Origin of the sequence: Micromonospora qiuiae (genome assembly GCF_016863555.1) — a bacterium.
Classification (GTDB): Bacteria; Actinomycetota; Actinomycetes; order Mycobacteriales; family Micromonosporaceae; genus Micromonospora; species Micromonospora qiuiae.
Genome location: NZ_BOPC01000063.1, coordinates 1 through 54189, shown reverse-complemented (window position 1 = coordinate 54189; position 54189 = coordinate 1). Strand labels below are relative to the sequence as shown.

At 70.9% G+C, this 54189-nt stretch carries 44 protein-coding genes; 26 read left to right on the top strand and 18 right to left on the bottom strand.

Annotated features, from left to right (window positions below; genetic code table 11):
- The 3 genes from Vqi01_RS21760 to Vqi01_RS21750 all read left to right on the top strand — a co-directional run.
- Positions 1 to 634: putative Ig domain-containing protein (locus Vqi01_RS21760; protein WP_239098567.1), on the top strand; the 634-nt coding region annotated here is incomplete at its 5' end.
- Between the two features lie 97 nt (positions 635 to 731).
- Positions 732 to 2222 carry an Asp-tRNA(Asn)/Glu-tRNA(Gln) amidotransferase subunit GatB gene (gene gatB, locus Vqi01_RS21755; RefSeq protein ID WP_204036680.1) on the top strand — a complete coding sequence of 497 codons (1491 nt, stop codon included), beginning with the start codon at positions 732 to 734 and terminating at the stop codon, positions 2220 to 2222.
- Between the two features lie 278 nt (positions 2223 to 2500).
- The gene (locus tag Vqi01_RS21750; RefSeq protein WP_204036679.1) at positions 2501 to 4855 is read left to right on the top strand and encodes a thiamine pyrophosphate-binding protein; all 2355 of its coding nucleotides are present in this window, start codon (positions 2501 to 2503) and stop codon (positions 4853 to 4855) included.
- Between the two features lie 165 nt (positions 4856 to 5020).
- On the opposite strand, the gene Vqi01_RS21745 is transcribed toward Vqi01_RS21750, so the two are convergent.
- Positions 5021 to 6613, bottom strand: coding sequence for a metallophosphoesterase (locus tag Vqi01_RS21745; protein WP_204036678.1), 1593 nt, complete (start codon positions 6611 to 6613; stop codon positions 5021 to 5023).
- A 137-nt stretch (positions 6614 to 6750) separates the two neighbouring features.
- Positions 6751 to 7848 (bottom strand): PQQ-dependent sugar dehydrogenase, encoded by a 1098-nt coding sequence (locus Vqi01_RS21740; protein ID WP_239098568.1) that lies wholly within the window; start codon positions 7846 to 7848, stop codon positions 6751 to 6753.
- A 163-nt stretch (positions 7849 to 8011) separates the two neighbouring features.
- Between Vqi01_RS21740 and Vqi01_RS21735 the strand changes: the two genes are divergently transcribed.
- Positions 8012 to 8938 carry a 2-hydroxyacid dehydrogenase gene (locus tag Vqi01_RS21735; protein WP_204036677.1) on the top strand — a complete coding sequence of 309 codons (927 nt, stop codon included), beginning with the start codon at positions 8012 to 8014 and terminating at the stop codon, positions 8936 to 8938.
- On the opposite strand, the gene Vqi01_RS21730 is transcribed toward Vqi01_RS21735, so the two are convergent.
- Positions 8932 to 9309, bottom strand: coding sequence for a PH domain-containing protein (locus Vqi01_RS21730; protein ID WP_204036682.1), 378 nt, complete (start codon positions 9307 to 9309; stop codon positions 8932 to 8934). The genes Vqi01_RS21735 and Vqi01_RS21730 overlap by 7 nt on opposite strands.
- A 218-nt stretch (positions 9310 to 9527) precedes the next feature.
- Here Vqi01_RS21730 and Vqi01_RS21725 point away from each other — a divergent pair, with 218 nt between their 5' ends.
- A complete protein-coding gene (locus Vqi01_RS21725; RefSeq protein WP_204036676.1) occupies positions 9528 to 11969 on the top strand; it encodes a bifunctional diguanylate cyclase/phosphodiesterase in 2442 nt (813 codons plus the stop codon).
- A gap of 12 nt (positions 11970 to 11981) precedes the next feature.
- On the opposite strand, the gene Vqi01_RS21720 is transcribed toward Vqi01_RS21725, so the two are convergent.
- Positions 11982 to 13013, bottom strand: a complete 1032-nt coding sequence (locus Vqi01_RS21720; protein ID WP_204036675.1) for a LacI family DNA-binding transcriptional regulator — start codon at positions 13011 to 13013, stop codon at positions 11982 to 11984.
- A gap of 241 nt (positions 13014 to 13254) precedes the next feature.
- On the opposite strand from Vqi01_RS21720, the gene Vqi01_RS21715 reads away from it, so the two are divergent.
- The 6 genes from Vqi01_RS21715 (at position 13255) to Vqi01_RS21690 (ending at position 23951) form a co-directional block, all read left to right on the top strand.
- On the top strand, positions 13255 to 14529 hold the full coding sequence (locus tag Vqi01_RS21715; RefSeq protein ID WP_204036674.1) for an ABC transporter substrate-binding protein: 1275 nt from the start codon (positions 13255 to 13257) through the stop codon (positions 14527 to 14529).
- Positions 14530 to 14531: 2 nt separating this feature from the next.
- Positions 14532 to 15524, top strand: coding sequence for a carbohydrate ABC transporter permease (locus tag Vqi01_RS21710; RefSeq protein WP_204036673.1), 993 nt, complete (start codon positions 14532 to 14534; stop codon positions 15522 to 15524).
- Between the two features lie 65 nt (positions 15525 to 15589).
- Positions 15590 to 16435, top strand: coding sequence for a carbohydrate ABC transporter permease (locus Vqi01_RS21705; RefSeq protein WP_372444398.1), 846 nt, complete (start codon positions 15590 to 15592; stop codon positions 16433 to 16435).
- A complete protein-coding gene (locus Vqi01_RS21700; protein ID WP_204036672.1) occupies positions 16432 to 18963 on the top strand; it encodes a glycoside hydrolase family 2 protein in 2532 nt (843 codons plus the stop codon). Before Vqi01_RS21705 ends, Vqi01_RS21700 begins: the two co-directional genes overlap by 4 nt.
- 101 nt (positions 18964 to 19064) lie before the next feature.
- A complete protein-coding gene (locus Vqi01_RS21695; RefSeq protein ID WP_204036671.1) occupies positions 19065 to 21170 on the top strand; it encodes a cellulase family glycosylhydrolase in 2106 nt (701 codons plus the stop codon).
- Positions 21171 to 21851: 681 nt separating this feature from the next.
- Positions 21852 to 23951, top strand: a complete 2100-nt coding sequence (locus Vqi01_RS21690) for a glycoside hydrolase (RefSeq protein ID WP_204036670.1) — start codon at positions 21852 to 21854, stop codon at positions 23949 to 23951.
- Here the strand turns inward: Vqi01_RS21690 and Vqi01_RS21685 are convergent.
- Positions 23941 to 24909 carry a helix-turn-helix transcriptional regulator gene (locus Vqi01_RS21685; RefSeq protein ID WP_204036669.1) on the bottom strand — a complete coding sequence of 323 codons (969 nt, stop codon included), beginning with the start codon at positions 24907 to 24909 and terminating at the stop codon, positions 23941 to 23943. The genes Vqi01_RS21690 and Vqi01_RS21685 overlap by 11 nt on opposite strands.
- Before the next feature lie 93 nt (positions 24910 to 25002).
- Between Vqi01_RS21685 and Vqi01_RS21680 the strand changes: the two genes are divergently transcribed.
- Both Vqi01_RS21680 and Vqi01_RS21675 read left to right on the top strand, forming a co-directional pair.
- Positions 25003 to 25572: a DinB family protein gene (locus Vqi01_RS21680; RefSeq protein WP_204036668.1), complete on the top strand. Its 570-nt coding sequence runs from the start codon at positions 25003 to 25005 to the stop codon at positions 25570 to 25572.
- Positions 25573 to 25640: 68 nt separating this feature from the next.
- Positions 25641 to 26051, top strand: a complete 411-nt coding sequence (locus tag Vqi01_RS21675) for a hypothetical protein (protein WP_204036667.1) — start codon at positions 25641 to 25643, stop codon at positions 26049 to 26051.
- 115 nt (positions 26052 to 26166) lie between these two features.
- On the opposite strand, the gene Vqi01_RS21670 is transcribed toward Vqi01_RS21675, so the two are convergent.
- Positions 26167 to 26679: an RloB family protein gene (locus Vqi01_RS21670; RefSeq protein WP_204036666.1), complete on the bottom strand. Its 513-nt coding sequence runs from the start codon at positions 26677 to 26679 to the stop codon at positions 26167 to 26169.
- An 85-nt stretch (positions 26680 to 26764) separates the two neighbouring features.
- Positions 26765 to 28090 (bottom strand): AAA family ATPase, encoded by a 1326-nt coding sequence (locus tag Vqi01_RS21665; protein ID WP_204036665.1) that lies wholly within the window; start codon positions 28088 to 28090, stop codon positions 26765 to 26767.
- A gap of 166 nt (positions 28091 to 28256) precedes the next feature.
- Here Vqi01_RS21665 and Vqi01_RS21660 point away from each other — a divergent pair, with 166 nt between their 5' ends.
- Entirely contained in the window at positions 28257 to 28523 is a 267-nt protein-coding gene (locus Vqi01_RS21660) for a hypothetical protein (protein WP_204036664.1), read from the top strand.
- A 139-nt stretch (positions 28524 to 28662) separates the two neighbouring features.
- Here the strand turns inward: Vqi01_RS21660 and Vqi01_RS21655 are convergent, their stop codons facing one another.
- From Vqi01_RS21655 to Vqi01_RS30925, 8 genes are all read right to left on the bottom strand, one after another.
- Complete coding sequence (locus Vqi01_RS21655; RefSeq protein WP_204036663.1) at positions 28663 to 29088, bottom strand: hypothetical protein; 426 nt, start codon at positions 29086 to 29088, stop codon at positions 28663 to 28665.
- On the bottom strand, positions 29075 to 29731 hold the full coding sequence (locus Vqi01_RS21650) for a hypothetical protein (protein ID WP_204036662.1): 657 nt from the start codon (positions 29729 to 29731) through the stop codon (positions 29075 to 29077). The genes Vqi01_RS21655 and Vqi01_RS21650 overlap by 14 nt, the downstream gene beginning before the upstream one ends.
- Positions 29728 to 29988 carry a hypothetical protein gene (locus Vqi01_RS21645; protein WP_204036661.1) on the bottom strand — a complete coding sequence of 87 codons (261 nt, stop codon included), beginning with the start codon at positions 29986 to 29988 and terminating at the stop codon, positions 29728 to 29730. The genes Vqi01_RS21650 and Vqi01_RS21645 overlap by 4 nt, the downstream gene beginning before the upstream one ends.
- 10 nt (positions 29989 to 29998) lie before the next feature.
- Positions 29999 to 30262: a hypothetical protein gene (locus Vqi01_RS21640; RefSeq protein ID WP_204036660.1), complete on the bottom strand. Its 264-nt coding sequence runs from the start codon at positions 30260 to 30262 to the stop codon at positions 29999 to 30001.
- Between the two features lie 92 nt (positions 30263 to 30354).
- Positions 30355 to 30789 carry a hypothetical protein gene (locus Vqi01_RS21635; protein ID WP_204036659.1) on the bottom strand — a complete coding sequence of 145 codons (435 nt, stop codon included), beginning with the start codon at positions 30787 to 30789 and terminating at the stop codon, positions 30355 to 30357.
- Between the two features lie 387 nt (positions 30790 to 31176).
- Entirely contained in the window at positions 31177 to 31371 is a 195-nt protein-coding gene (locus Vqi01_RS21630) for a DUF397 domain-containing protein (RefSeq protein WP_204036658.1), read from the bottom strand.
- A complete protein-coding gene (locus Vqi01_RS30930; protein WP_275408835.1) occupies positions 31364 to 31948 on the bottom strand; it encodes a DUF5753 domain-containing protein in 585 nt (194 codons plus the stop codon). Before Vqi01_RS30930 ends, Vqi01_RS21630 begins: the two co-directional genes overlap by 8 nt.
- A 6-nt stretch (positions 31949 to 31954) precedes the next feature.
- A complete protein-coding gene (locus Vqi01_RS30925; RefSeq protein ID WP_239098565.1) occupies positions 31955 to 32248 on the bottom strand; it encodes a helix-turn-helix domain-containing protein in 294 nt (97 codons plus the stop codon).
- 354 nt (positions 32249 to 32602) lie between these two features.
- On the opposite strand from Vqi01_RS30925, the gene Vqi01_RS21620 reads away from it, so the two are divergent.
- The 5 genes from Vqi01_RS21620 to Vqi01_RS21600 all read left to right on the top strand — a co-directional run bounded on the left by Vqi01_RS21620 (position 32603) and on the right by Vqi01_RS21600 (position 39257).
- Positions 32603 to 34492: a hypothetical protein gene (locus Vqi01_RS21620; RefSeq protein ID WP_204036657.1), complete on the top strand. Its 1890-nt coding sequence runs from the start codon at positions 32603 to 32605 to the stop codon at positions 34490 to 34492.
- Between the two features lie 152 nt (positions 34493 to 34644).
- Complete coding sequence (locus Vqi01_RS21615; protein ID WP_204036656.1) at positions 34645 to 34983, top strand: ArsR/SmtB family transcription factor; 339 nt, start codon at positions 34645 to 34647, stop codon at positions 34981 to 34983.
- The gene (locus Vqi01_RS21610) at positions 34980 to 36701 is read left to right on the top strand and encodes a SulP family inorganic anion transporter (RefSeq protein ID WP_204036655.1); all 1722 of its coding nucleotides are present in this window, start codon (positions 34980 to 34982) and stop codon (positions 36699 to 36701) included. The genes Vqi01_RS21615 and Vqi01_RS21610 overlap by 4 nt, the downstream gene beginning before the upstream one ends.
- A gap of 417 nt (positions 36702 to 37118) precedes the next feature.
- Positions 37119 to 37526: an MBL fold metallo-hydrolase gene (locus tag Vqi01_RS21605; protein WP_204036654.1), complete on the top strand. Its 408-nt coding sequence runs from the start codon at positions 37119 to 37121 to the stop codon at positions 37524 to 37526.
- A gap of 387 nt (positions 37527 to 37913) precedes the next feature.
- On the top strand, positions 37914 to 39257 hold the full coding sequence (locus Vqi01_RS21600) for an MFS transporter (RefSeq protein ID WP_204036653.1): 1344 nt from the start codon (positions 37914 to 37916) through the stop codon (positions 39255 to 39257).
- A gap of 654 nt (positions 39258 to 39911) precedes the next feature.
- Here the strand turns inward: Vqi01_RS21600 and ilvD are convergent.
- Complete coding sequence (gene ilvD / locus Vqi01_RS21595) at positions 39912 to 41759, bottom strand: dihydroxy-acid dehydratase (RefSeq protein WP_204036652.1); 1848 nt, start codon at positions 41757 to 41759, stop codon at positions 39912 to 39914.
- Positions 41760 to 41868: 109 nt separating this feature from the next.
- On the opposite strand from ilvD, the gene Vqi01_RS21590 reads away from it, so the two are divergent.
- The 5 genes from Vqi01_RS21590 (at position 41869) to serA (ending at position 49918) form a co-directional block, all read left to right on the top strand.
- Positions 41869 to 44244 carry a putative bifunctional diguanylate cyclase/phosphodiesterase gene (locus Vqi01_RS21590; protein ID WP_204036651.1) on the top strand — a complete coding sequence of 792 codons (2376 nt, stop codon included), beginning with the start codon at positions 41869 to 41871 and terminating at the stop codon, positions 44242 to 44244.
- A 179-nt stretch (positions 44245 to 44423) separates the two neighbouring features.
- The gene (locus Vqi01_RS21585; protein WP_204036650.1) at positions 44424 to 46286 is read left to right on the top strand and encodes an acetolactate synthase large subunit; all 1863 of its coding nucleotides are present in this window, start codon (positions 44424 to 44426) and stop codon (positions 46284 to 46286) included.
- Complete coding sequence (ilvN, locus tag Vqi01_RS21580) at positions 46286 to 46801, top strand: acetolactate synthase small subunit (protein WP_204036649.1); 516 nt, start codon at positions 46286 to 46288, stop codon at positions 46799 to 46801. The genes Vqi01_RS21585 and ilvN overlap by 1 nt, the downstream gene beginning before the upstream one ends.
- 119 nt (positions 46802 to 46920) lie before the next feature.
- Complete coding sequence (ilvC, locus tag Vqi01_RS21575; protein ID WP_204036648.1) at positions 46921 to 47934, top strand: ketol-acid reductoisomerase; 1014 nt, start codon at positions 46921 to 46923, stop codon at positions 47932 to 47934.
- A gap of 385 nt (positions 47935 to 48319) precedes the next feature.
- Positions 48320 to 49918 carry a phosphoglycerate dehydrogenase gene (serA, locus tag Vqi01_RS21570; protein ID WP_204036647.1) on the top strand — a complete coding sequence of 533 codons (1599 nt, stop codon included), beginning with the start codon at positions 48320 to 48322 and terminating at the stop codon, positions 49916 to 49918.
- A gap of 65 nt (positions 49919 to 49983) precedes the next feature.
- On the opposite strand, the gene Vqi01_RS21565 is transcribed toward serA, so the two are convergent.
- On the bottom strand, positions 49984 to 50343 hold the full coding sequence (locus Vqi01_RS21565) for a hypothetical protein (RefSeq protein WP_204036646.1): 360 nt from the start codon (positions 50341 to 50343) through the stop codon (positions 49984 to 49986).
- 318 nt (positions 50344 to 50661) lie between these two features.
- Positions 50662 to 51507 carry an FAD:protein FMN transferase gene (locus tag Vqi01_RS21560; protein WP_204036645.1) on the bottom strand — a complete coding sequence of 282 codons (846 nt, stop codon included), beginning with the start codon at positions 51505 to 51507 and terminating at the stop codon, positions 50662 to 50664.
- Between the two features lie 214 nt (positions 51508 to 51721).
- Here Vqi01_RS21560 and Vqi01_RS21555 point away from each other — a divergent pair, with 214 nt between their 5' ends.
- Positions 51722 to 52753, top strand: a complete 1032-nt coding sequence (locus Vqi01_RS21555) for a 3-isopropylmalate dehydrogenase (RefSeq protein WP_204036644.1) — start codon at positions 51722 to 51724, stop codon at positions 52751 to 52753.
- Between the two features lie 235 nt (positions 52754 to 52988).
- A complete protein-coding gene (locus Vqi01_RS21550; RefSeq protein ID WP_204036643.1) occupies positions 52989 to 54086 on the top strand; it encodes a branched-chain amino acid aminotransferase in 1098 nt (365 codons plus the stop codon).
- Positions 54087 to 54189: the final 103 nt, after the last annotated feature.

The window sequence follows — 54189 nt, the reverse complement described above, 5'->3', positions numbered from 1 at the left end:
CACGCCGAGCACCGCGGGCAGCCACACCTTCGGCATCCGCCTGACCGACCAGCACGGCTTCCACGCCGACCACGAGGTCACGGTGGTGATCGCCGCACCGGCCACCGCCATCACCTCCGGTGAGCCGCCGCGCGGCACCGTCGGCACGAGGTACTCGTTCCGGTTCACCGCTGAGGGCGACTCCGACATCCGGTTCAGCGTGGCCGCCGGTTTCCTGCCGCCGGGGCTCACCCTGGACCCGGACGGCCGGCTGAGCGGCCGGCCGGAGATCGCGGGCAGCTTCCCCGTGACGGTACGCGCTGCCGGTACGGCGACGAGCGCCACCGAGGAGTTGTCGCTGGTCGTCGCCGCTGCGCTGTCCGAGCCGACATCCACGCCCACGCCGGCGCCCACGGCGGCGGCGATCGTCCCGATGCCGGCTCCGACCGAACCGTCGGCCACCCCGACCGAGGTGGTGCCGACGACCCCGGCGGCGGCCTCGCCGTCGCCGGAGCCGCAGGGCAGTTGGTGGCTGCCGACCACCGGATCGAACTCGGCCCTGGTGCTGATGCTCCTGAGCGTCGTGGCGTTCTCGATCGGCGGCATCCTGCTCGTGTTGACCTACAACCGGCGGCGGTTCACGACGCCCGAGTGATGCCCGGCCGAGGCGGAGCGGGCCGAGCGGTTAGGCTTGGCGGCGTTGTGTCCGGATGCCGCCGCGGGCCGGCTACCGCCCGAAAACTGGAGTTCCCATGACCACGACGCTGCCCGCGTACGACGAGGTCGTCGCGCGCTACGAGCCGGTGATCGGCCTGGAGACCCACGTCGAGCTGGGCACGAACACGAAGATGTTCTGCGGCTGCCCGACCGACTTCGGCGGCGAGCCGAACACCCGGGTCTGCCCGGTCTGCCTGGGCCTGCCCGGTTCGCTGCCGGTGGCCAACTCCGCGGCCATCGAGGCGACCATCCGGATCGGCCTCGCGTTGAACTGCTCCATCGCGACGTGGTGCCGCTTCGCCCGGAAGAACTACTTCTACCCCGACATGCCGAAGAACTTCCAGATCAGCCAGTACGACGAACCGCTCTGCGTCGACGGCTACCTGGACGTCGAGGTCAACGGCGAGACCGTGCGCATCGGCATCGAGCGGGTGCACCTGGAGGAGGACACCGGCAAGACGCTGCACGTCGGCGGGGCCACCGGCCGCATCCACGGTGCCACCGAGTCGCTGGTGGACTACAACCGGGCCGGCATTCCGCTGGTGGAGATCGTCACCAAGCCGATCCCCGGCACCGGTGCGCTCGCCCCCGAGGTGGCCCGTGCGTACGTCACCGAGCTGCGCGACGTGCTCCGCTCGCTCGGCGTCTCCGACGTACGCATGGAGGAGGGCTCGCTGCGCTGCGACGTCAACACCTCGCTGAACCTGCCGGGCGAGGAGTGGGGCACCCGCACCGAGACGAAGAACGTCAACTCGCTGCGTTCGGTCGAGCGGGCGGTCCGCTCGGAGATGCTGCGCCAGGCCGCCGTGCTCGACGCGGGCGGACGGATCACCCAGGAGACCCGGCACTTCCACGAGGAGACCGGAGACACCACCCCGGGCCGGTCCAAGGAAACCGCCACCGACTACCGCTACTTCCCCGAGCCGGACCTGGTGCCGCTCGCGCCGGACCCGGCCTGGGTGGCCGAGTTGAAGGCCGCCCTGCCGGAGCTGCCCCGGCTGCACCGCCGCCGCCTCCAGCAGGCGTGGGGGCTGTCCGAGGCGGACATGCAGTCGGTGCTCAACGCCGGCGCGGTCGAGCTGATCGAGGCCACCGTGGCGGCCGGTGCCACCCCGGCCGCCGCCCGCAAGTGGTGGCTGGGCGAGCTGTCCCGGCGGGCCAACGAGTCGGGCGTGGAACTCGCCGACGTCGGGGCCACCCCGACGCAGGTCGCCGAGCTGCAGAGCCTGGTCGACGCCGGCAAGCTCAACGACAAGCTGGCCCGTACGGTGCTGGAGGGTGTGGTCGCCGGTGAGGGCTCACCTACCGAGATCATGACGAACCGCAACCTGGAGGTCGTCTCCGACACCGGTGCGCTGACCGCCGCTGTCGACGAGGCGATCGCCGCCAACCCCCAGATCGCCGACAAGGTCCGCTCCGGCAAGGTCGCCGCCGCCGGCGCACTGGTCGGGGCCGTCATGAAGGCCACCCGCGGCCAGGCCGACGCCCAGACCGTCCGCGAGCTGATCCTCACCCGCCTCAGCTGAGGTGTAAGGAAGGGTGTAAGGAAGGGCCCCTTTTTAACGCCTCGTGTAGAGAAGGGGCCCCCTTTTAACGCCCTGAGCCGGAGCGCCCTGAGCCGGAGCGCCCTGAGCCGGAGCGCCCTGAGCCGGAGCGCCCGGAGCCGGAGCGCCCTGAGCCGGAGCGCCCGGAGCCGGAGCGCCCGGAGCCGGAGCGCCCGGAGCCGGAGCGCCTCGAGCCGCAACACCCCGAAGCCGCGCCGACCGGGCGTCAACGACGACGCACCGGACTCCTGGAGTCCGCCGTGAACCAACCCGACATCGATGTCCTTGACCAGATTCAGCGGCGGGTGCTGTGGCTCGCCACGCGGATCGTGGACGCGGCCAACGACCGCAGCACAGGCGACGGGGTGAAGGTCGGCGGGCACCAGGCGTCCAGTGCCTCTCTGGTGACCGCCATGACCGCGTTGTGGTTCGCCCACCTGGACGCCGAGGACCGGGTCGCGGTGAAGCCGCACGCCTCGCCGGTGTTCCACGCCATCCAGTACCTGCTCGGCAACCTGGACCGGTCGTACCTGACCCGGCTGCGGGCGCGCGGCGGCCTCCAGTCGTACCCGTCGCGGACGAAGGACCCGGACGGGGTGGACTTCTCCACCGGCTCGGTCGGCCTGGGCGCCGCCGCCCCGCTGTTCGCGGCGGTGACCCGACGCTACGTCGACGCGCACTTCGGCGCCCGCCCGCACTCCCGGTTCGTCGCGCTGATCGGGGACGCCGAACTGGACGAGGGCAACATCTGGGAGGCGGTCGCCGACCCGGCCACCGCCGGGCTCGGCAACGTCATGTGGGTGGTCGACTTCAACCGGCAGTCGCTGGACCGGGTCGTTCCCGGGGTACGGATCGACCAGTGGCGCGGCCAGTTCGAGGCCGCCGGCTGGCACGTGGTCGAGGTCAAGCACGGCCGCAAACTGGCCCAGGCGTACGACCGTCCCGGGGGCGCGGCGCTGCGCGACTGGATCGACGCGATGCCGAACGAGCAGTACCAGTCGCTGTTCGGGCTGACCGGAGCGCAGCTGCGCAAGCGGTTCCTGGACGGTGCGCCGGCCGAGGTGGAGACGTTCGTCGCCGAGATCGCCGACGAGGAGTTGGGGCCGCTCGTCACCGACCTGGGCGGGCACGACCTGGCGGCGCTGCTCGACGCGTACGCCCAGTGCGACGCGGTGACCGACCGGCCGAGCGTGGTGTTCGCGTACACGGTCAAGGGTTGGGGTCTGCCGATCGCCGGCAATCCGCGCAACCATTCGGCGTTGCTCACCGGCGAACAGGTCGACGCGCTGCGCGCCGCGCACGGCCTGACCCGCGACACCGAGTGGGATCGTCTCGATCCGGCATCCCCGGCGGGGATCCGGGCCGGGCAGCGCCGGGAGGCGCTGTCCCGCGCGCCCCGCGAGCATGCGCTGGGGGTCACCGTCCCAACGACCACGAGGGTACGCACGAACAAGCCGATCTCCACCCAGGAGGTCTTCGGTCGGGTGCTGGTCGACCTGGCCCGTGACCCGCAGGTGGGGAAGTACCTGGTGACCACCGCGCCGGACGTGGCCACCTCCACCAACCTGGCCGGGTTCATCAACAAGACCGGCGTGTTCGCGCCGACCGCGCAACGATCGTGGTCGGATGACCGGATGCTGCGCTGGACGGAGAGCCCCGACGGGCAGCACATCGAGCTGGGCATCTCCGAGATGAACCTGTTCCTGCTGCTCGGCCAGCTCGGGCTGTCCTGGGACCTGTCCGGGCAGCCGCTGCTGCCGGTCGGCACCGTCTACGACCCGTTCGTGCTGCGCGGGCTGGACGCCTTCCTCTACGGCACCTACTCCGGCTCCCGGTTCGTGGTGGCCGGCACCCCGTCGGGCATCACCCTCGCCCCGGAGGGCGGCGCGCACCAGTCCACGATCACCGCGAGCGTGGGGCTGGAACTGCCCGGGGTGACCTTCGTCGAGCCGGCGTACGCGGCCAGCCTGGACTGGCTGCTCTGTGACGCGCTCGGCCATATCGCCGGTGCGCCGCAGCCCGCGCCGACCGCCGCGCCGGCCGAGGACGGCGCGTACTACTTCCGGCTGAGCACCCGGCCGGTGGATCAGGCGCCGTTCGAGGCGGCCCGCGCCCGGCTCGGCGACGCGGTGCTGCGCCGGCAGGTGCTCGCCGGGGCGTACCGGCTGGTCGACGCCCACCAGGCGGACCCGCGCCTGGCCGAGGCGCCGACGGTGCAGCTGGCCGCCTCCGGCGCGGTGCTGCCCGAGGTGCTGACCGCGGCGGCGGAGCTGGCCGACGAGGGGATCGCCGCCCACGTCGTCGATGTCACCAGCCTGGACCGCCTCTACCGGGCCTGGCAGCGCACGTTGCGTCAGGGCGTACGCACCGCCACCGTGCCCAGCGTGCCCGGCGCGCTGCGGTCGGCTTTCGCCGACCGGGTTCCGGTGGTCACCGTGCACGACGCCGCCTCGCACGCGATGGCCTGGCTCGGCTCGGCCGTCGGCGCCCCCGCCGTCCCGCTCGGCGTCGACGAGTTCGGCCAGTCCGGCACCGTCCACGACCTCTACGACCTGCACGACCTCCTGCCCGGCAGCATCGTCAACGCCGCCCTGGCCGCCCTCTCCCTCCGCTGACCCCGCCCCCTCGCCCCCTCGCCCCGCCCCCTCGCCCCGCCCCCTCGCCCCCGCGATCTTGCACTTTCGGTCGCCGAATCGCCCCTTTTAGACGCTTATGCGGGGACACAAAGTGCAAGATCGCCGGGCCGGGCCGGGCCGGGCGGGCCGGGGCGGGGTGGGGGGTTAGCGGGTGGGGGTGGGGGTGGGGGTTACGGGGGCGGGGGGGCCAGCGGTGGGTTGGGTTACCACGGTGCGTTCGAGGCTCACCTGGGCCTGGCCGGTGCCGCCGACGGTGATGTCGTCGTACGCCTGGAGCAGCTTCTCCTGGTCGAAGTAGAGCACCGTCATGCTCAACGGGGTCGGCTGCTCGCCCTCCAACCCGCGCAGACCGGCACCGCCGGTCGAGCCCTCCACCATCAGCGTGGTGGGCTGCTGACCCGGCACCTCGGGCAGCTTCTCGACCCGCCGTTGATGGGTGTGCCCGGCCAACACGAGCGGGCAGGTGCCGGAGAGCGGGCCGGCGGCGGCCGGATCGTGCACCAGGGCGATGTTCACCGGCCGCGGTGAGCTGCGGACCGTGGCCGCCAGTTGCTCGCCGTTGGTGATCAGCTCGTTCGCGGTGGGGGGGTTGAGTCCGCCGGCGGCCGGCGAGGTGCTCTTGTCCGGGGTGAAGCGGGGATCGCCGATGCCGGCGATGGTCAGCCCCGCGACGGTGGTGGTCGCGTTGTCCAGCACGATCGCGTTCGGTTGCTGGGCCACCGCCGCCGCGGTACGCCCCGAGTCGTGGTTGCCGCGGATGTAGACGTACGGCTTCCGGAGCAGGCTGATCGAGCCCACGTAGGAGGCCTCCGGTTCGCTGCCCCAGTCGGTGATGTCGCCGGTGTCGATGACCACGTCGATGGCGAACTGCTCCACCACGGTCCGGATCAGCTGCCAGGCGGCCGGGTTGAGGTGCATGTCGGAGATGTGCAGCACCCGGGTGGTGCCCGGCTGCTGCTCGAACACCGGCAGCGCCGAAACGGTGGTGTAGAGCTGGGTGACGTTGCCGATGAGACGCTGGAGCTGCTCGGCGTACCGGGTGTAGTCGTTGGCGATCCGGCGTACGTCACCGACGATCGCCGGGGCGTTGACCAGCAGCCCTTCGTACCTGGGCTCCTCGATCGACTGCGGGCGTATGGTCGCCGCGGCGGTGCCGAGACTCCCGACGGTGATCAGCAGCGCCAGGCCGCCGGCCCAGGCGGCCCGGCGGGTGTCGCGGAAGACCAGCAGGGCCAGCACCAGGGCGGCCAGGACGGCGGAGCCGATGGTACGCAGCCCGAGCCGCAGCACGCCCTCACGAATTTCGTCGACCGCCGACTGGGTGGCCCGGTTCAGGCTCGCCGGATCCTCGATCAGGGCCTCGACGCGGCTCTGCTCCAGCGCACCCAGCTCCACCGTCAGGTGGGTGGGCCCGTCGTGGCTGTTCAGCTGCAGCGCGCCCAACGGCGGGATGTCGACGGTGGTGCCGCCGCTGGTGGCTGGCGCGACCGACAGCTTCGCGCGGAACGGTCCGATGTCGGTGCCGACCTGCCCGCCGGCGACGACCCCGGCCAGCACCCCGGCCAGCGTGACAGCCAGAACGGCCAGGCCGACCGCGATCCGGCGCACGACAGGGTGCCGCACGGCGCGGCGCGACGCGACGGCGGCACGCCGCAGCGGGGCGACGCGGTGCCCGCGAGCGCCCGGGGTGTCCCCGGTGCGGTCGCGCCGCGGCTGCTCGTTCTCGTGACCGTCCATGCTGAGATTCTGACCTGCCCCTGGAAGGATCTTGGCAAACCTGGGCCGAGAGATTGTCGGATGAACCGACCGTCCCTGCCGCGCGCTGCGGGTGGCTCAGCTGCGCGCGGCACCGCCACCGTAAAGGAGCGGGTGGCTCAGCTGCGCCCGGCACCGCCACCTGAGAAGACCAGCCGCAACAGTCGGTCGTCCTCCGGCGCCGGTCGGCCCCGCCCGTCGTGGTTGGAGGTGCTCACCCAGAGCGAGCCGTCCGGCGCGGCGGCGATCGCCCGCAGGCGCCCGTACTTCTCGGTCAGCAGCGCGTGCGGCTGCCCGAGCACCGTGCCGGTCTCGGTCAGCTCGACCAGCCAGAGGCGCTGCCCACGCAGGCAGGCGGTGGCCAGCGTCCGTTCGGCCGCGGCCAGCCCCGAGCAGGACGCCTCGTCGGTCGACCACTGCACGATCGGGTCGACGTACTTCTTGTCGCCGCCACGCCCCTCGACCTCGGGCCAGCCGTAGTTCTTGCCCTTGCTGATCTGGTTGATCTCGTCCCAGGTGTTCTGGCCGAACTCGACGGCGTACATCCGGTCGCCGTCCCAGGCCATGCCCTGCACGTTGCGGTGCCCCAGGGACCAGACCGGGGAGTTCGGGAAGGGATTGCCCGACGCCGGCTTCCCCTCCGGGGTGATCCGCAGGATCTTGCCGCCGAGCTGCTTGACGTCCTGCGACCGAGCGGTGTCCCCGGCGTCGCCGGTGCTGGCGTAGAGCTGCCCGTCCGGGCCGAACGCGAGGCCGCCGCCGTTGTGGATGCCCGCCTTGGGAATGCCGGTGAGGATCGGGGTGGGCTTCTCGCCGAGCCGCAGCCGGGCGATGCGGTTGTCCCGCTCGGCGGTGTAGTAGACGAAGACCGTCCGGTCCCGCTCGAACTCGGGGGAGACGGCGATGCCCAGCAGGCCGCCCTCGCCGCCGGCCGCCACCTCGTCGATGGTCTGCACCTCGGTGATCTTCAGGCCGTCCGGGCTGGACTCCGGGCCGACCTGGAGGATCCGGCCGCTGTCGCGTTCGGTGACCAGAGCGCCGCCGTCGGGCAGGAAGGCGATGCCCCACGGCACCCGCAGCCCCTTGGCCAGCACGGTGGCGACGATCTCCTGGTTGCCGGTGCCGGCGGTCGCCGAAGGGCTGGGCAGGTTGGGTGGCTCGCCGGCCGGGTCCGGGTCCGGTTCGCCGAGGCTGCATCCGGTGGCGGCGAGCAGCATGATCGCGCAGGACGCGGCGAGGGCCGTGCGGAGCTGACGGGCTCGGGAGTACGGGGGAGCGCTCACCAGGCCCAGGGTAGCCCGCCGCAGGCGTCGGCGCGGAAGTCGACGCGAGCCGTCCCTGCACCGCGGAACCGGCCGCCGCAGCCTATTGTCGGCGAGCGTGAAGGTATGGATCCCGCACGAGAACGGTCACGCCCTGCTCGGTGAGCTGCCGCCGCAGGTCACCGTCGAGACGATGGCCGACCGTACGCGGCTGCCCTCGGCGGCCGCCGATGTCCGGTTCTGGGTGCCGCCCTTTCCCGGCGAGCCGGAGCTCACCGCGCTGCTGCCCGAGCTGCCCGAGCTGGCGGTGGTGCAGCTGCTCACGGCCGGCGCGGACGCCTGGGTCGACCGCGTACCACCCGGCGTCCTGCTCTGCGACGCCCGGGGCGTGCACGATCCCTCCACCGCCGAGTGGGTGGTCGCGGCGATCCTGTCCCAGGTGCGTGCCTTTCCCGCGCTGGCCCGGGCTCAGGCGCAGCGGCGGTGGGCGTACGACGAGGTGGCACCCACCGACGAACTGGCCGGCAAGCGGGTGTTGATCGTTGGCGCCGGCTCGATCGGCACCGCCGTGCGGGCCCGGCTCGCGCCGTTCGAGGTGGAGTTCATCCTGGTGGCCCGCACGGCCCGCCCCGAACAGGGCGTGCACGGGGTCGAGGAACTCGCCCGGCTGTTGCCGCAGGCCGACATCGTGGTGCTGCTGGTGCCGCTGACCGAGCAGACCCGGGGCCTGGTCGACGAGCGCTTCCTGGCCGCGATGCGCGACGGTGCGCTGCTGGTGAACGCCGCGCGGGGCCCGGTGGCGCGGACCGACGCACTGGTCGCCGAGCTGAGCAGTGGTCGGATCTGCGCCGCGCTGGACGTCACCGACCCGGAGCCGCTGCCCGCCGACCATCCGCTCTGGGCGCTGCCGAACGTGCTGATCACCCCGCACGTGGCGGGGTCGGTGCGGGGTCTGCTGCCGCGGGCGTACCGCCTGGTCGGCCGGCAGATTCGTCGGCTCGTGGCCGGGGAGCAGCTGGCGAACGTGGTGACGGAGGGCTACTGAGCCGGCTCCGCGTCGCCTTGGCCAGCCGCGGCCACCAGGCGGGGCAGGTCCTGCCGGCGTACTGCGGGCAGCACCACCAGCTCACCGTCGGTGAGCTGGACGACCGCCCGACCGCGCGGGTCGGCTCCCAGCTCGGCCACCTGCTCCCAGCCGACACGACGCTCGCCGACCAGCGCCCGCAGGCGTAGCCCGGCGGTGTCCGCGTCGGTGCCGGCGCGCCAGGCCCAGACGGCTACCGCCAGCGGTACCAGCAGTATCGGCAGCAGGTACGTGCGGGCGCTGGCCAGCGGCAGGGCGCCGATGGTGGCGACGATCGCCGCGACCAGGGTGGCCTGATGGTGCCGGAATCGCAGGGTGTCGGAGCGGGCCATCATTCGATGATCCCACCGGCGTCGGGCCGGGCCGCGCCGGGTCGGCCTGTTGGGGGGGCCGAGACGCATGGAACCGTGCGGCGTGATCCGGCTCACTATCCGGAAGCCGTCACTCCGCGTGGACTGAGTCGTTCACGGATGGTGGGCGTCGGACTAGCATTTTCGCCGTCCGCCGCACCGCCGCACCGCCGCAGTGTCCCCTCACGAAGGCGAACGCCGTGCCCGTCACTTCAGTGTTCCGCGCCGCCGTCTACCGTCCCATCCTGCCGGAAACCTGCGTCCTCGCGGTGGTCGCCGTGCTGGTCGCCATCGGTGTGACCGGGCCGGTGCCGGCCCTCGCCGTGGTGGCGCTCGCCGGTGCCGCCGGTTCGACGCTGGCGGGCGTACGCCTGTCTCGGCTGGCCATCGGTCCCGACGTGCCGGCGGCCGATCTCGGGGGCGGGCGGCTCGCCCGTCGCCGAGCGGCCCGACCACGGCGGGCCGCCGCGCTGCTGCACGCCGCGGTGGTGACCGCCGGCCTGACCGCTGCGGTGCTGCCGCTGGCCTCCGCCGGGTACCGTCCGGCGGCGGCCGCCACCGGGCTCGCCGGCACCGCCGCCCTGCTCGGCGCCGGCCTGTTCAGCCTGCCCCGCCGGCCACCTGCGCCGGCCCGGGTGCGGCTGCGTCGGCTGCTCGACGGCGCCGTGGCCGGTCTGTGTCTGGTGCTCGTCGCCTGGCTGCTGCTGCCCTACGCCGGTGTGCCGCCGCCGGGGCGGCTGGCCGCGGCGGCGGCCATCGGCCTGCTCGCCGGCGACCTGCTGACCGTGGCGACCGGGCCGCATCGCAACGCCGGCCCGGCCCGGTGCCGCGTCGGTGCCGCGCTGGCCCTGCTCGCGCTGGTGTTGCTGGCCGCGTTGCCGGCCGGTCCCACCGCCGGGCGGGTGCCGCTGCTGGCCGTACCGCCGCTGGTGGTCGGCGTGCTGCTGACCGCCGACGGGGTGCGGCGCGTGGTGCAGGCGGGCGACGATCCGTCGCGGAGCGCCACCCTGGTTTGGCCGCGGACGCTGGTTCCGGCGGGCGGGGTGGTGCTGGCCACCGTCCACCAGTTGCAGGCCGGTCTGCTGCCCGACCGTGTCGCGGTGCTGCTCGCGCTCGCCGCAGTGCCCCCGTTGGTCGCCCGCGAACTGATCAGTGCCGCCCCGGAAACCGCCCTCTCGCCCGCCGCGTCTTCGTCCGCCACGCCGTCGCCGGTGGCCGCGTCGCCGCCGTCGTCCACGCCATCGCTGTCCGCCACGCCGTCACCGTCCGCCGCGTCGCCGCCGTCATCCACGCCGTCGCTGTCCGCTACGCCGTCGCTGTCCGCTACGCCGTCGCTGTCCGCTACGCCGTCGCCGTCCGCCGCGCCGTCGCAGGTCGCTCCGATGCCGGCGTCGGCCACCACTGCGGATCATCCAGGGCCCGCCGGTCGCGCCGCGCTGCTGCGGGCCCTGGCGGCGCGGCCGTCACCGCTGGCCGGTGCGCTGCTCGTGGTCGACCTGCATCTCACCGAACTGCCGGGGATCGCCGTGCGCGACGACGTGGCGGCCGAGGCCGTCCGGCGGGCGCGGGCCGTGGTGGCCGCCGACGACGAGGTGTTCGACCTGGCCGGCAGCGGCCTCGCGGTGATCACCGGGGCCGGGCCGGTGCTGGCGTACGCGCTGGGCGCCCGGCTGCTCACCGCGTTGGACCGGCCCTACGAGGTGTCCGGGGCGGTGCTGCGGTCACGGGCCAGTGTGGGGCTCGCCGAGCTCGCCAACGGCCCGCCGGAGGACGTGCTGCGGCAGGCTGACCTGGCCCGGCGACGTGCGGCCCAGCTCGGCCGGGACCGGGTCGAGTGGTACGACGCGTACCTGGAGGAGCAGCTGGTCCGCCGACTGGAGCTGGAGCGGGAGCTGCCCGGCGCGGTCGCCCGGGGTGAGCTGGACCTGGTCTACCAGCCGGTGCTCGGGCTGGCGGACCGGTGGCCGGTCGGCACGGAGGCGTTGCTGCGGTGGCGCAGCCCGGTGCTCGGCACGGTGTTCCCGGCGGAACTGCTGCCGGTCGCCGAGGATCTCGACATCGTCGGCGAGCTGGGCACGTGGGTCCTGGACCGAGCCTGCCGGCAGCTGGCGGACTGGTCGGTCGGCGGCCGGCGGCTGTGGATGGCGATCAACGTCTCCATCCGCGAGCTGACCTCGCCGGACTTTGTGCCCCGGACAGTGGCGGTGCTGGACGCGTACGGTGTCGGGCCGGACCAGTTGGTGGTCGAGGTCTCCGAGCCGCGGGTCGGCGCCGAGCTGCCGACCGTGGTGGCGCGGCTGGCCGGGCTGCGGTCGATGGGAATCCGGACGGCCCTGGACGACTTCCGCGCCGAGCACGCCTCGCTCGCCCAGTTGCGCAGACTGCCGATCGACCTGCTCAAGGTCGGGCCGGAGCTGGCCGCGGCGAGCGGCGGCGAGCATCGATCCCTGCTGGACGTGGTGGTCACCGTCGCCGAGCGGATCGGGCTGGAGGTGGTGGCCGAGGAACTGGAATCCGCCCACCAGGTCGACGGGGCCTATCGGGCCGGGTGCCGCTACGGCCAGGGGTTCGAGCTGGCCCGGCCGGCGACCGCCGAGCGGGTCGAAGCGTACTTCGAGGAGTTTCCCTCCACGTCCCGGTGACGCCGACAGGGATTAAGCGGTTAAGCTCTCGTCGAGCGGCGGGCCGGTGCTGCCCCTGGGGGTCAGCTGTGGCGTCTCGGTCTCCAGTCCCTCGGCGGTGGCGCCCTCGATCAGCCGCAACAGTTGCCGGGCCGCATTCGCGCCGTAGGCGGGGATGTCCCGACCGAGCGCGGTCAGCGGCGGGTGCACCAGCCGGCACAGCGGGGAGTCGTCCCAGGCCACGATGGACAGATGGGCGGGGACGGCGAGACCCATCTCCTGGGCGACCGACAGCCCGGCGATCGCCATCACGTCATTGTCGTAGATCACCGCGGTGGGACGGAGCCGGGAACTGAGCAGCCGCCGGGTCACCCGGGCACCCTCCTCGCCGGTGTAATCCGAGGAGACGGTGACCGCCTCGGCCAGCCCGAGGCGCTGGCACACCCCGGTGAACGCCTGCGTCCGGATGGCGGTGTGCAGCAGGTCGGGCAGGCCGGCGACCCGGGCGATCCGTCGGTGTCCCAGGGCGTGGAGGTACTCCACGGTCTCCACCAGCGCCGCCGCGTCGTCCGACCAGACGCTGGGCAGGCTGCCGGTCCCGGTCGGTCCGCCGATCACCACGGCGGGCAGGCGCAACTCCTCCAGCACGGGCACCCGCAGGTCGTCGGTGCGCAGGTCACAGACGAGCACGCCGTCGACGCGCCGCTCGCCCCACCACCGCCGGTATACGGCGACCTCGGCGCTCTGGTCGGCCACCACCTGGAGGGTCAGCGCGTACGACCGGGCGGACAGCTCCGCCTCCACGCCACTGATCAGCTCCATGAAGAACGGCTCGATGCCGAGAGTGCGCGCCGGGCGGGCGAGGATCAGCCCGATCGCCCGGGCGGTCGCGCCGGAGAGCGCGCGGGCCGCGCTGCTCGGGCTGAACCCGATCTCGGCGGCGATGGCGAGGATGCGCTGTCGGGTCGCCTCGGAGACTCCCGGCTGGCCGTTGAGCGCGTACGACACCGCGCCCTTGGAGACTCCCGCCCGCCGGGCGACATCCGCGATCGTCGGTCGCTTCACCCGCGTACGTCCTCCTGAACCCACTTCCGGGTACGCCCACCCGGTCGCCCCAGCTTGTGCGGTTCAGTCTACGGGGGGACCGGGACGGCCAACTCCCAGCTGCTGCGGGGTGCCGGTCGGCCCACGTCGTTAACCGGCCGTTGACACTGTGGAAGCGTGCCCGTACGGTGGCGACACTTATCCGGTTCAGTCGATGCCTTTCGATCTCGGAAGCGTTCCCAGATGGTCTCGGAGGAGGGTCATGAGACGCTCTACGCTTCGTTGGCTGCGGGTCGCAGCCGTGGGTCTGGTGGTCGGGTCGATGGTGGTGGCGTGCAGCGGGCGCAGCACCACCGGCGGCTCCGGCGACGGCACGGTCACGCTGACAATCAGTTTCTGGGGCGACTTCGGCCTGAAGGACCTCAAGGCGAAGTACGAGGCGGAGCACCAGAACGTCAAGATCGCTCTCAACTCGGGGGAGTACAACGCCCAGCACGAGGACCTGCAGAAGAAGCTGATCGCGGGCTCGGGCGCGCCTGACATCGCGGCCATCGACGAGGGCTTCATCGTCCAGTTCCGGAGCCAGGCCGACAAGTTCGTCAACCTGCTCGACTTCGGTGCCGGCAAGCACGAGAACCACTACCTGCCGTGGAAGTGGAAGCAGTCGCTTTCACCCGACGGCAAGACCCAGATCGGCCTCGGCACCGACGTGGGCGGCCTGGCCATGTGCTACCGCACCGACCTGTTCTCCGCCGCCGGCCTGCCCACCGAGCGTGACCAGGTTTCCGCGCTCTGGCCCACCTGGGACGACTTCATCCGGGTCGGCCAGGAGTACACCACCAAGACGAAGAAGAAGTTCATCGACAACGGCACCAACCTGTTCAACCCGATCCTCGGGCAGCAGCCCGTCGGCTTCTACGACGAGAGTGAGCAGCTGCGGATGGACGGCGGCCCCAAGGTCGCCTTCGACTACGCGGTCAAGGCCGTCGACGCCGGCATCTCGGCCAACCTCACCAGCTTCCAGGCCGACTGGGACAAGGGCTTCACCAGCGGCTCGTTCGCGGTGCTCGCCTGTCCGGCGTGGATGCTCGGGCACATCCAGAACACCGCGCCCGGCACCAAGGGCAAGTGGGACATTGCCGCAGTGCCCGGCGGTGGCGGCAACTGGGGCGGCTCCTTCCTGACCATTCCGAAGCAGGGGAAGAACGTCGACGAGGCGTACAAGTTCCTGGACTGGCTGGTCCAGCCGGAGCAGCAGATCGAGATCTTCAAGACGGTCGGCAACCTGCCGTCGCAGCCGGGCCTCTACACGGACCCGGCGATCGCGGACTTCAAGAACGAGTTCTTCAACTCCGCGCCGGTCGGGCAGATCTTCCCGAAGATGGCTGAGGGCCTGACGCCGCAGTACCTGGGCAAGAAGAACGGCCCGACCCGGGTCGCCGTGGAAAACGTGATCAACCGGGTGCAGAACGGCACCCTCAGGTCGGACGCGGCCTGGGCCGAGGCGATCAAGGAAGCCGAGAAGGCTGGCAGGTAGGCATGCCCACCACGCGCGCGGCCGCCGAACCGACCACTCGCCGACCCCCACCCGTCCGAAGCCGCAGAATGACCTGGCGGGACCGCCTGCACCGCTTCGACGTGCGGGTCGTGCCGTACCTGTTGATCGCGCCGTTCTTCCTGCTCTTCTTCGTCTTCGGTCTCTTCCCGATGGTCTTCAACGCGGTGGTGGCGCTGCGCCACTGGCGGCTGGACGATCCGGAGCTGACCGGCTGGGCCGGCTTCGAGAACTTCAGCCGTCTGTTCACCGACGGCGACTTCGGCAACGCGCTCTACAACACCTTCGGCATCTTCCTCCTCTCCACCGTCCCGCAACTGCTGTTGGCGCTGGTCATCGCGTCGATGCTGAACCGCCGGCTGCGGGGGCAGACCTGGTGGCGGGTGAGCGCCCTGCTGCCCTACATCACCCCGATCACCGCCTCCACGCTGGTGTTCAACGTCTTCTTCTCCCGCGACCTCGGGATGGCGAACTGGGCGCTCGGGCTGGTCGGCATCGGCACCGAGAACCCGATCGACTGGCGGGCGGACAAGCTGCACTCCTGGATCGCCATCGCCACGATGGTCAACTGGAAGTGGATCGGCTACAACGCCCTGCTCTACCTGGCCGCGATGCAGTCCATCCCGCGCGACGTCTACGAGGCGTCGGCGCTGGACGGTGCCGGCCCGTGGCGTCAGCTCTGGCGGATCACCGTCCCGATGATCCGCCCGGTGGTGATCTTCACGGTGGTGCTCTCCACCATCGGCGGGCTTCAACTGTTCACCGAGCCGATGCTCTTCGACCTCAACGCGCAGACCGCCCGGGGTGGGGCCGGCGGTGAGTGGCAGACCGTCGCGCAGTTGATCTACAAGGTGGGCTGGAAGGACCTGAACCTCGGTTACGCCGCCGCGATGTCCTGGGCGCTGTTCCTCATCATCCTCGTGGTCGCCGCCCTGAACACCCTGTTGACCAACCGCCTGTCAGGGGGCCGCAAGTGACGACCGTTGCCCCGCCGCGCCGGGACCCGGCGCCGGCACCGACGACCGGGCGCAAGCGAGCCACCCTGCTGGGCCGGGCGCCGCAGGACACCCCGGCCGGGATCGGGGCGTACCTCTTCCTGTCGCTGACGGCCCTGTTCGCGGCGTTCCCGCTGTACTGGATGTTCGTCATCGCCACCAGCACCGACGAGGCCACCGCCCAACTGCCGCCGGTGGTGATCCCCGGCGACCAGTTCCTCGTCAACCTGGAGGAGGTTTTCTCGCTCCAGGACGTCTACTTCGCCGCATCCCTGGTGAACAGCGTCATCGTCGCCACCGTGGTCACCGCCTCGGTGCTGTTCTTCTGCTCGCTGGCCGGTTTCGCCTTCGCCAAGCTGCGGTTCCGGGGCAGCCGACCCCTGCTGCTCTTCGTGATCCTCACCCTGACCGTGCCCAACCAGCTCGGCGTCGTCGCGCTCTACATCGTGATGGGCAAGCTGGGCTGGAACGGCACCCTGCTGGCGGTGATCGTGCCCGGCATGGTCACCGCGTTCGGCGTGTTCTACATGCGACAGTTCATCGTCAACTCGGTGCCGGACGAGCTGGTCGAGTCGGCCCGGGTCGACGGCGCCACCACGATGCGGGTCTACTGGAGCATCGTGCTGCCGGCCGTACGCCCGGCGTTGGCGGTGCTCGGCCTGCTCACCTTCGTGGCCACCTGGAACGACTTCCAGTGGCCCCTGATCACCCTCAACGGCACCGACTACCCCACCTCGATGGTGGCCATCTCGGACCTGGCCAGCGGCAACTACGTGATCTACCGCCGGGTGCTGGCCGGGGCGTTCGTGGCCACGGTGCCACTGTTGATCATGCTCGTCATCGGCGGTCGGCAGATCGTCCGCGGAATCATGGAAGGCGCGGTGAAGTCTTGAGCGACGCACGGGGGCCAGACCCCGATCGGCTGGCGCTGCACCACGGCTGGACCCTGCGGGCGGCACCCGGCCCGCAGCTGCCATCCGGGATCGACGGCCGGACGGTGCCAGCGACCGTGCCCGGCTGCGTGCACACCGACCTGCTCGCGGCCGGGTTGATCCCCGACCCGTACCTCGACGACAACGAGAAAGACCTGACCTGGATCGGGCACACCGACTGGACGTACGAGACCACCTTCGACCGGCCGATCGGCGACCATCAGCGCCTCGACCTGGTCTGCGCCGGGCTCGACACGGTCGCCACGATCAGCCTCAACGGCGTCGAGGTCGGCCGCACCGAGAACATGCACCGTGGCTACCGCTTCGACGTCGGGTCGCTGCTGCGCGCCGAGGACAACACCCTGGCCGTACGCTTCGACTCCCCCTACCACTACGCGCAGGCCCACCGCGACCGTCTCGGCGACCGGCCCAACGCGTACCCGCAGCCGTTCCAGTTCATCCGCAAGATGGCCTGCAACTTCGGCTGGGACTGGGGTCCCACCCTGGTCACCGCCGGCATCTGGCAGGAGATCGGCCTGCACAGCTGGTCCGTTGCCCGGCTCGCGACCGTGCGTCCGCTGGTCACCCTCGACGGCTGCATCGGGCGCGTGGAGCTGCACGTCGAGATCGAGCGGGCCAACGAGCTGCCGCTCACCGCGCACGCCGAAACGACGCCCGCCGCAAGCCTGCCGCTGACCGTGCGGGCCGAGGTGGCCGGGGTGACCGCCGAAGTGACCATCCCGGCCGGCGAACAAACCGCCGTGCTCGCCCTCACCGTCGACGAACCCGAGCTGTGGTGGCCGCGCGGCCACGGCGGCCAACACCGCTACCCGCTGATCGTGACGCTGCGCCGGCCGGACGGCGCCGTCCTCGACGAATGGCATCGGCGGATCGGTTTCCGCTCGGTACGCCTGGACACCACGCCCGACGCCCACGGCGCACCGTTCACCCTGTACGTCAACGAGAGGCCGATCTTCGTGCGGGGAGTGAACTGGATCCCGGACGACGCCTTCCCCACCCGGGTCACCCGGGACCGCCTCGCCCACCGCTTCGACCAGGCCGCCGGGGCGAACGTCAACCTGCTGCGAGTCTGGGGCGGCGGCCGGTACGAATCGGACGACTTCTACGACCTGGCCGACGAGCGCGGCCTGCTGGTGCAGCAGGACTTCCTCTTCGCCTGCGCCGCGTACCCCGAGGAGGAGCCGTTCGCCACCGAGGTGGCCGCCGAGGCCGCGGAGCAGGTGACCCGGCTCGCGCCGCACCCGTCGCTGGTGCTGTGGACCGGCAACAACGAGAACATCTGGGGCTGGCACGACTGGGGCTGGCAGGAGATCCTCGCCGGGCGCACCTGGGGGCGCGGCTACTACCTGGAGCTGCTGCCCCGGATCGTGGCCGAGACGGACCCGACCCGACCGTACTGGCCGGGCAGTCCGTGGTCGGGCAGCGAGGAGATCCACCCCAACGACCCGGCGTACGGCACCACGCACATCTGGGACGTCTGGAACACCGACGACTACCTCAAGTACCGCGAGTACGTGCCACGCTTCGTCGCCGAGTTCGGCTACCAGGGCCCACCGGCGTACGCGACGCTGCGCCGGGCGCTCTCCGACGAGCCGCTCGCGCCCGACTCGCCCGGCATGGCACACCATCAGAAGGCCGCCGACGGTGACCTGAAGCTGCGCCGAGGGCTGGACGCACACCTGCCCGAGCCGCGCGACTTCGACGACTGGCACTACCTGACCCAGCTCAACCAGGCCCGCGCAATCCAACTCGGGGTGGAGCACTTCCGCTCCCACCGGGGCCGGTGCATGGGCACCATCGTCTGGCAGCTCAACGACTGCTGGCCGGTCACCTCCTGGTCGGCGATCGACGGCGACGGCCGCCGCAAGCCACTGTGGTACGCGCTGCGCCGGGCATACGCCGACCGCCTGCTAACCGTCCAGCCCCGCGACGGCGGCTTGGCCCTGGTGGCGGTCAACGACGGTGGGCAGCCGTGGCGGGCGTCGGCCACGGTCACCCGGCTCACCCTGGCCGGCGAACCGAGGGCGAAGACCACCCTGGAACTGGGCGTTCCCGCGTACACCTCGATCACCTGGCCGCTGCCGGCGGATCTGGCGCGGCCCGACGACGCCCGGCGCGAACTGCTGGTCGCCGACGCCGGCGGCGACCGGGCGCTGTGGTTCTTCGCCGAGGACCGAGAGGTCGACTACCCGACGGCGGAGTACGACGCCACGGTGGAGCCGGCCGACGGCGGTCAACTGGTCCGGGTGACCGCCCGCACCATCCTGCGCGACCTCACCCTCTACCCGGACCGCCTCGACCCCACCGCCGAGGTCGAGGAGGCCCCCGCCACCCTGCTCCCCGGCGAGTCGGCGACCTTCACGGTGCGCTCGGCGGCCCCCCTCGACCCCGCCGCCCTCACCACCCACCCGGTGCTGCGCACCGTCAACGACATGCAAGGAGAAGTGCAAGGAAGGGCCCCCTTTTAACGCCTCGTGTAGAGGAAGGGCCCCTTCTTAACACCCCCCACCCCAACCGGCATCCCACAACCAACACACCCCCCACCAACACACCCCCGAAGGAGAAGCAGATGAGGATGAGGCTGGCCGGCGTACTGCTGGCCGTTGCCGGGCTGCTGGCTACGGCGGGTGCCATGCCGGCGGCGGGGGCGCCCCCCGCATCCGGCGCCGCGCCCGGAACAGGCGTATCCCCGGCAACCAGCACGCCCCCGACGGCAACCGGCGCATTCCCGACAACCGGCGTATCCCCGGCGGCCAGCGCACCCACGGCGGCCGGTGGCGCGCGGCTCGGTGGCGGGTTCGTGGTGCGCAAGGGCGACCGGTTGTACGCCGACGGCAAGCCGTTCCGGTTCGCCGGGACCAACAATTACTACCTGATGTACAAGTCCCAGGCGATGGTCGACGACGTCTTCGCCGATGCGAAGGCGGCTGGCTTCACGGTGCTGCGGCACTGGGGCTTCCTCGACATCGGCACCCCGGGCGGCACCGACTCGGTGCACGGCACCGCCGACGGGGTGTGGTTCCAGCACTGGGACGGCGAGAGACCCGCGTTCAACGACGGACCCGACGGCCTGCAACGCCTCGACTACGTGCTGTACGCCGCCCGCCGGGCCGGCATCCGCGTGATCATTCCGCTGACCAACAACTGGCGCGACTTCGGCGGCATGGACCAGTACGTCCGCTGGCGCGGCGCCGAGCACCACGACGACTTCTACACCGACCCGGTGATCCGAGGCTGGTACCGCGACTGGGCGACGCACCTGCTCAACCGGGTCAACACGCTGACCGGGGTGGCGTACAAGGACGATCCGACCATCATGGCCTGGGAGTTGGCGAACGAGCCGCGCTGCAAGGGCTCCGGGGTCTACCCGACCTCACCGCAGTGCTCCACCGAGACGCTCACCGCCTGGGCCGACGAGATGAGCCGGCACCTCAAGTCGGTCGACCGCCGCCACCTGGTCGGCGTCGGCGACGAAGGCTTCTTCTGCGACAGCCCCGACGCCGGGCACTGGACCGTCAACTGCGGCGAGGGCGTCGACTCGGTCGCGCTGAGCCGGCTGCCCGCCGTCGACGTGCACGGCTACCACCTGTACCCGGACCACTGGGGCACCGACGCCGACTGGAGCGTGCGCTGGATCGAGCGGCACAACCGAGAGGCGAAGCGGATCGGCAAGCCGGCCCTGCTCGGCGAGTTCGGCTGGCACGACAAGGCAACCCGCAACCCGGTCTACCAGCGCTGGACCGACAGCTTCATCCGCACCGGCGGCACCGGCTTCCTCTACTGGATCCTCTCCGGCGTCCAGGACGACGGCACGCTCTACCCGGATTACGACGGCTACACCGTCTACTGCCCGAGCCCGGTCTGCACCACGATCGGCAACGCGGGGGAGACCATCCGCCGAGGCTTCCGGCCGCGCCCGCCGGTCGCCGACCACGACACCGCGGTCACCACGGCCGGCACGCCGGTCACCCTCAACCCGACAAGCAACGACATCGCGTACGCCGGGAAGCTCCGGCCGTCCACCATCGACCTCGACCCGACGGTACGCGGACAGCAGCGCTCGCTCCCCGTCACCGGCGGCCGGTTCGCGCTGAATGCCAAAGGGCTGGTCGAGTTCACCCCAGCGGACGGGTTCCGGGGTCGGGCCGTCGCCTCCTACACGGTCCGTGACACCGCCGGTCGGCTCTCCAACCCGGCCGAGTTGGCCGTCACCGTCAAGCCGGCGCCCGGTGACCCGATCCGGCTCGCCTCCTGGGAGACCGGCCTGGAGGGCTGGGCACCGGGCGACTGGCAGACCGACGCGGGCACCCTGGCGCAGACGGACGCTTTCGCCACGGACGGCGCGTACGGACTGCAGGTCACCGCCACCGGCGGCGGCTGGTTCGGGGTGACCCTGCCCGAGCCGGTGGACCTGTCCGCCAAGAACGTGCTCCGTTACGACCTGCGCACGTCGCCGTCGGCCGGCACCGGCACCTCGATCGCCGTGCAGACCGGCGCCGGCTGGGCCTGGTGCCAGTCGGAGTTCGGCTGGGTCAGCCAGGGCCGCACCGCCACGGTGGAGATCGAGCTGGGCACCCAGATGTCCTGCGACGCGTCGGCCCTGGCCGACGTACGCGCGATGTGGATCTGGGTCAGCCCGGGCATCCACGACCTGGACCACCTCCGCGCCGAATGACCCGGGCCCTCGGGTCGGCGCCTCCTCGTCCGCGGAGGCGCCGACCCTCAGGCTTGATCCACACCGCGGCTTGATAAGTGAGCCCGGCAATCGGGCGGTGGTGACGAGGCTAGTTTTGGCCTGTGCAGCGCCGGCCGATCAGCCTGAGGCACCGTATCGGCCTCGTCGCGCAGTATCGGCCTCCCCCTCCGGGCGTGGACCGGCGATGCCGCAACTCGTGGTCGGCGCACGAGATGCCGCAACTCGCGGCCTCAGCGGGCCCGGACAGCCCGACATGCCGCAATCCGTGCCGCTCACCGGACGGGATACCCCGGTACGCCGCAACTCGTGCCCACCCGATCGGCCCGAACACCCCGACATGCCGCATCCCGCGCCGCCCACCACCCCAGACACAGCATCACCAGCCCTAGACCCCCGACCTCGCCTATCTCTAAACACCGTTTAGACGGAATGGCGGCCTCCTATCCCGCCGGACCCCGCCGTTGCGCCGAAACGACGCAGCGCCTTGCCCCTCAGCGTGCGGCCCCCTAGCCTGAATTCGCGGACGTCGATCAACCGTTACTTGTGACGGCGTCCCGGTGGCGCAGGGCTGCCCGTGTTTCCGCTGGCCGCACGCCGCCTGGCCGGGTGGTTCCGGCGGAACGCGGACAGCCGACCACTTCGAGCGACGGGGAGCCAGTGATGCGACGGCGAACGGTGTGGACGGTCCGGCTGGCCACGGCGGTGGTGGTGGCCGGGAGCCTGGTGGCTTCGACAGCCTCGGGCGGCACCGCGCACCGGCCCGCTTCCCCGCCCACCACCGTGGTCGACTGGAGCGCGGAACGGCAGACCGTCGACGGCTTCGGCGGGGCGTTCCCGTTCCACAAGGCGGGTGCGGTCCAGCGGCTCGGCGAGCCGTTGACCTCGCAGATGCTCGACATGGTCTTCGACGACCAGTCCGGCATCGGCCTGGACATCGTCCGGGTCATGGTGGGCGACGGCGGCGTGGGCGTGTGGGGCGACCAGCTCTACGACGGCCCGACACAGACGATCGAGCCGGAGCCGGGCCGGTTCGTGTGGGACCTGCCCGACTGGGCGCAGCGCAAGGCCGACTTCGACGCGTACCAGGTGTGGCTGATGCGTGAGGCGCAGGCGCGCGGCGTGGAAACGATCCTCGCCAGCGTGTGGAGCCCGCCGGCGTGGATGAAGCAGAACAACAGCGTGATCTCCTCCGGCCCGTCCGGCCCACCGAACAAGCTCCGGCCCGACATGTACCAGGCGTTCGCCGACTACCTCGCGGAGTACGTGCTCGGCTACGAGCGCGAGTTTGGCATCCGGATCACGCATATCTCACCGACCAACGAACCCGACATCACCACCGGTTACTCAAGCTGCCAGTGGACGGCCGAGGAACTGCGCGTCCTGGTGCGCGACCACCTGGGTCCGACGTTCGAACGCCGGGGGGTGGACGCGAAGATCGTGCTCGGCGAGGGCGTCGGCTTCCACGAGGGCTTCGCCCTGCCCGCAATTAGCGACCCGGCGGCGAACCGGTACGTCGACGTCGTTGCGGCGCACGGATACTCGGGGCTGATCGAAGCGGCGACGCGGGCCGCGCCCACGGCGTTCACCACCTCGCACGCGCTGGGCAAGACCATCTGGCAGACCGAGTACATGAACCAGGGTGCGCCGCGCGACCGACTGTTCGTCAACAACACGATCAGCGACGGCCTGCGCTACGCCACGCTCATCGGGAACCTGTTCGACGAGACCCGGCTGAACGCGTACTTCTGGTGGTGGCCGGTGGCAAACAACGGCGCGGACGGCTCGGACCTGATCCGGCTGGTCAACACCGGCACCCCGCAGAGCGGCAACCCGACCGAGAACGGCCAGTACCGCATCTTCAAGCGGTACTACGCGTTCGGCCAGTACAGCCGCTTTCTCGACCCCGGTGACGTGATGATCGGCGCCACCAGGGCACCGGCGCCCGGGGTCACGGTCACGGCGTACAAGGACGAGGCGACGCACGACTTCACCATCGTCGTGGTCAACAACAATCCGGACGACGTCCCGCTCGCCGTCGATCTCGCAGGCGGCTTCCCGCTGCCGCCGGAGACCAGGAACGACTGCAAGAAGGGTGGCTGGGCCTCCTTCGTCAACCCGGCATTCCGTAACCAGGGCGAGTGCGTCTCCTACGTCACCGCCGGCAAGGGGCCGATCTCCTCGGTGGTGCCGTACCGCACGTCGGCGAACGAGAACATGAAGAAGCTGGCCGACATCCGTACGCACGGCCGGTCCTTCAGCACAATTCTGCGCGGCCAGAGCGTGACGACGTTCGTGCCGAAGTGGTCCGAGCTGCCCGCACTGCCCGACCGCAAGGACGTGTTCTCCACCTACCTCGCCGAGGAGAACGACGGCCAGTCGGCGGGCCTGCGGATCGTCACGACGCCCGAGCACGGCAAAGTCGTCACGCGGGTACGCGATGGCAGCTACCTGCGCTGGACGAATGTCAACTTCGCGGACGGATCGGCGGCGGGATTCGCCGACCAGAAGGGCCAGCTGCGCCTGCACGCCACCGTCGCCCCGAAGGCCGGGGGTGTCATCGAGGCACGGATCGACAGCCCGAACGGGCCGCTCGTCGGCTCGATGACCGTGCCGCCCGGGTCCGGCACCGACTGGGTGACGGCCACCACCTGGATCGACACCAGCCCGGACGCCGCGAACGGCTTCCACGACCTCTACCTGGTGTTCATCGGCGGCGACGGCACACTCTTCGCCTTGGATCGCGCCGAGTTCAGCGACTGAGCGCGGCCGCCCGGTTGAATCGGGCGCCCCAGTCGTGGATCTGCTCGAGCAGTTCGGGTGGGTCGATGACGCGGAAGTCGGCGCCGAGCGCGCCCAGTGCCATGGTCGGCCAGTCCAGGGAGTCGGCGGTCATTCGCACTCGGCAGTGCTCGGCGTCGACCTCCTCGACTGTGCCCCACCGGCCGATCCGCTCGCGCACGGTTGCGGCCGGGGCGTTGACCAAGGCCTCCACACGGTACGGGCGGGGCAGGTTGCCGAGGCTGGTGCGGACGAACTCGGCGGCGTCCGAGGCGGGCAGGTCGCGGGGCCGAAACCGGGAGCCGGTGCCGTGTGGCGCGGTGAGGCGGTCGATTCGGAAGCTGCGCCAGTGGTGCCGGGTGAGGTCGTAGGCGACCAGGTACCAGCGGCGGCCGAGCAAGACCAGCCGATGCGGCTCGACGTGCCGCTCGGTGTGCTGGCCGTTGGCGGCGGTGTAGGAGAAGCGGAGGTGTTCACTGTCCCGGCATGCCAGCGCGACCGCGGTGAGCACGCCCGGGTCGACGCCTGGCTGGGTTGGGCTGTCCCAGCCGGCGGGCAGGGTCATCGCGCGCAGCGCTTCGACCCGGTGCCGTAGCCGGGCCGGCATCACCTGCACCACCTTGGTCAGCATCCGCACCGAAGACTCGGCGAGGCCCTCCACCGCGCTGTGCGCGGCGGCCTGCAGCCCCACAGCTAGGGCGACCGCCTCGTCGTCGTCGACCACGAGCGGCGGCAGTGCCGCGCCCGCGGTGAGCTGATAGCCGCCGTCCACGCCGCGCCGTGCCTCGACCGGATAGCCAAGCTCGCGCAGCCGATCGATGTCCCGGCGCAGGGTGCGGACCGAGATCCCCAGTCGCTCAGCCAGCTGGGTGCCCGGCCAGTACCGGCGGGCCTGCAGCAGGGACAGCAGCCGCAGCGTCCGGGTGCTGGTGTTCGCCATGTCGTTGATTCTTGCGCTATTCAGGTCAGGAAGTGTCCGCAGGGCGACCTAGCGTGGGTCCCGACCGAAGAGAACGGGAAGGAACCGGCAACCATGAGCGAGACCACGACCGCCGATGGACGGACCACCCACGATCTGGCCGACGCGCCAGCAGCCAGCGGGGAGCGCGCCGACCTGCTGGCGATGCTGGCCAAACAGCGGCACTTCCTGCGCTTCACCACCCGCGACCTCACCGACGAGCAGGCCGGGCGGCGCACTACCGTCAGCGAACTGTGCCTGGGCGGCTTGATCAAGCACGTCACCGCAGTCGAGCGGAACTGGGCGGACTTCATTTTGGATGGCCCATCGGTGATGGGCGACTTCACCTCCATGGCGGAGGCCGACTTGACCCGGTGGACCGACGGGTTCCGGCTGCTCACCGGCGAGACACTGGCCGGTGTGCTCACCGACTACGCCGAGGTGGCCCGCCGGACCGATGAGCTGGTCGCCACCCTGCCTGACCTGGACGCCACCCAGCCGCTACCGAAGGCTCCGTGGTTCGAGCCCGGCGGGCGGTGGTCAGCCCGCCGGGTGCTGATGCACATCATCGCCGAGACCGCGCAGCACGCCGGCCACGCCGACATCATCCGAGAGTCCCTGGACGGTGCCAAGAGCATGGGCTAACCAGCGACATGGTGAGGGCGCATCACGCCGAAGGCCACGGAAGCGATCGGCTGACGGATACTGCAGGGGTGGAGCGCATCCCGGGGTGGCCTTCGGCGTGGGCGGGTACTTGGGTTGCGCCCGACGGCAAGACGGTCAGGCTCATCCACGAGGACTGTGGCATCACCGTCACGGTCAGCCCGGATCCGGATCAGCCGCCGTACCAGGGGGTCGAGAGAGTTCCGGGAACCTGTCATGTTGACGAACAGGGACGGCGATATCTGGAAGTCGAGGCTGGAGTGCCAGGCATTGGACCGACCTACCGGTTGTACGCGGCAGTGGAGGGCGTCGCCGGACTGTCGATCGCCCCGGCCGATGTCGACGTCGACCGGCTGGTGCTTCATCCGAGCACGTCTATCGGTTTGTACGACGACTGGGAGGACGACCTCGGAGTCCCATGGGCGTACCCCCTCGAGTCACTGCGCTGGCAGGCCAAGTAACGGCCGATCACAGCACCTCGTCGTTGTCCAGATCGCGGCTCACCGCTGATCGGCTGGTTTAGCGGACCCGCCGAGCGCAGCCCGGACGAGTCCTTCCATCTCTGGCGTGGGAAGATCATCCCACGTTGGCCGTGGGCTGTAGCGCGGTGACGAGGACGCCGACCGACGTCGAGGGGTTTCCTTCGGGCGCTGGGTCGAGTCGTGCCGCCCGCCGGCAGGCGTCGGCGACCCCGTCGCGGAAGCTATCGAAGTTCAGGGCCGTCTTGTCCCACTGCGGGAGATGCTTGCGCAGCAGGTCACGGGCTTTCTTGGCGTTTTCGACATGGCCGGCGTGGTGAATCAGATGGAGCAGCAACCACACCTCGAAGCAGGGGTTGGACCAGGCCAGGCGTACCCCTGACTCTCGGGCCGCGGCCGACGCCTCTCCGGGCGAGTAATGATCGACGTCGCAGACGGCCCACGCCTCGTCGTAGTCGTTTTCCTGCTGTCGGCGGTACGCGCCGCGTACCAAGTCGACGGGCGAACCGCGCTCGACGGCGACCGCGACCTTGACGCCGACCCATGGCTCCCGCTTCAGCGCATCAAAGTAGGCACGCTCGGTGGACTCGCCGTTCGTCGTGATCAGCACGGTCCGCCGCTGCTCCCGTGTTGCCGGCCCTCTGCGTAGGTCCGTTTCCCGCCCGGCGTTACGCACCATGCGACCCGTCTGGCGCTCACTGCGACGAGGTGTCATCCGTGCCTCCACGGTTGGCGAGTGCCTGCTCGAACAGGTGGGTCGAGAGGTCCGGCACCGCACCGTAGTTGCCGTTCAGGTACCGGCGCTGTCGGTTCTCGCCTTCCTTCCGAGGCTTGAAGTCCGTCAGCGGGTAGAGCGACGAAGCCCCCTGGTCGTCCTTCTCCACAAACCAGATCTCATCGCGGCGCAGGATCTCCTCCGCGTCCAGAGTGCCCAGCAGCGCGGCGTCGTGGCTGGTGAAGATGAGCTGACTGCCCAGGGGGTTGGCCTCTGGGCTGCGAAAGAGACTGATGAGCTTGGCGGTCAGGATCGGGTGCAGGCTGGCGTCGATCTCATCGATCAGCATGGTGGCGCCGGCCCGGAGCATCGCGGCGGCGTGCAGCCCGAGGGTGAGAAGTTGCCGGGTGCCGGTCGACTGGTCTCGAAGGTCGAGCAGCGCGGTGCCGTTGGGGCCTTGGTGGGCGAACTGGATCTTTGATTGTTCAAGCATCGCCGACCGACGGGTATGTGGCCGAATGAATGTGTAACCGACCGGCAATGCTGGTTCGTGAATGCGTTGACTCGGGTTCGGGTTGACCACGACGCCGACGATTCCGACGTCGGCAGCTTGCAACAGTTCGACGGCCAGTTGGAGCACGTCCTGGTTCTCCGCGTCGTCAGGACGAAGTAGGCCGGACAACACCATCTCGGGTTCCATCCGCTGGCCTGCCAGGTAGAACCACCGGTAGGTGTTGTGCAGCGGCTGAGGGTTCGCCGGATCCGGTTCTGGGCGACTGTGGCCGAAGCGGGCGACGGTGCTGAGGAAGAGGGCGGTCGGCGCGGTGATCTCGGCGATCTGCTCCAGGGGTCGCCGGCCTGACTCTTCTCCCCACGCAAAGTCGTTCCCGTTGCGTTCGAAGATGCGCCGCTTGCGGCCTCGCGGATAGTGGTAGAGCCACTCCTCAAGCACGCGGGCGTCGTTGATCGTGAACCCGTAGGTGTGCCGGACCCCGCCGAGCATGAGGTCTACGACATAGCGTGATGGCTGCCCGGCGATCTCGGGATCCAGTCGGAAGGGTTCGCGGAACAGCCCTACCCCGGGTTCGACCGCGCGGTCCGACTCCACGACCATCTGCCGCATGAACGCCAGCGCCCCGAGGCAGTTGGACTTGCCGGACGCGTTGGCTCCGAAGATGCCGACAACCCGGACAGCCTGCGGAGTCGGCTCGCCCGCCTCGGTGCTGTCCCCGTAGACAGGTGTGAGGTTGAGCTGCTGCTCGTCACGAAACGAGCGGTGATTGGCAAAGCGGAAACTTAGCAGCATCGGCGGTCTGCCCCCTGCTTGTGGGCGGTTACAAGCTCATCCCTGCGAGTAAACCACGAGAAGTGGCCTGTAAGCCCTTCGGTTGGTCCACCGTGTCTTGGTCGTTGGCGGTGGGTGGGTGACCGGGTACTTTGGTACTTGGGTACCTTGCGTCAGGAGGGGAGCCATGGCTACCGCAGTCACGCCGATCAAGGTGGATGCGCACATTGACCAGTTGATCTCGCATGCCGCCCACTTCCTTGGCCTTTCCAAGAAAGATGTTGTGGACGCGGCGGTCCGTGAATACATCGACAATCACCGTGCTGAGATTCGGCAGGCGGTGAAGGAAGCTCTCCGCCAACTTGACGGTCCTGTTGCCAGTTCGGTCACACTTCTGACCGGGATGTCGCGTGCTGAACTGGACGAGGTCGGCGGCTTTTCCGAGCGTGAATGATCCGCTGATTGCTGGCAAGTCGCGATCTGCTCTTTTGGTTGTCGCGGGCAGACGGCGTTGAGCCTGTCCCGCACCCGTGCCGCTTTGATCGAACGGCTCCCTTAACCCAAAGTCGGCGCCGTCTCTGCGGGCCGACGGCTCAGGGGCGCGAGGACAGGCTGACGGCCTCAGCGAGTAGGGCGTCCAGGTCGGCGTCCGACAGATTCTCCTCGGTGAGGATTTTCTGCACGGTGGCTGCCTGGATGCGGCCGATCATCTCCTGGCTCATCGAGTAGTCGAGCGACGGGTCGATGATGGACATGATGAGCTGCTCGGCTGCCTCGGCGTTGATCTCCGGCCCGCCGTTGGCAAGCCCGGCGCGTAGCTCGCCGACGAAGGTGATGACTTCGGCGCGGCCAGCGGTCTCGCCGAAGCGGCGATCGACGGCCAGGAAGAAGACTGCCGCGAGGTAGCGCGGAAGACCGTCCCAGCCCTCGGCGTCAAGCTGGGCCTCCACTGCATCGTTGGCGGCGTGGTCGCCACGAACCATCGTGCGGATGTACTCGGGCAGCTCAGGCTTGATCATTTTCTTCCCGCTTCCTCGCTCGTCGCGCTTTGCCATGGTTCCATATCGCTTTCACGGTCACCGCCAGCGCGCCAGCCGCCATCACCGCGGCAGTTACCGGGTTGTCGACATGTGGCCGGTCCTGTGCGGGCGTGGGTCCGGGGCTCGTCGTTCCGCTTGTGGTCCCGCCCTGGCCGTCGCCATGCTGCTTGAAAAACTTGAACACCTCGCGGGCGCTGGTCTCGGCGTTTTTGAGGCCATCCTCGATGTCGTCGGCCTTTTTGACTTGCTTGCGCCAGGCAATGTCGGCTCGCCGCCCGCGTCGCTCGGCCTCGGTGAGCACACGTTTGCCGGAGGGTGCGGCATCATCTGCGGCATGCCCGGTGGGCGCGGCACCGGGAGCGATGGTGTTGATGTACGCGGTGATGTGGCGGGCAGCCTCAGCCAAGAGACGTGCGTAACGGCCGGCTTTGTCTCTGGCCACCTCGGCGTCCGCGACGGCGTCGCGTAACCGCTGGTCACTGCTTCCCCGCTGCACCTCGGTCAGCCGCGCCAATGCCACCTTGGCGTCCGTCTGGGCGCGCAGCGCGGTGACGGCTGCGGCATCCAGCTTTCCGCGTACGGCCAGGAGCTGTGCGACCAACTCGGCGATGCTGCCGCTCATCCGAGGTGGTTGAGGTAGTCGCTTGCGGTGTCGGCGATGCGGCCGAAGCGGCGTCGAGTCGGTTCGACCTCTGCCTTGGCGGCGGCAAGTGCCTGATGGGTGGCGTTCACGTGCTCGTGTTCGCTGCCGTGCAGGATGGCGCTCGCCGTACCGGTTGCCGCTTGGGCGTCAGAGACAGCCTGGTCGAACACCCGTCGTCCCTGTCGGGCGGCTTCGATGGCGGCGCGGAGGGTCGCCTTGACCTCGCCAACGCTCATGGTGGTGGCGTCAGCCGAGGATGCCGACGTAGCGACGTGCCGCCTCCGAGCTGCCCTGCACGAGCGTCATGGCCTCGGCCAGGCGCTGCTTGCTCTGCTCGCCTCGGGCGATGGCCTCGGCGATCGTCGGATGGCCGGTGCCAGCGGCGACGGCACGTAGCCGGGTCAGCATCTGCTCGGTGTTCTCGGCGGCGGCTCGGATCTGGTTGATCGTAGCGTTGCCCTGCTCGGCTGCCTGCATCAGCGCCGCCTTGACCTCTTCGATGCTGGCCATGCTGTCCCTCCGTCGACCGTCCGCGAACGCGCATCACGTCTGAGTAGTCGGACGGACACTATCGGAGATGAATGCGGCTCGCTGCCCGGTGACTACAGGTAGTCGGCAGCGACGCTCTCGACGTCGGCAAGGAACGCCTCAAGCTCAGGTTCGGTGTGGTAGCCGTCGTGAAGCAGCTTGCCGAGGATGACAATCTGCATCTGAAGGGCGGCCTCCGGGCTGAGGTTTTCGATGAGATCGACCTCGCCGAGCGCAGCCCGGACGAGTCCTTCCATCTCCAGCGTGGGAAGCGACTGCGCGGCCGGGAACTGTGACCGCGTCTCGGCGACGAAGCGGGCCACATCATCGGTGGGGGAGTGGCCAGCGGTGAAATGTTCGTTGACCGCGATGGCGAAGGCCGCAGCGATCACCTGGCTGCCGCCGCGCCAGCCGATGCTCTCCACTTCGTCCAAGAGCCGGTTGATCGTGCCCCAATCGCGACGCGCCATCGCGCGAATCAGGTCGCTGAATTCCGTCCGTATGCCCACAAGGTGGTAAACCGCGCACTGCCTGAAAGGTGATCAGCGGAAGCGCCCAGTTGTGGGACGGCCGGAAAGCTTGCCGGGTGTGACTCGGGGCTCCACGCCTCGTCGCGCGGCGGTTGTCGTACCAGATGCCGCGACCCGCGCCGCCTACTGACCAGCGGGCGGGTAGACACAGCTGCCCGCCTTCCTGCCCGTCCTTCTGATGAATTAGAAGGGCAGGCCCTGTCGAGCTGAGAGCGTGAATGGATCGCGGCCTTCGGCTCGGCAGCGCGGCGGCCGGCGGGTGCGCGGCCGGCGCTGAACGCCTCCCTGATGGCATCAACGGTTCAGCTCGACAGGCAGCAGAACAGCATCCCGAAGGCGAAGCTTGCCGGGTGCGGCTCGGCCGGGTCAGTGCAGCTCGCGTGTGGCAGCGATGAAGCTGGTCCAGGCGGTGGGGGTGAAGGTGAGGGCGGGGCCGTGTGGGTCTTTGCTGTCGCGTACGGCGACGACGCCGGGCAGGTTGTCGGCGACCTCGACGCACTCGCCGCCGTTGCCCGCACTGCGGGTGCTCTTGCGCCAGCGCGCACCCGTCAGGTCAACCATGGTGAACCTCCCCGATTACCTTGTTGATCAGCTCGATCGATTGTCCCTCATCGAGAGCGAGTGAGAGCAGGCTCGACCAGACCTTCTCATAGGTCGCGAACTCGCCCGGTCGGTCGAGATAGAGAGCACCGGTGATCGCTTCGCTGTACACCACCGGCGGTTCGGGCGTGCTCCGGTTTCCCAGTGGAAAATTGAGCATGACGAACTCGCCCGCCACGGTTCCCTGGTGTGGCCCGGCCGTCAGCGGCGTGACGCGGACGGAGATGTTCGGCTGCTCGGTCAACCGCAGCAGGTGCCGTAGCTGCTCCGCCATGGCCGCGCTGCTGACGACCGGTCGGAGTAGGACGGATTCGCAGAGGACGACCTGCACCTCGGGCGCCTTGGGCAGGCGGCGGGTCAGCAGTGACTGGCGTTGCAGGCGAAGGTCGACGGCGCGTTCGCGGTCGTCGTCGGTCATGTCGGGCTGATCGATCCGGTAGATGCCCCGGGCGTAGTCCCGAGTTTGGAAGATGCCCGGCACGAGGCTGTTCTTGTAGAACCGTAGTTTCGAAGCGGCGGATTCGAGGCCGACGTACAGCTCGAATCAGTCGGGGATGGCGTCGCCGTAGGCGTGCCACCAACCTTTGGCTCTTGTCTCGGCGGCCAGGGCGGTGAGCGCTCGGGTCAGTTCGCCGCGTGCGCCGTACAGCTCGCACATGGCGCGGACGTCGACGCCGCGCACGGAGCCGAGGCCGCTCTCGATCCGCCACACCTTCTGTCGGCTGCACTCCAGCGCCTCGGCGGCGGCGTCGAGCGTGATCCCGGCTTCGGTGCGCAGGTCACGCAGGGTCCTGCCGAGCTGGCGTCGGGGCACTGTCGACCCCATGTCTTCGGCCATCGCGCCCTCCTTCCTGTCGGGTTTTGCAACATCCTGGCGGGGGTTGTCGAACTCCGAAATGGTGCGATCAAGCAGTCGAACAGTGTGACGCGACATTCATTGTCATGGTGTTTCCGACCCTACAAGATAAGTCCGACAACGGCGATGACCGCGATGCCAATTCCGATCAAAGAAGGGGCGGTGTCGACCCGTGCGAGCAATCTTCGAAAGGTCACAGTGCGCTAGCGGAAATCGGACGGGTGAGCAGTGACTGTCATAACCTGCCCGGACTGTGACGGGTTGACTTTTCAGCTGTCGCCTTGTCGGTGCCTTAACTTCGGGAACCGGTTTCTGGCGGACGAGACGGCCACGCCCGTGAACCGGGAGGCGTACCGCGAGTGTGAGCAGTGCCGGGGCGCGGGCAGTGTGGCGTACGCCTGTCATCGCTGCAAGCGGCGCGGGCGGCGACGGGCGCAGCTGGTGCTCAGCGTGGCCAATCTGGACACCGGCGCGGTCGCCTCCCACAACGTCGTGCCCGGCGGCCTCGATCCTGAGTCGGCCCCGACCGGGTGGGTGGTCCGGCTCTCCGACCGGGTACGCGAGCTTGCCGCCAGCGTCGGTGCCAGCGTGACCGGTGAGGTGCCGCAGCTGTGGTTGCCGTCGCAGTGGCGACCCGACCTGCCGGCCCTGCACCGATTGGAGCTGGAGGCCCAGGCCATCGTGGGGTGGGACAACGCTCCCTGGCGGCTGTTCGTCGGGCGGTGCCAGCCCGCGCCGCCGGTCGACCCGGCCGACCGGCTGGTGCGGCTCTGCGCGCTGGCCGACCTGCTCCTGCTCGACCTGGTGATCGAAGTACGCCGGCAGGGCTGGAACGTCCGGTACGAGGTGCCCGGCTCGCCGGCGCCGATGTTCAGCAGCGGGCGGCGCGACCTGCCGGAAGCGCTGGCCGCCACCGACGTGGCCGACGCGCTGGCCGGGCTCGCCGAGCGCGGCCGGGACGTCGCCGCCCGGCTGGTGCAGCCCGACCAGCCGCGCCCACCCGTCGTGCCGGCCGTCGACGTGGACCAGCTCGAACGCCGGATTCTCGCCGACTGCGTAGACCCGGTCGACGGTGCCGAGCTGCCCGGCGCGCAGGCGATCTGGCGGGACGGTCGCTGGTGGCACACCAGCCTGCGCGACGGCGAACCGATCGAGGACCTGGTCGAGCAGCCCACCGGCCAGGTGCTGCGCCGGGTGCGGGTGCCGTTGCGGCGCGGCTTCACCCCGCCCGACCCGTCCTGGCTCGGTCCGGAGATCGGCTGGCGGCCCTGCCCGGACTGCGTGCCCGGCAGCCGGCTGCGTAGCTGCGACTGCCGGCTCGGTGGCCGTACCGCCGATGTTGACTGCCCGCACTGCCGCGGTGCCGGCCTGCGACCCTCCGCGCTGGCCTGCTTCAGCTGTGACGACACCCACCGGCTCTACGACGCGGTGGTGATCACGCTGACCGACCTTCGGCACCGGGTGGTGCACCTGGCGTGGCACGCCGGCACGCCGGAGGAGGTCACGCTCGCCGCCACGCAGCCCGGCGGCAAGCCGGTGGTCCGGCTGCCCGACCGCTACCGGCTCGCGGCCTGGGCGCCCATCCTCGGCGTACGGCCCGAGGATCTTGCCGAGGCCGACGGCGGGCACGAGATCGAGGCGGACCTGCTCGGCGGGTACGTCACGCTGCCCTGGGCCGGGGCCGACCCGGTGGCCGAGCAGGTGCGCGCCGCCGGCCGGGGACAGCCCGCAGGCCGGTTGATCGTGTCGGCGGTACGCCCCGACGCCCCACCCCTGACCGAGCTGATCCGGCTCGCGCTCGGCCTGGACCTGGCGTTGGAGGTGAGCGTCTGCGACCTGCGGCACCACGCCGGTGACCCGCTGCTGGTGAGCGGGCTGCGCTGGTCGGTTCACCTGCGAAACCGCGACGCTCCGGTGAGCCCGGACGAGTTGCCGTACCGGCCGACCCTCGAAGCGGCGCTCGCCTGGTGCGTGGAGTGCCTGACCGACACCGTCGCCGAAGCCGTGCCCGCCGACTCGGCGGTGCCGATCCCGGTGCCCGCCGCCGCGCCGAACGACCGGCCCGCCGACCCGGTGCCGGTGCTGCTGCGGCTGGCCGCCCGGCACGCCGGGCAGACCCTGACCGTCCGCTTCACCCGCGCCGGCTGCACTCTGCACCTTCACCATGACGAGGGCGTACACCTGCTCGCCGAAGCCACCGACCTGCACGAACTCCGGTTGACCTAGTGGTCTGGTGTGTTGCGCCGGGGCACCAGCGCCAACCCGGCGACATCAGGCGCTCGGGGAGGCGGTGACCTTCGCCACTTTAGTAGTTGAAGAATTCTGCAAGTGCTAAAGTCTTCAGTGCGGCCTCCGTGTGCCGCAGGAGGAGGCTGAGCGTGTCCGTGCCGCTGTACCAGGCGAAGGCCGAGCTGTTCCGCACCCTGGGGCATCCCGTCCGCATTCGGGTGCTGGAGCTGCTTCAGAGCGGCCCCAAACCGGTGCGGGACTTGCTCGCGATCATCGAAGTGGAGGCGTCGAACCTGTCCCAACAACTCGCTGTGCTGCGTCGGGCCGGCATGGTCACCTCATACCGTGACGGACCGCTGGTGATGTACGCGCTGAGCACACCTGACGTCGCCGACCTGCTGGCCGCCGGCCGGCGGATCCTCGGCGCGGTGCTCACCGACCGGGGCGCTCTGCTGGAGGAGCTGCGCGCCGACGGGCGGGACCGATGAGAGGCGGCACCCAGGCTCCACTCGCCAGCAGCGCCCGGTCGGCCGTGAGCACCGTCGGGCGTCGCCTCCTCGACCTGCTGCCGAGTCGCGCCGACTGGACGGCCGTGCGCCGCTCACCCCGCCGGGACCTTGTCGCCGGCCTCACCGTCGCCGTCGTAGCGCTCCCGCTGGCGCTCGCCTTCGGCGTCACCTCCGGCCTCGGTGCGGAGGCCGGTCTGATCACCGCCGTGGTCGCCGGTGCGATCGCGGCCATTTTCGGCGGGTCGAACCTCCAGGTCTCCGGCCCGACCGGCGCGATGACCGTGGTGCTGGTGCCGGTCGTGGCGCAGTTCGGGGCAACCGGCGTGCTGATGGTCGGCGCGATGGCCGGGCTGATACTGGTCGCCCTGGCCTTCGCCCGCACCGGCCGGTACGTCCGCTACCTGCCGATGCCGGTGATCGAGGGCTTTACCGCCGGCATCGCGGTGGTCATCGCCCTGCAACAGGTGCCTGCCGCGCTCGGCGTCACCGACGCGCAGGGCGAACGGGTGTGGGCGGTGGCCGTGGACGCGGTCGCCCGTTTTGTCGTACATCCGCAGCCGGCGCCGGTCCTGGTGGCCCTCGGTGTCGCGGCAGTGATGCTGCTCGGTGCCCGGTGGCGCCCCGGAGTGCCGTTCTCGCTGCTGGCCGTGGCCGCAGTCACGGTACTCGCCCAACTGGCACCGGTTGACCTGGTCCGGATCGGCGCCCTGCCGCAGTCGCTGCCCGCGCCGTCGCTGGACTTCGTCGACCTCGGCGCGGTGGGTGTGCTGCTGCCGGCCGCGCTGGCGGTGGCGGCCCTGGCCGCACTGGAGAGTCTGCTCTCGGCCACCGTCGCCGACGGGATGACCGTCGGCCAGCGGCACGACCCCGACCGCGAACTGTTCGGCCAGGGTCTGGCCAACCTCGCGTCCCCGCTGTTCGGCGGCATCCCGGCCACCGCGGCGATCGCGCGCACCGCCGTCAACGTGCGAGCCGGTGCCGTGTCGAAGCTGGCCGCGCTGACCCACGCGTTGGCCCTGGCCGGCGTCGTGCTGGTCGCCGCGCCGCTGGTCGGCCGCATCCCACTCGCGGCGCTCGCCGGGGTGCTGCTGGCCACCACGGTACGGATGGTCGAGGCGGCCTCGCTCTGGGCGCTGGCGCGGGCCACCCGCGGCGACGCACTGGTGCTCGTGCTGACCTTCGCCGTGACCGTCATCTGGGACCTGGTCCTCGCCGTGGCCGTCGGAGTCGGCGTGGCCATCGTGGTGGCGCTGCGCGCGGTCGCCCGCAGTGCCCGGCTGGAACAGGTGCCACTCGACTCCGGCGAACACACCGCCGAGGAGCAGGCGCTGCTCGCTGAGCACATCGTCGCCTACCGGCTCGACGGGCCGCTGTTCTTCGCCGCCGCGCACGACTTCCTGCTCCGGCTCTCCGACGTCGCCGACGTGCGGGTGGTCATCCTGCGGATGTCCCGGGTCTCCGCCATCGACGCCACCGGCGCGCAGGTGCTCGGCGACGCCATCCGCCGACTCCAGGGACGCGGCATCACCGTGCTGCTCTCCGGCATCGTGCCCGGCCACGACGAGGTGTTGGACGCCGTCGGCGTGGCCGACCAGTTGCGCCGGGACGGCCTGGTCTTCCCCGACACCCCGGCCGCCATCGCGTACGCCCGCACCCTCGTGCCGGGCACGCCGAAGCGGGACCCCGCCGTGGCCTGATGCCTGGGTCAAGCCGACTGCATCTGGCCCAGCGAGCGGCGGGATGGCGCTTTTCGCCCAAGCCGAGCTCTGCGGCTGACAGCCTGAAGCGAGGCCGCACGCCGCCTGGGCGACGTCCGGCCTCCGCACCGGATTCTGGTCAGTTGATCAGGTAGGCGTCAGCGAGGACCCGCTGACCGTCGGCGCTGCGCGCCCAGCCCGGCTGCGGTGCGGGCCGGGTGAAAGAGGTCGGTCAACCTCGCTGTGGGATCTCGCACGGCACCTCCACGATTCGTTCCGGTCACCTGTACCTGTCGGTGGAGGCGTCAGGTATTACCGGATCGTCGCGAGGCTCATGCTGTGCTGATGCGACAGATCACGGTTCTCGGAAGTTGCGGCGCCTACCCGGAGCCGGGTAGGGCCTGCAGCGGTTTCCTGGTGGAGTGGGACGGCTTCCGGCTGGTGCTTGACCTCGGCTACGCGACTCTGCCGCGCTTGTTGGCTCACTGTCCCGACGGCGTCGTGGACGCCGTGGTCATCACCCATGAACACCCCGACCATTGCATCGACCTGCACGGGCTGTTTCGGATGCGTCTGTACGGCGGAGGGGACCGCTCCAGGCTGCCGCTGTACTGCACACCGGGGGTGCTGGCTCGTCTCAGCGGCCTGGAGCCCGACGTCGACCTGCGTACCGTTTTCGACGTCCACGAGCTGCCGGGGACGTATCAAGCTGGCCCGTTCGAGTTGCGCGGGGTCCGGCGCCCGCAAACTGATGCTCACCCATTTCTGGCCAGGCAACGATCGGGCTGCGGCCGCCGCCTCGGCCCGATCCACGTTCGGTGGTGAAGTGCTCGTCGCCGATGAGGGCCTCGTCGTTCCACTCGACCAGACCTGAACCTCGGACCCTTCGTTCAAGAGGGCGAGGTCGCGCGGATAGGCGCGACGCTTGCACGGGGCCACAGGTGCCCGCTGCTAGCATTTGCCGCATGTCAGGCGCTTCGTGCTCGGCCGCTTGCGCCGCAGTGACCAGGACGTCCCGCTAGCGGCGGGACGTCCGGCTCACAGCAACACCTCACCTGGAACGTCCATCCGCTTCGTGATCAGTCCGGAGCGGCCCCTCGTGCTGCTCGGTAACTCTTCAGAGCGACGGAGCAATCGATGCTTTCAGGCACTTCCTCTTCTTTTCGCGGGCAGAGTCCCGCCCCTGTGCACGCATGGCTCGTGCTGTGCGCGATGTCCATGCTGCAGTTCTTCATCGCCGTCGACGTGACCGTGGTCAACATCGCGCTGCCCTCGATCGGCAGGGACTTTGGCGTCGACGGCCACTCGCTGGCGTGGGTCGTGGTCGGCTACACCATCACCGGTGGTGGGCTGCTGATGCTCGGCGGCCGGCTCGGTGACCTGCTGGGCCGCCGCCGCACCCTGTTGGTCGGCACGGCCCTGTTCGGCGCAGCCTCCCTGCTGGCGGGCCTGGCCCCCTCGTTCCCGGTCCTGGTGGCCGCGCGCCTGCTCCAGGGAGCGTGCGAGGCCGTCGCGCTTCCCGCGGCGATGGCGACCATCGTGCTGCTCTTCCCTGAGGGCCCGTGCCGGTCGCGCGCCCTGAGCGTGTGGGCCGCCGTGGCCAGCTGCGGCCTGGTGCTCGGGTTCGCCCTCTCGGGGATCATCACCGCCCACCTGGGCTGGCGCTGGGTCTTCCTGATCTCGGTGCCGTTCATCCTGGTCGTGGCCGTGGCCGCGCTCCTCCTGGTCCCGGCCGACCGGCCGACCTCGCGGGAGCGGGTCCGCCTGGACCTGCCGGGCGCGGTCCTGCTGACCGCGTGCCCGCTGCTGTTCGTCTACGCCGCCGTCGAGGCGGGCGAGCCCGCAACCAGCCTGAGGGTGAGCCTGGCTGCACTGGTCGGTGCAGCGGCGGCCGCTGTCGGGTTCGTGCGGGTCGAGTCGAGGTCGCCGAATCCGCTGGTTCCGCTGGCCTTCTTCGCCGACCGGGCCCGGGTGCGTGCGAACCTGACGACGATGCTGCTCAGCGGCGCGCTGTCGGCCTCGTTCCTGCTGTTCACCTTCTACCTGCAGGACAGGCTCGGGATCGGTCCGCTGGGGGCCGGTCTCACGATGCTGCCGCTGGCGGTGGCGCTGATCGCGGCCTCGGTGCTCGTGCCCCGGCTGCTGGAACGCTGGGGCGCACGTGCGTGCGTGCTGACCGGGCTCGCGGCTGCTGCAGGTGCGATGGCAGTGGTCGCGCTCGTGGCCGTTATGGGTGGCGGGGCAGCGTGGCTGCTTCCGGCGATGCTGCTGATCGCAGCAGGCATGGGCTTTGGGCTCGTGGGGCTGCAGTACATCGCTGTCAGCGGGACCACTGACGAGGACGCCGGGACCGCCTCCGGGGTCCAGCGAGCAGCCGACCAGCTCGGAGGAGCAGCCGGCGTAGCCATCTACGTGGGTTTCGGGTTCGCCCCGGCCCTGCATGCCGGCGACCCGTTCCTGATCGCCGCGGCCCTCGCCGTCACCGGGCTGATCGTCGGCGCAGCGGTCATCAGCGGCTCCCCGGCTGCCGCGGTGGCGCAGCCGCAGGCCGAGTAGCAGCGCAGCCGCCCGCGCCGCAGCCCGACGGCTGCGGCGCGGCGGCCTGCGCCTTCGCTCTGCCGACGACGATCAGAAGACCGCATGCCCGTCCTGCCCACCTTCATTACCGACCCTTTGTGGGAGCAGTTCCAGGCGCTGCTTCCGCCGCCTGGTCCGCCAGTCCTGGGTTCGTTGCAGGTGGGACGGTCGCCCTGCCCGGTGCCCTTGACCTACGCCCTATCCGCGCGAGCTCTACGGCGGAAACTGCTCCGGCCCATGGGCTGGCGGCGGTCTACCTGAACCTCCCGGGCCCAGACGATGTCACCATCGACTGCTGTCGAGCTGACCCGTTTGCGCTATCACGACCCCTCAGCCGAGCGGCAGGGCCCAGCCGCCGTCATGATGCACTCCCACCCACCCGCCGATCACCGCGATCCCTTCGCGCTCTCAACTCGACAGGGCCCCGACTGGACGCCCCATCGGGGATCAGGTCGCGGAAGCAAAGCCTGGCCGTTGCTGGTGGCCGGGCGGGGCAAGCGCCGGTGGGCAGCCGGAGTCAGCATTGCTGTCTGGATGGCCAGTGGTGCTTGCGGGTGGTCGCCAGGAATGTGCTCCAGGCGGTGAAAGGTGAGGCCGGGGCCGTGAGGGGCACGGCCCCGGCCGGCTACCAGGTCACTCCGGCACGCGGCGGTAGGCGCCGTCGCTGGCGGAGGTGGCCATCGAGGCGTACGCGCGCAGCGCGGCGGAGACCGGGCGCTGGCGGTCGACCGGGGTGTAGGGGCGGTCGCGCTTCTCCTGGGCGACGCGGCGGGCGTCCAGCACGTCGGCCGGCACGTTCAGCTCGATCGAGCGCGCCGGAATGTCGATGACGATCTCGTCGCCGGGCTCGACCAGGGCGATCAGCCCGCCGGAGGCGGCCTCGGGGGAGACGTGCCCGATGGAGAGCCCGGAGGTGCCGCCGGAGAACCGGCCGTCGGTGAGCAGCGCACAGGACCGGCCCAGCCCTCGACCCTTCAGGAACGAGGTGGGGTAGAGCATCTCCTGCATGCCGGGGCCACCCTTCGGCCCCTCGTAGCGGATCACCACCACGTCGCCGGGGACGATCTCCTTGGCCAGGATGGCGGTGACGGCGTCGTCCTGCGACTCGTAGACCTTCGCCGGGCCCCGGAAGGTCAGGCACTCCTCGGGCACGCCGGCGGTCTTCACCACGCAGCCGTCCGGCGCGAGGTTGCCGTGCAGGATGGCCAACCCGCCGTCGGCGGTGTACGCGTGCTCCCGGTCCCGGATGCAGCCGCCCGCGGCGTCGGTGTCCAGCGACGACCAGCGGTTGGTGGTGGAGAAGGGCTCGGTGGTGCGCACCCCGCCAGGCGCGGCGTGGAACAGCTCGATCGCCTCGGGGGTGGCCGAGCCGCCGCGCACGTCCCAGTCGGCGAGCCAACGCTCCAGCGAGGGGGCGTGGACCGCGTGCACGTCCCGGTGCAGCAGGCCGGCGCGGTCCAGCTCGCCGAGGATGGCCGGGATTCCGCCGGCCCGGTGCACGTCCTCCATGTGGTACTGCGGTGAGTTCGGGGCGACCTTGGCCAGGCACGGCACCCGCCGGGAGATCTCGTCGATGTCGGCGACGGAGAAGTCCATCTCGGCCTCGCGGGCGGCGGCCAGCAGGTGCAGGATCGTGTTGGTCGACCCGCCCATCGCCACGTCGAGCGCGATGGCGTTCTCGAACGCGGCCCGGGAGGCCACCATCCGGGGCAGCACGGAGGCGTCGTCGTGGTCGTACCACCGCTTGGCGATCTCCACGGCGGTGCGGCCGGCCTCGACGAAGAGCGACCGGCGCGCGGCGTGGGTGGCCAGCGTCGAGCCGTTGCCCGGCAGCGCCAGCCCGATCGCCTCGGTGAGGCAGTTCATCGAGTTCGCGGTGAACATGCCCGAGCAGGAGCCGCAGGTCGGGCAGGCGGAGCGCTCGATGGCGCCGAGCTGTTCGTCGGTGACGGCCTCGTTCGAGGACGCGATCATCGCGTCGATCAGGTCGATCTTGGAGTGCACGACGCCCTCGACCGCCACCGTCTTGCCGGCCTCCATCGGGCCGCCGGAGACGAACACGGTCGGGATGTTCAGCCGCAGCGCGGCCAGCAGCATCCCCGGGGTGATCTTGTCGCAGTTGGAGATGCAGACCAGGGCGTCCGCGCAGTGCGCGTTGACCATGTATTCCACCGCGTCGGCGATCAGCTCCCGGCTGGGCAGGGAGTAGAGCATGCCGTCGTGGCCCATGGCGATGCCGTCGTCCACGGCGATCGTGTTGAACTCCCGGCCCACCCCGCCGGCCTCGGCCACCGCGTCGGCCACCAGGCCGCCCATGTCCTTGAGGTGTACGTGACCTGGCACGAACTGGGTGAAACTGTTCGCGATGGCGACGATCGGCTTACCGAAATCGTCGTCGGTCATCCCGGTGGCCCGCCACAGGGCCCGGGCACCGGCCATCGTCCGACCGTGCGTGGAGGTCTTCGACCGCAGCTCAGGCATGGATACCAGTCTGGCACGCCGAACTCGGAGCGGATCGACGAGCGGTACATGTCCCACCAGTTGCGCATCCGATCCCCACGGGAAGCGCTCATCCGGCAAAGTTGGGGGCGTGCACCCACCCCCGGGCATGATCGGCGCCGCGGCGCTGAGCGCGTTGGTCGCCCTCGCGGCCGGCGTACTACTGATCGCCGCCGCCCGACGCCGGGCCGGACCCCATCGCCAGGCGTACGCACTGCTCGCCGTCGCCACGGCGGTCGCCCTGTTCACCCTGCTGACCGGGCTGGTCGTCGCCCTGAGCAGGAGCGGGCACTGGCCGCACGAGCCGCCGCAGGGCATCGGGGTGGCGAGCGTGGTCGCGCTCGGCGCGGCCGTCAGCGGTCTGCTCTTCTGCCTCGGCCTGCTGCGGATGCCCGGGGTGACCGGCTCGGCGGGTTCGGCCGCCCGGCTCGCCCTGGACGGTGTGATCCTGGGCACGGCGCTGTGGTTCGTCGGTTGGGTGCTGTTCTCCGAGCCGACCCGGCTGCTCGGCGACGCCACCCCGGCGGCCTGCCCGGCGATCCTGCTCGCCTCGGTCAGCGCGGCGTTGAGCACCGGCCTCGCCGCCATCATGGTCTTCCGGGTCTCGGCGCCCCGGCGCGGCCTCGCCGTGCTGGCCGCCGGCACCACTGTGGCGACCTGCGGCGGGCTCTGCCTCGCGGCCGGGCTCTGCCAGGCCGGTCCGGTCGTGACCTCGATCAGTGCGCTCGCCCTCGCCGGGGGGCTGCTGGCCGCCGCGCTGGCCGGGCGCCGGATCGACCCGCCCGGTCAGGTCGCCGTCGACGTGATCCGGCACGACGGTGAGTGCGGCCTCGTCTCGATGGCCGCGCTGGCCGGTTCGGCGATCTACCACCTGCTGCAGGGCGGCCGGTTCGACGCGCTGGGCGTCGTCGCCGGCAGCGTGGAAGGGTTCGCCCTGGTGGCCCGGCAGTACCTCACTTTGCACGAGGCCCGCGCCTACGCCCGGCGGCTCGCCGAGCGAGAGGCGCACTTCCGCGAGCTCGCGCACACCGACGCGCTCACCGGCCTGGCCAACCGGCGTGGGCTGTTGCGGGCGCTGCACCGGTGCGCCGAGGCGGGCGGGCCCTGCGTCCTGCTCAGCCTCGACCTGGACGGCTTCAAGCACGTCAACGACATGCGCGGCCACGACGTCGGTGACGCGGTGCTGGCCGAGGTCGGCCAGCGGCTGCGCGGCAACCTGCGCCCCGGCGACGTGGCCGCCCGGCTCGGCGGGGACGAGTTCGCGGTGCTCATGCCCGGCGGCCCGACCGAGGCGGGCGCGGTCGCCGAGCGGCTGCTGGGGGTGCTCGCCGGTGGCTACGAGCAGCCCGAGGGCGCGCTGTTCCTCTCGGTCAGCATCGGGCTGGCCGGATGGGCCGAGGCGCCGGACGTGGAGCTGCTGCTGCGGCACGCGGATCTCGCGCTGCGCTACGCCAAGCAGCGCGGCAAGAACCGGATCGAGCGGTACGACGGCGCCTACGACCGGCTGCTGCGCCGGCGCACCACGCTGGAGCACGAGATGCGCGGCGCGATCGAGCGCGACGAACTGCGCCTGGTGTTCCAGCCGGTGGCCTCCCTGCCGTCGGTACGCCCGGTCGGCGCCGAGGCGCTGCTGCGCTGGCACCACCCCGAGCTGGGCAACGTCCGTCCCGACGAGTTCATCCCGCTGGCCGAGGAGTGCGGGATGATCGCCAAGCTCGGCGCCTGGGTGCTGCACCAGGCGTGTCACCAGTTGTCCCGCTGGCTGGCCGAGGGGCACGACGTCTGGGTGTCGGTCAACGTCTCCCCGCGCGAGCTGCACGCCCCCGAGTACGTGGTCCAGGTCGCCGAAGCGCTACGCGCCCACCACGTCCCGCCGCAGCGGCTGGTCCTGGAGGTGACCGAGCACGCGGTCGCCACCGACCTCGACGAGCTGATCCGGCGGCTGACCGCGCTGCGGCTGACCGGCGTACGGATCGCCCTGGACGACTTCGGGGCCGGCTACTCCTCGCTGGGGCAGCTGCGCCGCCTGCCGATCGACATCCTCAAGATCGATCACGGGCTGGTGGCCGAGCACGAGCCGGTGCGGCCGGTCGGGCGTGACGGCCCGGCCTTCGCCCCGATGGTCGACATCGTCATGCGGCTGGGGCACCAGTTCGGTCTGGAGGTCATCGCCGAGGGGGTGACCACCCGCACCGAACTGGCCGCGGTGGTGGCCGCCGGTTGCCGGTTCGGCCAGGGCGCGCTGTTCGGCTGGGGCGTACCGGCCGAGCACCTGGAGGCGATGCTGGAGGCGGCCACCTCACCGGGCGCCCGGCCGCGTCGACCGGCGCCCGGCCCGCGCCCGGGCGAGAGGGCTGCCGAGCAGGTCACGCCGGGTACGGTCGGCGTGCCGGCCCGCGACGCGCCGAGAACGGTGGACCAGAATGTGGGATCAGTTGACTCATCGCGTGAGATGCGTCAGTCTTGAGGCCATGTCGTCGTACCGGTCGCTGCGAGTACTTACCTGAGCGCGCTCTCCCTGCCTGAGAGTGCGCTGGCCCCGTGCATATGGCACGTGGGCTTTTTTGTTGCCGTCGAACCCATCGGACGCCTCGCCCGCGTCCACAGTGTGAGCAGCCCCACCAACTCCAGCCGAAGGCCAACGTCATGACGAGACCCACGCCAGAGACCCTCGCCCATTCCGCCCGGCGGGCCCGTACCGCCGCCGAGGCCCCGGGTGACACTGACCACATCCGCCCCGCCGCCACGCCGGTACGCCCTGCCCCGGCCCAGGTCTCGGGCGCCGGTTCGCTGGTCCGCTCGCTCGAGGCGCTCGGCGTCGACGTCGTCTTCGGCATCCCGGGCGGCGCGATCCTGCCGGCCTACGACCCGCTCTACGACTCGTCCGTCCGGCACATCCTGGTCCGGCACGAGCAGGGCGCCGGCCACGCGGCCACCGGCTACGCGCAGGCCACCGGCCGGGTCGGTGTGTGCATCGCCACCTCCGGGCCGGGCGCGACGAACCTGGTCACCCCGATCGCCGACGCGCACATGGACTCGGTGCCGCTGGTGGCGATCACCGGTCAGGTGGCCCGCCCCGCGATCGGCACCGACGCCTTCCAGGAGGCGGACATCCAGGGCATCACGCTGCCGATCACCAAGCACAACTTCCTCGTGCAGGAGGCCAGCGAGATCCCGCGGGTGCTGGCCGAGGCGTTCCACCTGGCCTCGACCGGCCGGCCCGGCCCGGTGCTGGTGGACATCCCCAAGGACGTGCTCCAGGCGCCGACCACCTTCACCTGGCCGCCCACCCCGGATCTGCCCGGCTACCGGCCCACCCTGCACCCGCACGGCAAGCAGATCCGCGAGGCCGCGCGGCTGATGAGCAGCGCCCGGCGCCCGGTGCTCTACATCGGCGGCGGCGTGCTCAAGGCCGGCGCCACCGAGGGCCTGCGCAAGCTGGCCGAACTGACCGGCATTCCGGTGATCACCACGCTGATGGCGCTGGGCGCGTTCCCCGACTCGCACCGGCAGCACCTGGGCATGCCGGGCATGCACGGCACCGTCGCCGCGGTCTACGGCCTGCAGAAGGCCGACCTGATCGTCGCGCTGGGCGCCCGCTTCGACGATCGGGTCACCGGCAAGCTGGACTCCTTCGCACCGGACGCCACGGTGGTGCACGCCGACATCGACCCGGCCGAGATCGGCAAGAACCGGCACGCGGACGTGCCGATCGTCGGCGACGCCCGGCACGTGATCGACGAACTGCTCGCGGCGGTCACCGCCGAGCGCGCGGCCGGGCGCAGCGCCGACCTCGCCGACTGGTGGACGCAACTGGACGACCTGCGCGAGCGGTACCCGCTGGGCTACGAGGAGCAGCCCGACGGCAGCCTCTCCCCGCAGTACGTGATCAAGCGGTTGGGGGAGATCGCCGGGCCGGACGCGATCTACGTGGCCGGCGTCGGCCAGCACCAGATGTGGGCCTCCCAGTTCATCTCGTTCGAGAAGCCGAAGACCTGGCTCAACTCCGGCGGCCTCGGCACCATGGGCTACGCGGTGCCGGCGGCGATGGGGGCCAAGGTCGGCAAGCCCGACGCGGTGGTCTGGGCGGTCGACGGCGACGGCTGCTTCCAGATGACCAACCAGGAGTTGGCCACCTGCGCGCTGGAGGGCATCCCGGTCAAGATCGCAGTCATCAACAACGGCAATCTCGGCATGGTCCGCCAGTGGCAGACGCTCTTCTACGACGAGCGCTACTCCAATACCGACCTCGGCACCCACAAGCACCGGATTCCGGACTTCGTCAAGCTCGCCGAGGCGCTCGGCTGCGTCGGGCTGCGCTGCGAGAACGCCGAGGATGTCGACAAGACCATCGAGGCGGCAATGTCGATCAACGACGCGCCCGTGGTGATCGACTTCGTGGTCGGCAAGGACGCCATGGTCTGGCCGATGGTCGCCGCCGGCACCAGCAACGACGAGATCATGTTCGCCCGCGGCGTCCGCCCGGTCTTCGACGAGGATGACATTTGATGACCATGCACACGCTTTCCGTGTTGGTGGAGAACAAGCCGGGCGTGCTGGCCCGGGTCTCCGGGCTGTTCTCCCGGCGCGGCTTCAACATCGACAGTCTCGCCGTCGGTGAGACGGAGAACCCGGACGTCTCGCGGATCACGATCGTGGTCAACGCCGAGGCCTCCTCGCTGGAGCAGGTCACCAAGCAGCTCAACAAGCTGGTCAACGTACTCAAGATCGTTGAGCTGGATCCGTCGACCTCGGTCGCCCGGGAGTTGCTGCTGGTGAAGGTGCGGGCCGACCGCACCGCCCGCAGCCAGGTGCTGGAGACGGTCAACCTGTTCCGCGCCCGGGTGGTCGACGTGGCCTCCGACACCCTCACCATCGAGGCCACCGGCACCGCCGACAAGCTCGACGCGCTGCTGCGCGACCTTGAGCCCTTCGGCATCAAGGAAATGGTCCAATCGGGCCTGGTGGCGATCGGACGCGGTTCGCGTGCGATCACTGCCGGTCCGGCGCTGCGGGCCGCCTGACCCGAACCACCGGCTCGCGGCTCGCGGGCTGTCCATCCAACCGCAGGCCCGGCTTTACCGGCCGCCTGATTCACACGGCCACGACGGGCCGCCGCGGCCGCCGTACGAAAGGGAAGTCAATGAGCGTTGAGGTGTACTACGACGACGACGCCGACCTGAGCCTGATCCAGGCGAAGAAGGTCGCCGTGATCGGGTACGGCAGCCAGGGCCACGCCCACGCGCTGTCGCTGCGCGACTCCGGCGTCGACGTGGTGATCGGCCTGCCGGAGGGCTCGAAGAGCCGGCCGAAGGCCGAGGAACAGGGCCTGCGGGTGCTCACCCCGGCGGAGGCGGCGGCCGAGGCCGACGTGATCATGGTCCTCGCGCCGGACACCGCGCAGCGCCACATCTACGCCGAGTCGATCGCGCCGAACCTCAGCGAGGGCAAGGCGCTGTTCTTCGGGCACGGCTTCAACATCCGGTACGGGTTGATCAAGCCCCCGGCCGGTGTGGACGTGGCGATGGTCGCCCCCAAGGGCCCCGGTCACCTGGTCCGCCGGCAGTACGTCGACGGCAAGGGTGTGCCCTGCCTGGTCGCCGTCGAGCAGGACGGCAGCGGCAACGCCTTCGCGCTGGCCCTGTCGTACGCCAAGGGCATCGGCGGCACCCGCGCGGGCGCGATCAAGACCACCTTCAAGGAGGAGACCGAGACCGACCTCTTCGGCGAGCAGGCGGTGCTCTGCGGCGGCGCGTCGGCGCTGGTGCAGGCCGGCTTCGAGGTGCTCACCGAGGCGGGCTACGCCCCCGAGGTGGCCTACTTCGAGTGCCTGCACGAGCTGAAGCTCATCGTGGACCTGATGTACGAGGGCGGCATCGCCAAGATGCGCTACAGCATCTCGGACACCGCCGAGTACGGCGACCTCTCCCGTGGCCACCGGGTCATCGACGCCCGGGTCAAGGAGGAGATGCGCAAGATCCTCAGCGAGGTCCAGTCCGGCGAGTTCGCCCGCGAGTGGGTGGCCGAGGACGAGGCTGGCCGCCCCAATTTCAGCAAGTGGCAGGCCGAGGGCGCGGCGCACCCGATCGAGCAGACCGGCGCGAAGCTGCGCGGCATGATGAGCTGGGTGGACCGCCCGATCACCGAGACCGCCTGATCATCGCGGCCGCCTGATCTTCCGGGCCGGTGGCCCGTGACCCGACGCTCTCCCCAGCGGCAGGTCACGGGCCACCGTCATGTTCCGCGACAGTTCCGTAGGGCGCGTCCTTCCCGTTGTAAGAGGTGACGGCAAGGCGGCCGGAATCGGGCCGATCAGGTGGTGGGCGCCACTCGTCGCATCGATGAACCGGGGATGACAGGCGGGCGACGGGGCCGTGTGAGGGCACTCACCCCGCACTCCGGAGCGCGTCGGGCGGCCCGCGCCCTACGATCGCGGGTAGGTGTTCCAGCCGGCACCTGACGGCCATGGCACGGATCAGCGCGGGACGCAGCGCGGCGACCCGACGCCCAGACCGCTCGCATACCAGCGTCTACGAGGACCAATGACTCCTGTCGTACTGATCGCCGAAGAACTCGCTCCCGCCGCCATCGAGGTGCTCGCCCACGACTTCGACGTCCGGCACGTCGACGGCACCGACCGCCCGGCCCTGCTCTCCGCGCTCTCCGAGGCCGACGCCGTCATCGTCCGCAGCGCCACCCAGATCGACGCCGAGGCGATCGCCGCCGCGCCGCGTCTGAAGGTCGTGGCCCGCGCTGGTGTGGGTCTGGACAACGTCGAGGTGCCGGCCGCCACCGCCCGCGGTGTCATGGTCGTCAACGCACCCACCTCCAACATCGTCTCCGCCGCCGAGCAGGCTGTCGCCCTGCTGCTCGCAGTCGCCCGTAACACCGCCAGCGCCAGCGCCGCACTCAAGGCGGGGGAGTGGAAGCGGTCGAAGTACACCGGGGTGGAGATCCAGGGCAAGACCGTCGGTGTGGTCGGCCTCGGTCGCATCGGCGTGCTGTTCGCGCAGCGCATCGCCGCGTTCGGCACCCGGCTGATCGCGTACGACCCGTACATCCAGCCGGCCCGCGCCGCGCAGCTCGGGGTGCGCCTGGTCGGTCTCGAGGAGCTGCTGCGGGAGAGCGACTTCATCTCCATCCACCTGCCGAAGACCCCGGAGACCGTCGGGCTGATCGGTGAGAAGGAGCTGTCCATCGTCAAGCCGGGCGTGCGGATCGTCAACGCCGCCCGCGGCGGCCTCGTCGACGAGCAGGCCCTCGCCGACGCGCTGGCCGAGGGCCGGGTCGGCGGCGCCGGGGTGGACGTGTACGCCAAGGAGCCCTGCACCTCCTCGCCGCTGTTCGCCTTCGACAACGTGGTGGCCACCCCGCACCTGGGCGCCTCCACCGCCGAGGCGCAGGACAAGGCGGGCCTGGCCGTGGCGAAGAGCGTGAAGCTGGCGTTGCAGGGCGAGTTCGTGCCGGACGCGGTCAACGTGCAGGCCGGCGGTGTGGTCGCCGAGGACGTCCGCCCGCTGCTGCCGCTGGCCGAGAAGCTCGGCCGCGCCTTCACCGCGCTGGCCGGCGGCGTCGCCGCCAGCGTCACCGTCGAGGTACGCGGCGAGATCGTCGACCACGACGTCTCGGTGCTGAAGCTCGCCGCCACCAAGGGCCTGTTCAGCTCGGTGGTCGAGGAGCAGGTGACCTACGTCAACGCGCCGCACCTGGCCGCCCAGCGCGGGGTCGAGGTCGCGCTGGCCACCCAGACCGAGACCGTGGAACACCCGGTCCTGGTCACCGTACGCGGCGCGCTGCCCGACGGCCGCACGGTCAGCGTCTCCGGCACGGTGACCCATGCCGGCACCCGGGACATCATCAAGCTGACCGAGGTGGACGGCTTCGACGTGGAGATAAGCGCCGAGGGCATCCTGCTCTTCCTGCGCTACGCCGACCGTCCGGGTGTGGTCGGCACCGTCGGCACCCTGCTCGGTGAGGCCGGCATCAACATCGCGGCGATGCAGGTGGCCCGCCGGGAGGCCGGTGGCGAGACGCTGATGACCCTCACCGTCGACCAGGCGCTCGGCGCCGACCTGCTCACCTCGGCTGCCGACTCCATCGGCGCGATCGCGGCCAGCGCGGCCAACCTGCGGGACGAATAGTCCACGCACGACTGTGGGGGGCCCGACCTTGTGGTCGGGTCCCTTGTCGTTTCGGGACGCTCGGTTCAGCCAGGCATTCGGGCGGACGGCGGCGGGTAGACCGAGCCGTCCTGGGCGTCGAAGAGCATCAACCGACACTCGCCGGCCAGCCCTTCGATGTCGAGCAGCACCTGATCGGGGCAGCCCGGATCCAGCTTCAGTTCTATATGGTCGGCCGCCGTGTGCAACGGCAGGACCGCCCAGGGGCTGCCTGGGCCGGCCGGCCGGTCGGGGTACCTGGCAGTGATCGCCCGGTAGAAGGCCACCAGCCGCGGGTCCGGTTGGCGCTCGCTGTGCTGGCCCTGCCGGCACCGCTGCACCGCCGCTCGCACATCCTCGGGCGTCGCCCCGTCGGTCAGAGCCCACACGCTCAGATCGAAACTCACGGCGGACAGCGTGCCATCCACGCTCTGCCTTGTCGAAAACGCCCCTGCCACAGGCCGAGCCAGGGGTGATGTATCGGTGCCGTGGTGTCCCGTGTGGAACCCTTGCCGTGAAACACGTCGATTCGATAGCGTACGGAGGCGGTTGCTGGCCGTGCCCGTGGCGCTGGCCCGTCTTCGGGTGGCGAGGTTGACGCCCCGGCCGACCGGCCCGCACCCCTCGATTGCGCGAGCCACGCGCACTCGTCGCTGACCGGCCTCCACGGTCGTTGCCGCGGCCGTGGGGGCCGATCGCTGTCCCGCCCTCGACCTGCCGGCGACTCAGCGGCGGGCGGCCAGCAGCGCCTGGTAGTCGGCTCCCGGGCCGAACCAGGCCAGTCCCGCCGGGCCGGCGGCGTAGAGCGCGGTGGCGTAGGCGTCGGCCACCGCCAGGTCGGGCCCGACCACGGTGGCGGCGACCAGTTGATCGGCCGGCTCACCGGTGTGCGGGTCCACCACGTGTCCCTGTCGGCCGGTCACCCCGGAGGTGCCGATCGCGCCCGCGGTCATCTCCAGCACCAGTGGCGTCCGCCGGCGATCAGTCGGGTGGTGTATCGCGACCCGCCACGGACCGCCGTGCGCGGCGTGGCCGCGTACCACCAGGTCGGCGCCGGTGAGCACGGCGTAGTCGTGGATGCCGGCGGCGCGCAACCGGGCCGCTGCCCGCTCGACCGCCCATCCGCCGAGCAGGCCGCCGGGGTCGAACCCGCCGGGCACCGCCCAGGCGTCGAACCAGCCGTCGGTGGCTGCCCGCATCTCGGCGCACCGGTCCACCAACTCGGCCAGCGGTGGGTAAGACTCCGGACTGATCTCGCCCCGGCGCAGCCGGGACACCAGACTGTCCGCGCGGGTCGGGCCGTAGGTGAGGTCGATCGCCCGCAACTCGGCCACCGCGTCGCGCAGCGCCTCGCCGGCTCCCCGCCGGCCCACCCACTCCGGGGCGTTCAGCAGCAGGGTGTACTCAGCGGTCGAGGTGTGCACCGTGTGCCGGACGGCGATCCGGTCCCCGGCCACCAGGCCGGACCGGTCCGGACGACGGTCGCGGGTGCCCAGCCGCAGGTCGGGTCGGCGGTAGCGGAATGTCGTCGGGTTCACCCAACGGGTTCGTGGCTGCTCGTCGGTCCACATCGCGTCACCCTCCCTCGGCGCTCCGCCACGTCGTCGTGGTGGTCGCCCGGGCCGGTCGGCCCGTCCAGGATCACGTTAGGCAGCGGAAATGACCGCACCATGAATGCCTGCTGGGAAGCTGCTGTGCATTCGGTTTCCCGAAAAGTGGAACATCCGTACCGGGACGCGGGACGGAAGCGTACGGTCGAGCCACACGAGCGAAGGAGCTGACGACGTGGCACGGATCGCGGTGGTGGCCGGGGACGGGATCGGGCCCGAGGTGGTCGCGGAGGCCCGCAAGGTCATTGACGCGGCGGTGCCGGGGGTCGAGGCGACCGAGTACGACCTCGGTGCGGCACGTTACCACCGCACCGGCGAGGTGCTGCCCGACTCGGTGCTGACCGAGCTGGCCGGGCACGACGCGATCCTGCTCGGCGCCGTCGGCGACCCGACCGTCCCGCCCGGCGTGCTGGAGCGGGGCCTGCTGCTGAAGCTGCGCTTCGCCTTCGACCAGTACGTCAACCTTCGGCCGTCGCGGCTCTGGCCGGGCGTGGCCAGCCCGCTGGCGACCGTGAAGTCCGGCGAGGTCGACCTGGTGGTGGTCCGGGAGGGCACCGAGGGGCTCTACGCGGGGGCCGGCGGCACGCTGCACCGGGGCACCCCCGCCGAGATCGCCACCGAGGAGAGCCTGAACACCCGGCACGGGGTGGAGCGGGTGGTCCGCGACGCCTTCACCCGAGCCCGGCGACGTGAGCGGCGCAAGGTGACCCTGGTGCACAAGACCAACGTGCTCACCCACGCCGGCTCGCTGTGGGCCCGCACCTTCGAGGCGGTGGCCGCCGAGCACCCCGACGTGACCACCGAATACCAGCACGTCGACGCCGCCGCGATGTTCCTGGTCACCCAGCCCCAGCGCTACGACGTCGTGGTCACCGACAACCTGTTCGGCGACATCCTGACCGACATCGCCGCCGCGGTCACCGGCGGGATCGGGCTGGCCGCCAGCGGCAGCATCAACCCCGACGGGACGTACCCGTCGATGTTCGAGCCGGTGCACGGCTCCGCGCCGGACATCGCCGGGCGCGGGGTGGCCGACCCGGTCGCCGCGGTGCTCTCCGGCGCGCTGCTGCTCGACCAGCTCGGGCACGCCGACGCGGCGGCCCGGATCACCGCCGCGGTCAGCGCGGAGCTGGCCGGTCGCGGCCCGGAGGTAAGCCTGCGCACGGCCGAGGTGGGTGACCGGATCGCGGCCCAGGTAGCCGCCTGAGTCACCTCGCGCCGCCGCCCGGTCTGCCCTCCGAGCCAGCGCGCCGGGCGTGCGCTGCCGAAGCGCCGGTTCTCCGCTGGCGCGGTGGCGTTCCGACCCGTGGGCTTCGCACCGGTCGTCGTCTTCCTACCCACTGGTCGACCTTCCCGCTGAACGACCGTTCGGGGTAAATTTCTGACACATAAGTTTTCGGTGTGCGTCGGCGCATGCCGTGGTCCTCAGGGAGGTCAGCGCGATGAGCGGTGGTGACAAGCTCGACTTCGAGATCCGTCCGAATCCCGCGCCGGTATCCGTCGCCGATCGGGCCGCTCTGCTGGCCAATCCCGGATTCGGTCGGGTCTTCACCGACCACATGGTCACCATCCGCTACGCCGACGGCAAGGGCTGGTACGACGCCCGCGTCGAGGCGCGCGCGCCGATCCCGATGGATCCCGCCAGCGCGGTGCTGCACTACGCGCAGGAGATCTTCGAGGGAATGAAGGCGTACCGCGCGGCCGACGGCGGGGTGACGATGTTCCGCCCGTACGCCAACGCGGCCCGCTTCAACACCTCCGCCGCCCGGATGGCGATGCCGGCGCTGCCCGAGGAGACCTTCGTCGACTCGCTGCACCGGCTGATCGAGATCGACCGCGAGTGGATCCCCGACGGCGAGGAGGGCAGCCTCTACCTGCGGCCGTTCATGTTCGCCAGCGAGGTGTTCCTCGGCGTCCGGCCGGCCAACGAGTACCTCTACGCGGTCATCGCCTCGCCGGTGGGGGCGTACTTCGCCAGCGGGGTGCGGCCGGTGGCGGTCTGGGTCTCGCCCGACTACACGCGAGCCGCGCCGGGCGGCACCGGCGCGGCGAAGTGCGGCGGCAACTACGCCGCCTCGCTCGCCGCCCAGGCCGAGGCGGCCGAACACGGCTGCGAGCAGGTGGTCTTCCTGGACGCGGTGGAACGCAGGTTCGTCGACGAGTTGGGCGGGATGAACGTCTTCTTCGTCTACGACGACGGCTCGCTGGCGACCCCGCCGCTGACCGGCACCATCCTGCCCGGCATCACCCGGGAGTCGGTGCTGACCCTGGCCACGGCGGCCGGGCACCAGGTGCGGGAGCAGCCGGTGAGCTTCGCCGAATGGCAGGCCGACGCCGCCAGCGGCCGGCTCCGCGAGGTCTTCGCCTGCGGCACCGCCGCCGTGATCACCCCGATCGGACAGGTCCGTTTCCCTGACGGGGAGTTCACCGTCGCCGACGGCGAGCCCGGCCGGGTCACCATGGCCCTGCGTCAGCAGCTCGTCGACCTGCAGCGCGGCAAGGCCGCCGACCCCCACAACTGGGTCCACCGCGTCCTCTGAGGTGTGTGTAAGGAAGGGCCCCTTCTTAACGCATAGCGTAGAGAAGGGGCCCCTTCTTAACACCCTGGCGGGCCGCGCGTTCAACGCGCTGGCGGTCCGCGCG

Bases quoted from the DNA above. Each gene is read 5' to 3' on its own strand.
- ilvN (WP_204036649.1), top strand. From the start codon at position 46,286: ATGACCATGCACACGCTTTCCGTGTTGGTGGAGAACAAGCCGGGCGTG.
- Vqi01_RS21665 (WP_204036665.1), bottom strand. From the start codon at position 28,090: ATGCTGCTAAGTTTCCGCTTTGCCAATCACCGCTCGTTTCGTGACGAG.
- Vqi01_RS21645 (WP_204036661.1), bottom strand. From the start codon at position 29,988: ATGAGCGTTGGCGAGGTCAAGGCGACCCTCCGCGCCGCCATCGAAGCC.
- serA (WP_204036647.1), top strand. From the start codon at position 48,320: ATGACTCCTGTCGTACTGATCGCCGAAGAACTCGCTCCCGCCGCCATC.
- Vqi01_RS21740 (WP_239098568.1), bottom strand. From the start codon at position 7,848: ATGCTGCTCGCCGCCACCGGATGCAGCCTCGGCGAACCGGACCCGGAC.
- Vqi01_RS21710 (WP_204036673.1), top strand. From the start codon at position 14,532: ATGCCCACCACGCGCGCGGCCGCCGAACCGACCACTCGCCGACCCCCA.
- Vqi01_RS21550 (WP_204036643.1), top strand. From the start codon at position 52,989: ATGAGCGGTGGTGACAAGCTCGACTTCGAGATCCGTCCGAATCCCGCG.
- Vqi01_RS21600 (WP_204036653.1), top strand. From the start codon at position 37,914: ATGTCCATGCTGCAGTTCTTCATCGCCGTCGACGTGACCGTGGTCAAC.
- Vqi01_RS21745 (WP_204036678.1), bottom strand. From the start codon at position 6,613: ATGGACGGTCACGAGAACGAGCAGCCGCGGCGCGACCGCACCGGGGAC.
- Vqi01_RS21640 (WP_204036660.1), bottom strand. From the start codon at position 30,262: ATGGCCAGCATCGAAGAGGTCAAGGCGGCGCTGATGCAGGCAGCCGAG.
- ilvD (WP_204036652.1), bottom strand. From the start codon at position 41,759: ATGCCTGAGCTGCGGTCGAAGACCTCCACGCACGGTCGGACGATGGCC.
- Vqi01_RS21690 (WP_204036670.1), top strand. From the start codon at position 21,852: ATGCGACGGCGAACGGTGTGGACGGTCCGGCTGGCCACGGCGGTGGTG.
- Vqi01_RS30925 (WP_239098565.1), bottom strand. From the start codon at position 32,248: ATGGCCGAAGACATGGGGTCGACAGTGCCCCGACGCCAGCTCGGCAGG.
- Vqi01_RS21695 (WP_204036671.1), top strand. From the start codon at position 19,065: ATGAGGATGAGGCTGGCCGGCGTACTGCTGGCCGTTGCCGGGCTGCTG.
- Vqi01_RS21680 (WP_204036668.1), top strand. From the start codon at position 25,003: ATGAGCGAGACCACGACCGCCGATGGACGGACCACCCACGATCTGGCC.
- ilvC (WP_204036648.1), top strand. From the start codon at position 46,921: ATGAGCGTTGAGGTGTACTACGACGACGACGCCGACCTGAGCCTGATC.
- Vqi01_RS21610 (WP_204036655.1), top strand. From the start codon at position 34,980: ATGAGAGGCGGCACCCAGGCTCCACTCGCCAGCAGCGCCCGGTCGGCC.
- Vqi01_RS21560 (WP_204036645.1), bottom strand. From the start codon at position 51,507: ATGTGGACCGACGAGCAGCCACGAACCCGTTGGGTGAACCCGACGACA.
- Vqi01_RS21585 (WP_204036650.1), top strand. From the start codon at position 44,424: ATGACGAGACCCACGCCAGAGACCCTCGCCCATTCCGCCCGGCGGGCC.
- gatB (WP_204036680.1), top strand. From the start codon at position 732: ATGACCACGACGCTGCCCGCGTACGACGAGGTCGTCGCGCGCTACGAG.
- Vqi01_RS21630 (WP_204036658.1), bottom strand. From the start codon at position 31,371: ATGGTTGACCTGACGGGTGCGCGCTGGCGCAAGAGCACCCGCAGTGCG.
- Vqi01_RS21655 (WP_204036663.1), bottom strand. From the start codon at position 29,088: ATGATCAAGCCTGAGCTGCCCGAGTACATCCGCACGATGGTTCGTGGC.
- Vqi01_RS21650 (WP_204036662.1), bottom strand. From the start codon at position 29,731: ATGAGCGGCAGCATCGCCGAGTTGGTCGCACAGCTCCTGGCCGTACGC.
- Vqi01_RS21730 (WP_204036682.1), bottom strand. From the start codon at position 9,309: ATGGCCCGCTCCGACACCCTGCGATTCCGGCACCATCAGGCCACCCTG.
- Vqi01_RS21685 (WP_204036669.1), bottom strand. From the start codon at position 24,909: ATGGCGAACACCAGCACCCGGACGCTGCGGCTGCTGTCCCTGCTGCAG.
- Vqi01_RS21715 (WP_204036674.1), top strand. From the start codon at position 13,255: ATGAGACGCTCTACGCTTCGTTGGCTGCGGGTCGCAGCCGTGGGTCTG.
- Vqi01_RS21660 (WP_204036664.1), top strand. From the start codon at position 28,257: ATGGCTACCGCAGTCACGCCGATCAAGGTGGATGCGCACATTGACCAG.